Source organism: Pseudomonas gingeri, assembly GCF_013386115.1.
Taxonomy (GTDB): Bacteria; Pseudomonadota; Gammaproteobacteria; order Pseudomonadales; family Pseudomonadaceae; genus Aquipseudomonas; species Aquipseudomonas gingeri.
On record NZ_JACAOR010000005.1, the window covers coordinates 683,524 to 739,566 of the forward strand.

Sequence of the window (56,043 nt, forward strand, 5' to 3'; positions counted from 1 at the left end):
CGCCGCGTTGTTCGACAGCCAGGCGCTGGAGATCGGAAACACGATCACCAGCGAGGCGCCGAGGGCCGCGGCGGAAGACACGCCCAGGGTGAACGGGCTGGCCAGCGGGTTGTTGAGGATCGCCTGCATTTCCGCGCCGGCCAGGGACAACGCGCAGCCCACCAGCACGGCCATCAGGGTGTAGGGCAGGCGCACGTTCCAGATGATCACCTGGTCGGTCAGACTCAGGTGGGCTGGATGCAGCAGGCCGTCGAGCAGGGCCGGCAGGCCCATGCCGGACGGGCCGCTGGCCAGGTCGACCAGGATCGCGCAGAGCAGGGCGCCGCCCAACAGCACCAACAGCCACAGACGGCGCAGCAACAGGCGGCGATAACCCTGGCTGGCGCTTGCCAGGTCCAGGGGAGAAGCACTCAGGGATGTACTCATCGTCATGCAGGCTTGTCGCACTCTCCCGTGGGAGCCGGCTTGCCGGCTCCTGCAAAGGGAAGGCTTGGCGCCCTTTCCTCACTGATGGGTTGGGGCGTCGATCCAGTACGCGCCCTTGAGCGGCGTATCGAGGAACTGCCGGTTCATGGCGTCCATGGTGTCCTGCGGATTCAACTGGGCGAACAGCTGTGGATGGATCCACTTGGCCAGGGCTTCGATGGCCAGCAGGTTGTAGGGCGAGTTGTAGAAGTCATGCCACAGGCCGTGGGCATTGCCCGCGCGGATCGCCCGCAGGTTCTTGAACTCGGGACGGGCGAGCACGCCGTCGAAGGCTTCGCGCGCCTCGGCCTGGCTGACCTCGGCACCGAGGATCAGCCCCGGCTTGTGGTTGCCGGTGGCGACATACAGGTCCGGATCGGCCTTGAGCGCATATTCGACACTGATATCCCCCAGCGCACCCGGCACCACGCCTTCGGCGATATTGACCCCGCCGACGGTTCGGATCACCTCACCCATGCCGCTCTTGCCGGTGGTGTGTCCCGGTGCCTGCCAGGCCCCGGCCAGCAGTTCGAGGAAGATTTTCGGCCGCTGGCTGTCCGGCAGGTTGCCGACCTTGTCGGTGATCGCCTTCAGGTGCCGGTCATAGAAATCCAGGTAGGCCTTGGCCTGTGGCTCGCGGCCGAGGGCCTGGCCCAGGGCGTCGAGGCTGTCGTGGGTGCCCTTGATCGGATTGATCCGGAAGTCGACGAACAGAACCGCGATGCCGGCCTTGGCCAGCACATCGGCCACCGGGCTGTGTTCGGTCGGGCCGTGGCCGGAGATGCTGAATACCGCCAGGTCCGGCTTCAGGCTGAGAATCTCTTCGGCGCTGACGCTCTGCTCCGAGGCCTGGCCGATCAGCGGGATGTCCTTGACCTTCGGGAACCTGGCCGCGTACGCCGCGTAGGTGTGCGGGTCGAGCAGGCGCAGGTCGTTCTGCCAGCCGACGATGCGCTGGAACGGCGCCTCGCGGTCGAGCAGGGCGAAGGCGGAAATCAGCCGGCCTTCACCCAGCACCACGCGCTGGACATGCTCCGGTACATCGACCTTGCGGCCGAGCACGTCGGTGACTTCATGGGCCGAGGCCGCCGCGACGGGGCCAAGCAGCAACACGGTGAACAGGGCACTCAGGCGCAGCAGCGCACGGGGTTTGATCATCACGATATCTCCGGGAAAGGCAGGCGGCGCATCAGACGTCACTCCAGCGCCGCAGCAGGTTTTGGTAGGCGCCGCTCAGTTGCAGCAGGGATTCTTCGTCGGCGTGTCGTGCGCTCAGGCGCTGGATCGCCACATCCATGTCCAGCAACAGGCTGCGCTGGCTGTCTTCGCGGACCAGGCTCTCGATCCAGAAGAACCCGGCGATCCGTTCGCCACGGCTGACCGGATTGATCCTGTGCAGGCTGCTGCCGGGGTAGAGCACCAGGTGTCCGGCGGGCAGCTTGACCGGGTGTTCGCCGAAGGTGTCGCGGATCACCAGCTCGCCGCCGTCGTAGCTGGCCGGGTCGGCGAGGAACAGGGTCGCGGAGAGGTCGGTGCGGACCCGCTCACGCACGCCCTTGAGGCCGCGGATGGCGTTGTCGACATGCAGGCCGAACGACTCGCCGTCGCTGTAGCGATTGAACAACGGCGGGTAGATCTTCTTCGGCAGGGCGGCGGACATGAACAGCGCGTTGTCCGAGAGCCGGCCGAGGATGCGTTCACCGAGGCGGATGCCCAGGGCCGAGTCTTCCGGCAACTGCCGGTTGTGCTTGACCCTTGCGGAGCCGAGCCCGGCGGTGGCCTTGCCGTCGATCCAGGGCTCGGCCAGCAGCGCCGCGACCATCTCGCGGGCCTCGGCGGGGCTGAACAGGGCGGGAATCTCGATCAGCATGCCGGCTCAGAACTCATAGTCGACACTGGCCGTGAGCGTGCGCCCCGCCCCCGGAATCCCGTACAGCTGGAAGCCGTCGAGGGAGGCGCCGATCTGGCTGTAGTAGAAGGTGTTGAAGACGTTGTTGAGGTTCAGGTTGACCCGGGTCTGCGGGTTGAACTGGTACTGCGCCGCCAGGTTGTGCAGCCAGTAGCCGGGGGCCTTCTCGTTGTCCTTGACGTAGATCGCGTTGACCCCCGATGGACCGTTGGCGTAGCTGCTGTTGTTGTTCAGGCCACCGACGTACTCGTTGTCGCTGTAGCGCCGGCGTCCGACATAGTTGGCGCCGTAGCTCAGGCTGAGGGCGTCGGTCACGGCATAGGTGGTCCACAGGTTGGCGGTCAGGTCCGGGACGTTCTTGGCCTCGGCGCCTTTGTTGGCGCCCTTGGTCTGCACGCTCTTGAGGGCGGAGAAGCCGCTGTAGGCGGTCCAGCGCGGGGTGATATTGCCCTGCAGGCCGAGTTCCACGCCGTCGACCCGCTTGGCCGGCAAGGCCCGTACCGGCGCGGTTTCGCCGTCCTGGTACTCCCAGGAGTTTTCCAGTTCGGTACGGAAGATCGCCGCCGTGACATTCAACTGGTCATGGGCGATATCCCACTTGGTGCCGACCTCGTAGGTCTTCGACTTGGCCGGCGTGTAGTTGCTGGTGGTCGAGGCGCCGTAGATCTGGTTGTTGGTCGAGGCACCGACCGCCGAAGGCTCCGCGGCCTCGCTGTAGGAGGCATAGATGCTGCCATTGGGCAGTGGCTTGTAGACCACACCGGCACGCCCGCTCAGGGCGCCGTCGTCGCTCTTGATATCGGCCTGGCCGCGCTGGGTGGTCTGGGCGCGCCAGTTGTCGTAACGCAGCGAGCCGAGGACCTGCCATTGCTCGGTCAGGGTCACGGTATCGCCGAAATAGACCCCGGCGTTGTCGATGATCGAGCGCGGATCGCCTTCGCCCTTGGTCACCCAGGTGCTGGCGAAGTCGTGCTGCGGGTCGGTCATGTTGAACAGCATGTCGCCGGTGGGGACTTCGGCGTTGCGCTTCAGGCCGCCGTAGGTCTCATGGTAGAGCTCGATGCCGCTGACCGCGGCATGGGAGAAGCTGCCGGTGTTGAAGCCGAAACTGAAGTCGGTCTGGTTGTCGAGGATGGTGTAGCGCTTCGATTGGCCGAAGTCGTCACCCCGCAGGATGCCGTAGGCGGTGTTGCCGTTGCTGGTATAGCCGGGATAGGCATTGACGGTCGAGCCCGGGACCTGGCTGATCGGAGCGACCCCGGTGTAGCCCAGGGTCGCACAACGGGGGCCGGTGCAGGTTTTCTGGCCGGAGGCGTTGGCGGCGAAGAACCGTGCCGGCGACAGTACGCCAAAGTTGTCGGTGCGCTCCCAGCGGATCTGGTTCTTGAGCCTGGCATCGTTGTCGAAGTCGTGCTCGAGGCGGGCGGTCAGCGAGGTGGTTTCGGTCTGCTGGGTGTACAGGCTCGAATCGCCGTACCAGTTGGAGCGCTTGACGCCCGGCATGGTATCGCCGTTGGTCCCGCGCTGGATCGGCAGGCCGGTGTCCGGGGTGTTGTTGTCCTTCTGGTAGAACAGATCGACGAATACCCGGGTCTGGGTGCCCAGACCCAGGCCCAGGGAGGTGGCGATACCCCAGCGGTCGTAGTCGACATCGTCGCGGTCGGCCACGGCGTTGTAGTGGCGCATCAGGTTGATGCGCAAGGCGCTGGTATCGTTCAGCTCATGGTTGATATCGGCGGTCAGGCGTCGGTAGTTGTCGCTGCCGACCCCGGCCGAAACCTTGTTCGCATCACCCAGGTGGGCCTCCTTGCTGACCAGGTTGACGCTGCCGCCCACCGCCGAGACCCCGGACTCGATGGCCCCGGTGCCCTTGAACACCTCGGCCTGCTGCAGGTTGAAGGTGTCGGTGCGGGTCGACATGCCGGCATCGCGCACGCCGTCCACGGTCAGGCTCTGCTCCGACGAAAAACCGCGGATCGAGAACAGGTCGCCCCAGCCGAGGTTGCCCTCGCCGGACATGAAGGTGATCCCCGGCACGTTACGCAACACTTCCTGCAGGGTCTGGGCGTTCTGTTCCTTGAGCACCTGCTGCGGCACGATGGTGACGCTTTGCGGGGTATCGAGCAGCGGCTGGCTGAGCTTGGCCGAACTCGCCCGGTCGACCTTGAAGGGCGAGCTGTAGTCACCTTCGACCTTCAGGTCGGGCAGGGTCAGCGTACCCTGGGCCTCGGTCTCCTGGGCCAGTGCCTGGGGGCTCAGCGCGCCCATGGCCATCAGGCCGAAAACGGGGGCCAGCGTACGCGGCAAGGCCAGGGGTTGCAGGCGTGAAGGGGAGGACTGGGACAACGATGGCATGCGCGACAACCTATGCTAAATTGAAATCAATCTTATTTAGATTCGGTAGTCTAAAGAGCCGGGTTCGCCGGGCGGCGCGTGCTTTGTATTGGAATCGCATACAAGCGCACCTCAACACATTCCATTACATTTCACTCCGACACGCCGCGAGCTTTCGGCTATCTCCTAGTTTTTTTTCGGATGCTGACTTTCTTCCATGACCAAGCCAGATCACCTGTTGATCGTCGATGACGATCCGGAAATCCGTCAGTTGCTGTCCGAGTACCTGAGCAACGCCGGCTACCAGACCTCCACCGCCTGTGACGGCAAGGAAATGCGTCGCCGCCTCGAACTGAATGTCATCGACCTGATCGTCCTCGACCTGATGCTGCCGGGCGAGGACGGGCTGAGCCTGTGTCGTGAGCTGCGGGTGACCTCCAATACCCCGGTGATCATGCTGACCGCCCGCGGCACCCTGGTGGACCGCATCCTCGGCCTGGAGTTGGGCGCCGACGATTACCTGCCCAAGCCGTTCGATCCCCGTGAGCTGCTGGTACGTATCAAGGTGGTGTTGCGCCGCGCCCAGAGTTTCCCCGAGCGGGCGCGGATCGACGATGTCCCGACCATCCGCTTCGCCGGTTGGCAGCTCGATACCCGGGCCCGCCAGGTATTGTCCCCGCAAGGTCTGGTGATCAGCCTGGGCAACTCGGATTTCCGCGTCCTGCGCCTGTTGCTGCAGCACCCCAACCGTCCGCTCAGCCGCGACTTCCTGCTCAACCATGTGTTTGACAAGGACAGCACGCCGTTCGACCGCTCCATCGATGTCTGCATCAGCCGCCTGCGCCAGCAACTGGAGCCGGGCCTGATCAAGACGGTGCGCAATGAAGGCTATATGTTGACCGCCACCGATGTGGACCCGCAGTCGTGAGGTTATGGCCACGCTCGCTCTTTGGCCGGCTGGTGCTGATCCTGGTGACCGGCATGCTGGCGGCCCAGGTCGTGACCAGCAGCATCTGGTACGACGTGCGCCACAGCCAGGTGCTGGAGATTCCCACCCGGCTGATCGCCACGCGCCTGGCGAATATCGTCCGGCTGTCCCATCTCGATCCGCAGCGCGTCGACACCCTGATCGGCCTGATCGACTCGCCGAACTTTCATCTGACCTTGAGTGATCAGGCCAGCGACCTGCCCGACGAACTGGAGGAAGCCGACCAGGGCACCGAGCGTCTGTTGAACAAGGTCCTCTCGGAAAAAACCGGTTATACCCAGACCGCGCGCCTGTTGCAGTTATCCGTGCTGGACCAGCAGGGCCAGGTCGCGGGGTTGCCGACCCTGTTCGGCAGCAACCCGGCGGTCGGTCATTTCCTGATCGACCTGCGCCTGCCCGACGGGCGCTGGCTGATGGTCGATGCCAGCGAGGAGCAGGGCTGGACCAGTACCTCGCCAGTGAATGTGCTGTTCGATTACCTGATGCGTATCTACCTGCTGCGAGTCGTGGTGCTGGTGATCATCGCGCTGCTGGCGGTACGCCTGGCGATTCGCCCCCTGAATGCCCTGGCCAGGGCGGCCGAGGCGCTGGGGCGGGATATCCAGCGCCCGCCACTGCCGCTGGACGGGCCGACCGAGGTGCGTCGGGCGGCCCAGGCCTTCAATGTCATGCAGCAACGGCTGATCGCCAATATCGCCGAGCGCACGCGCTTCCTGGCGGCGATCTCCCACGACCTGCGTTCGCCCATCACCCGCCTGCGCCTGCGCACCGAGCTGCTGGAGGACAATCAGGTCAAGGAGCGTTTTCGCACGGACCTGGAAGACATGGAGCATATGGTCTCCAGCACCCTGGATTTTGTCAGCAGCGGGGAAGTCAACGAGGAGCGGCAGAACATCGATATCAATGCACTGCTGCGCAGTTTGCAGGCGGACCTGCAGGATATCGGCGAGCCGGTCAGCGTCGAGGGCTGGGCGCAGCGGCCGTTGCCTGGCTATGCCCGCAGCCTCAAGCGCTGCGTGCAGAACCTGCTGGAGAATGCGGTGCGTTATGGTCGCGAAGTGGTGGTGCGGGTGGAAGACCAGCCGCAGTTGCTGCGTATCGTCATCAGCGACCGTGGCCCGGGGGTTCCCGAGGCGCTGCTGGAGCAAGTGGTGGAGCCGTTCTACCGGGTCGAGGGCTCGCGCAATGCCGGGACCGGCGGTTATGGCCTGGGACTGAGCATCGCCCATACCATCGCGGCGGCCCATGGCGGCCGGATGACCCTGCGCAATCGCGAGGGCGGCGGGCTCGAGGTGGTGCTGGCGTTCGAACGACGCGAGGACTAGCGGGGCGCTACAGGCAAATGCCGGGGCCTTGGCCTGTAGCGGGCAGCGTCAGGCGGCTTCAGGCGCCGTGGCACTTCTTGAATTTCTTGCCGTTGCCGCAAGGGCAAGGGTCGTTGCGGCCCACGTCCTTCAATGCGTTGCGCACCGGCTCCTGGTGAGCGTGCCCGCAGTTCGGCCCGTGAACGTGGCCATGGTCGTGATCGTGGTGCGCGTGATCATGATCGTGATCGCAATCAGGGCCATGGACGTGAGGTTGCTGAGTCATGCTGGAACTACTCCGAAATTAAATCGCCGGGAATTATCTCGCCTTTGCGCTCCAGGTGCACGTCATAGCCGATGAATAATCCGGTTTTCAGCTCGCCCTCCAGGCGATAGGGGATCGGCTGGTCGGGTTTTTCCAGGCGCTTGGCCAGGGGCTTCATGTGCTGCCAGAGATTGGTTCGTATCGGCACGACGAAAAACGCCCGGCTGTTGGGCTCCACCGTCAGCCACTCGTCGGACTCACCTTCGGCGAGCAACCACTGATCCAGATAGATCCGATAGCGCAGTCCGCGCACGGTCAGGGTGTTGTCGTTGGGGTTGTCGACGCGAAAATGCAGCTTGAATTTCTGCTGCAGCAGCTTGGCCTTGACCAGTTCCACCCGCACCAGGTGCACTTCGGGGTCACGGGGGCCGGCATCGAGCCAGGACGCGCAACCGGACAGCGCCAGCAGCATTGCCAGGCCAAGCAGCACCGGGCCAAGCCTCGCTGGGTCAAGCTTCACTTGGCCAAGGGTACAGTGTGTCCGTGAGTACATACATTCCTCCCGCCGAAAACTCAGTCTAGCAAGCCGGCGGGCCAAGCGTTGCCAGGTTGTGATGGCAAAACCACCTGGGCGATACTACCGGTCATTCGCGCAACGGAACCGAGCCCGGCGCACAGGAGTGTGGTCATGAGTCTTTACGAGATTGTCTTCAGCGGCGAACTGGTCCCCGGTGCCCCGGTCGAGCAGGTCAGGAGCAACCTGGCGCGGCTGTTCCAGGCCGATGCCCAGCGCATCGAACTGCTGTTCTCCGGGCGCCGCCTGGTCCTGAAGAACAATCTCGATGCCGCTGCCGCCGAGAAGTACCGGGCGACCATCGAGCGCGCCGGTGCGGTGGTCTCGGTGCTCGAGATGCCGATGGAAGAGATCGAGATGACCGCCGCTCCCGAGCCGGTCGGGCGGGCCCGGGTAGTGCCGCGGGATGCCTACATGGCCGCCTTCAGCGAGGTCGATGCGCCGGATTATGCGATCGCCGAGGTCGGCAGCGATGTGCAGGACCCCAAGCCGGCGCCCGTTGCACCGGTCCTCGACCTGTCGGCGTTCAGCGTGGCGCCGGTGGGCAGCGACATGGGCCAGCTACCCGCGCCGCCTGCGGCAGCGGTGCCCGATACGTCGCACCTGAAGCTCAGCTGAGCAGGTAGCTCGAACAGCACTTCTTGTATTTCTGCCCGCTGCCACAGGGGCAGGCGTCATTGCGTCCGGCCTTGAGCGGGACGGTCGGGTCGATGAAATACCAGCGGCCCGTGTTCTGCACGAAGGATGAGCGCTCGCGATGGCTGTGTTCGCCGCCGTTGTCATGCCAGCGCGCGGTAAAGGTCACGAAGGCGTGCTCGGGTTGGCCGCCGAAGACCTCCGAGCTTTCCACCTGCAGGCCCAGCCAGGTGCTTTGCGCGCTCCAGTCGGCAATGGACTGGCGATCCAGGCCGTTCTGCTGGCTGGGCAGGGTGGTCGCCACCAGGTAATCGACCAGGCCCAGCACGTAGGCGCTGTAGCGCGAGCGCATCAGCGCCTCGGCGCAGGGCGCGGGATGGCCCGCATGGTAGTGGCCGCAGCAGGCGTCCAGCAGGTTGCCGCTGCCACAGGGGCAAATGGATGTACTCATCGGATTACCACCAGTACTTGCCGAAGTTTTCCGGGTTGGCCCAGAACTTGGCGTTGAGCCAGTCCGGCACCTGTTTGTATTCCCGCAGATCGTAGGTGAACAGCGTCAGTACCTGCTGGTCGCGCTGGAAACGCTCGCTGCTTTGCAGGGCCAGGGCAAAGAAGTCGCTGTCCTGCCAGCCACTGGCCGGCATGTCCACCAGCACCGCGATGCGACTGGCGTTGAGGTTGCGAATGCCGCCCAGCAGTTCCCGGCCGGCGCGCTTGGGCAGGTGTTCGAGGCAATCGACCACCAGCGCGAGGTCGAAGCGCCGTGCCGCCAGGTCGGCCGGCAGGGCGCCGGGTTCGGCGAGGGCGACCTGGGTCTGCGGGTGCGCCGCCTGGAACGCCTCGAGCGCCGGAAAGCTGCCTGCGCCGACCAGCAGCAGGTTCTGCGGTGCATAGCGGTCCAGGAGGGCCGCCAGGGCTTGCTGCGGCGTGCGCGAAGAAATGCTCTCGGTCATCGAAAATCCTCAATCAGAACTGCAAAGACTAGCCTGCTCGAACGGCCCGGCCTAGAGCGCGGTTCCGGAAATCTCCAGGCGGGTCGCGCAGGCGCGCTGCAGGGGCGCGGTCGATGGCTCGACAACCGCTCTGGAGCGATGAATTTCGTCGAACTGGCGGGCAAGGCGACCGCTGGAGAATAATTTTCCGGGCCCACTGGCAAATTGCCCGTGCAAGCCGTTACTGTGCGCCCAAAGAATAATGTACCAAGGGGGGCGTATGAAGGTGCTTTGGGGGTTGGGGAAGGTCCTGACGCTGCTGTTCTGGCTGGTGGTGCTGGTCAACCTGGTGAATCCGCTGGTCAGCCCGTTTCGTTTATTGGTGAATCTGGCCGGGAGCCTGCTGTTGCTGACCCATCTGCTCGAGATACTGCTGTTCAACGGCAGCCTGCAAGATCGGCCACAGCCCTGGCGTGACCGGGCGCAGATCCTGCTGTTCGGTATGTTCCACCTGCAGATCCTGCCGTTGCCGGCTCGCGAGGAAGTCAGCCATGCGTAGTTTGTGTCTATTGGCGGCGCTGTGCAGCCCGCTGGCGTATGCCCAGGTCGTGACCGTTGAAGCCAACTCCCTGGTACGCCTGCCGGGCAATACCAGTGTGTTGCAGCTGGAGCGCCTGGACGTGGCCGACCATGGTACGCTGCTGGTGCCGGCAAGTATCACCCGGTTGAGCGTGGGCGAACTGCACCTGGGGCGCGAGGCGCGCATCGCCATCGTGCCCAGCGAACAGAGTTTCGAACTCAGGGCCGGGCGCGCCGATCTCGGCAGCGGCAGCCAGATTACCGCGCGGGGAGCCCCGGGCAGCTACCAGAAGGCGCCGCTGCCAGGTCGCAACCTGAACCTGCGGATCGATGCCCTGAGCGGACCGTTGTTGTCGGTGGATGCCCGTGGAGGTACCGGCATTCCGGGTTATGTCGGGCTCGATGGCGCCAATGGCGAGGAGCCGGGTTGCACCTGGGGCCAGGCCGGTCGCGGTGCCGATGGTGACAATGGCGGCGATGGCCGTCCGGGTGCGCCTGGGGCGCAGGTTCGGGTCGAACTGCCACGGGACTACCCGGCCGAGCAGATCAAGGTCCAGGTCGAGGGCGGTGCCGGCGGCGCGGCAGGTGCGGCGGGACGTCCGGGTGCAGGCGGCAAGTCCAAGGGCTGCTTTATCTACAAGACCGACGGTGGCAAGTCCGGGCGTCCTGGCCTGGCGGGTCAGCCGGGGCCCCAGGGCGAGCCGGGTAGTGTGACCATCCAGCGTCTTTGAGCCGCTTCGACGACCATTCACGGGCAAGCCCGTTCCTACAGTGATGAGTCGATCGTTCCCAGGCAGAGCGTGGGAACGATCAGCATCAGGCGTTGGCTTTTCTCAGAAGGTCGGGCGCGCCGCGACGATCGCCACCAGCGCCAGGCCGATCAGCAGATTGATTCCCACCAGGCGGCGAATCCGCCCCAGCGCGGCGGCGCCTTCGGCCCACTGTTCGGCTTCCACCGCCTTGCGCAGTTCCGGCAGTTGCAATGACTGGATACGAAGAAACAGCGCCAGCATCACGATATACAGCCCCATCATCACCTGCACATACCGCGGCGCGGTCTCGAACCCGCTGAAACGCAGCTGGATCAGGCCCACGCCGCTGATCGGCAGGATCACCACCGCCACCCAGACCCAGACGAAGAAGCGCTGAAACACCTGGACCCACAATTTCAGGCGGGCGGGGCCTTCAAGCGCGGCCATTGCCGCCGGACGCAGGATCATCCAGGCGAAGAACATGCCGCCGACCCAGATCAGGGCGGCCAGCAGATGCAGGGTATAGACGAGTGCAAAAGCGGTCATTCGGGTACTCCGTTCGGCGCGGGATGAATTAGCGGGGTATGATAGCGGCCATTCGAACCACTGAAAATTTATCCAGCGTTTTTCGCGCCCGAAGACTCATGATCAGCACCGAACTCAAAACCACGATCCAGGGCGCCTACTCGCGTTTCCTCGAAGCCAAGAACCTGAAACCCCGCTACGGTCAGCGTCTGATGATCGCAGAAGTGGCGAAGGTGCTCGGCGATATCGACACCGATGATGAAGGCCGCCGCGATGGCGAGCCGGCCGTGGTTGCCGTCGAAGCCGGCACCGGTACCGGCAAGACCGTGGCCTACAGCCTGGCGGCGATCCCCACCGCCAAGGCCGCCGGCAAGCGCCTGGTGATCGCCACGGCCACCGTCGCCCTGCAGGAACAGATCGTCTACAAGGACCTGCCCGACCTGATGCGCAACAGCGGGCTGAATTTCAGCTTCGCCCTGGCCAAGGGGCGCGGGCGCTACATGTGCCTGTCCAAGCTCGACATGCTGTTGCAGGAAGGCCACGCGCAGACCGCGACGGCCCAGTTGTTCGAGGAAGAAGGCTTCAAGATCGAGGTGGATGAGGCCAGCCAGAAGCTGTTCACCAGCATGATCGAGAAACTGGCCGGCAACAAATGGGATGGCGATCGCGACAGTTGGCCGAATGCGCTGGAAGACGCCGACTGGGCGCGCCTGACCACCGATCACAGCCAGTGCACCAACCGCCATTGCCCCAACTTCGGCCAGTGCGCCTTCTACAAGGCCCGCGAGGGGATGGGCAAGGTCGATGTGATCGTGACCAACCATGACATGGTCCTCGCCGACCTCGCCCTGGGCGGTGGTGCGGTGTTGCCGGACCCGCGCGACACCTTGTATGTGTTCGACGAAGGCCATCACCTGCCGGACAAGGCCATCGGCCACTTCGCCCATTACACGCGCCTGCGCTCCACGGCCGACTGGCTGGAGCAGACCGCCAAGAACCTGACCAAACTGCTCGCCCAGCATCCGCTGCCGGGTGACCTGGGCAAGCTGATCGAGCAGGTTCCGGAGCTGGCCCGGGAGATCAAGACCCACCAGCAGTTCATGTTCACCGCCTGCGAGCAACTGGCCGACTTCAAGACCGGTGAGGACGTGGAAGGCCGCGAGCGGCCGCGCCATCGCTTTGTCGGCGGGCTGATCCCGGATCACCTGCGGGAAATGGGCATCGAGTTGAAGAAGGGCTTTGCCCGTCTCAATGACATCTTTACCCGCCTGACCGAACTGCTGAAGGAAGGCATGGACGGTGAGGTCAATATCGGGATCACCAGCAACCAGGCCGAGGAGTGGTACCCGCTGTTCGGCAGCCTGTTGTCCCGGGCCCAGGGCAACTGGGAGCTGTGGACCGCGTTCACCGTCGAGGATCCGGAAGACAACCCGCCCATGGCCCGCTGGCTGAGCCTGGCGGAAAGCGGTGCGCTGTTCGATATCGAGGTCAATGCCAGCCCGATCCTGGCGGCGGAAATGCTCCGGCGCAACCTGTGGAACGTGGCCTACGGCGCCCTGGTGACCTCGGCGACCCTGACCGCCCTCGGTACCTTCGACCGTTTCCGCATGCGCGCCGGCTTGCCGAAGAAAGCCGTGACGGCGGTGGTGCCCAGTCCTTTCCACCACGCCGATGCCGGCGTGTTGCGGGTGCCGGACCTCAAGGCCGACCCGCGGGATGCCATGGCCCACACGGCGGCGATCATCCGTGACCTGCCGGAGCTGGTCGAAGGTTCCAAGGGCACGCTGGTGCTGTTTTCCTCGCGCAAGCAGATGCAGGACGTGTTCGACGGCCTGGATCGCGACTGGCGCAAGCAGGTGTTCATCCAGGGCAACCTGTCCAAGCAGGAAACCCTCAACAAGCACAAGGCGCGGGTCGATGGCGGGGACTCCAGCGTGCTGTTCGGCCTGGCGAGCTTCGCCGAGGGCGTCGACTTGCCGGGTGCCTACTGCGAACACGTGGTGATCGCCAAGATCCCGTTCTCGGTGCCGGACGATCCGGTGGAAGCCGCCCTCGCCGAATGGATCGAAGCCCGTGGCGGCAACCCGTTCATGGAAATCTCCGTGCCGGACGCCTCGCTCAAGCTGGTCCAGGCCTGTGGCCGGCTGCTGCGCACGGAGCAGGACCGGGGCATCATCACCTTGCTCGACCGGCGTCTGGTCACCCAGCGCTACGGCAAGGCTATCCTCAATGCCTTGCCGCCATTCCGTCGTGAAATTTCTTAGTGTGATGTAGGTCAAATCGCCTATTTCGTTGTCTATGGGTGGCGCTTTACCAGCGCCACGCAGGCCCTTGACCGGCCGTTAGGGAGAAAATGATTCATATGATTCGCCGTACGCTGCCCGCCGTTTTTGCTCTGTTGTTCGCCGCGCCGCTGCTGGCCGCGCCCGCCGGTCAGCAGACGCTGTTCAATTTCGTTCGTCCGGCCGATGTGGTGCAGGTGGTGACCAACGGCACCGACCTGCCGCAAGCCAATGCCGAACAGACCGCCGAAGGTGAAGTGCTGCGGCGTGTCACCTTCAGCCCGAGCGCCCAGCCGAGCCTGCGCCTGACGCCGCAGAGCGGTGCCTGGGACTGGTCGCAGTCGGGGGTGATGAGCCTGCGGATCCAGAGTGCCATGGACTGGGCCCTGACCCTCTACGTGACCATCCAGAGCAACGACGGCAAGACCCTCACCAGTCGCGTCGACCTGCCGGCCGGCCCGGCGCAGACCCTGCTGGTACCGTTGCAGCCGTTCTCGCCCCTGAGCCAGGGCATGCGCGCCGGCCCGCCGATGCCGCTGACCGTGGATGGTCAGCGGATCCTGCTGGCGAGCAGCAGCGGTGAGCTGGATCGCAGGCAAGTGGTGTCGGTGACCTTGTCGATGGACAAGCCGAAAGTCGCGCAGAACATCCTCCTGGAGCGTTTTGGCGTGCAGAACGGCGACGATGTGATCAAGGCCGCCTACAGTTCGCTGGTGGACGGCTACGGTCAGTCCAGCCGCGCCCGCTGGCCGGAAAAGGTCAGTTCCGACGACCAGCTCAAGGCCGCCTCGAACAAGGAGGCGCAACAGTTGAAGGGCTGGCTGGCCGAGCGCGAGCGCAGTGGGCTGGACAAGTTCGGCGGTTGGACCAAGGGCCCGAGTTTCGACGCCACGGGTTTCTTCCGAACCGAGAAGCATGACGGCCGCTGGTATCTGGTGACGCCGGAAGGCCATCCGTTCTATTCCCTCGGCGTGAACACCGTGAGCGCCGGCGACCAGCAGACCTATGTCGAAGGTCGCGAATGGATGTTCGGCGAATTGCCCAAGGACGGTGAGCCGCTCGCCGGCTACTACGGCAAGGGCGATAACAGTGTCGCCCTGGCTTCCAATGCCGGGCGCGGCTTCAACCATGGGAAATGGTTCGACTTCTACGGGGCCAACCTGCAGCGCACCTATGGCCAGCCTTGTGCACAACCCAAGGAAGGCGAGCCGAAGGTGGCGTGTGCCGAGGGCTTTGACGCCAAGCGCTGGCAAACCCACACCCTCGACCGCTTGCAGGCCTGGGGTTTCAACACCCTCGGCAACTGGAGCGATCCGGCGGTGGGCCTGAACGATCGCGTGCCGTACACCTTGCCGCTGTCGATCGTCGGCGATTACGCCAGCATCAGCACCGGCAGCGACTGGTGGGGCGGCATGCCCGACCCGTTCGATCCGCGCTTTGCCATGGCGACCGAGCGTGCGGTCGCCATCGCCGCCCGGGATCACCGTGACGACCCATGGCTGGTGGGCTACTTCGCCGACAACGAACTGGCCTGGGCCGGTCCCGGCGATGATCCGAAATCCCGTTATGCGCTGGCCTACGGCACCTTGCGCATGACCACCGACGTTCCGGCCAAGCGTGCGTTCCTCAAGCAGCTGCGCGACAAGTACCGCAACCAGCAGGGCCTGTCGAAAGCCTGGGGCGTGGATATCCCGACCTGGGAGCAGATGGAGGACCCGGGGTTCGAGGCGCCGTTGCCGAACCCGGAACACCCGGAAATCGAGGCGGACCTCAAGTATTTCCAGAAGGTCTTCGCCGACACCTACTTCAAGACCATTTCCGATTCGTTGAAATGGCACGCGCCGAATCATTTGCTGCTGGGTGGCCGGTTTGCCGTCAGTACGCCTGAAGCGGTGGCCTCCTGTGCACAGTATTGCGATGTGCTGAGCTTCAACTTCTACACCCTTCAGCCTCAGGACGGTTACGACTTCAGTCAACTGGACACGCTGGACAAGCCGGTGCTGATCACCGAGTTCAACTTCGGCTCGCGGGATCGTGGCCCGTTCTGGGGCGGCGTGACCGAGCTGTCGAAGGAAGAAGACCGTGGCCCGGCCTACGCAAACTTCCTCAAGCAGGCGGTCAGTGAGCCTTCTGTCGTCGGGGTGCATTGGTTCCAGTACCTCGACCAACCCGTTACCGGTCGTCTGCTGGACGGTGAAAACGGTCACTTCGGCCTGGTCGGTATCACCGATGTGCCGTTCCAGGGCTTTGTCGAGAGCGTGCGCAAGAGCAACCTGCAGGCCCTCGAACTGCTGGCCAAGGCGGCCGAGAAAGCCAAGGTCGACGCCCAGCAGAAAGCGGCGAAGGGCATCGATCATGACGGTGGCGGCGGCAAGGGCCGTTCGGGCAGCGCCGGCGGCGCGGGCGCGGGCCATGCCGGCGGGCATTCCGGCAACGGCCACTGATCGAATTCACAGTGCCTGGGTAGCCCTGTAGGCACTTTTCCTACAGGGCGATGGTACGAATCGTCCGACCTGTGTCTGTTCCCAAACCGGGCAATCGCTGGAACAATGCACCCCACTTTGTCAGGCGTTAGCCCGGGGGAATTCAAGGGTGCAGATTCAGGGTCATTACGAGCTTCAATTCGAGGCGGTGCGCGAGGCGTTCGCGGCGCTCTTCGACGATCCCCAGGAGCGCGGTGCGGCGTTGTGCATCCAGGTCGGCGGGGAAACCGTGGTCGATCTCTGGGCCGGTACCGCCGACAAGGACGGTGCTGAGGCCTGGCACAGCGACACCATCGCCAACCTGTTCTCCTGCACCAAGACCTTTACCGCCGTCGCCGCGCTGCAACTGGTGGCGGAGGGCAAGTTGCAACTGGACGCTCCGGTGGCCCGCTACTGGCCCGAGTTCGCGGCGGCCGGCAAGGAAACCATCACGTTGCGCCATTTGCTCTGCCATCAGGCCGGGTTGCCGGCATTGCGCGAGCTGCTGGCCCCCGAAGCCCTCTATGACTGGCAGGTGATGGTCGATGCCCTGGCCGCCGAAGCGCCCTGGTGGACGCCCGGTGACGGTCATGGCTACGCCGCGATCACCTACGGTTGGCTGGTCGGCGAGCTGTTGCGCCGTGCCGACGGTCGTGGCCCGGGTGAATCCATTGCCGCGCGTATCGCCCGGCCGCTGGGGCTGGATTTTCATGTCGGCCTGCCGGACGCGGAGTTCCATCGGGTGGCGCACATTGCCCGCGGCAAGGGCAATGTCGGCGACGCGGCGGCCCAGCGCCTGCTGCAGGTGACCATGCGCGAGCCCACGGCGATGACCACCCGTGCGTTCACCAACCCGCCGTCTATCATGACCAGTACCAACAAGCCGGAGTGGCGGCGCATGCAACAGCCGGCGGCCAACGGCCATGGCAATGCACGCAGTCTGGCGGGTTTCTACAGCGGGTTGCTGGATGGCAGCCTGCTGGAAGGTGAAATGCTCGACGAGTTGACCCGTGAACACAGCCTGGGCATGGACAAGACCCTGCTGACCCAGACCCGTTTCGGCCTGGGGTGCATGCTCGATCAACCGGACGTCGCCAATGCCACGTTCGGCCTGGGCTCCAGGGCCTTCGGGCATCCTGGCGCGGGAGGCTCGATCGGCTTTGCTGATCCAGAGCATGATGTCGCCTTCGGTTTCGTGACAAATACCCTTGGACCGTACGTTCTCATGGACCCACGGGCTCAGAAGCTTGTACGGATTCTTGCCGGCTGTCTGTAGAATGTCGGCATCAGGCCGCAGGCCGGAACCCTGTGGCTTTTTTGCTTTCAAAGCGTCTGTTTACGTGGCCTTGGTGCCCTTGTATTCCTAAGTGCCCTTGTTTCTCTATCTCATTTTGTGGATTTCCAATGTCTTCGAATAAGTCCCTCGCCCTGGCCATCTGCCTGACCGTTACCGGTTGCGCACAAACTCCACAGAATGCAGATGGAGGCCATTGGTGGTCGTTCGGTTCGTCCGACAAGGTCGCCGAGAAGGACGCGGCCCAGGCCTCTACGGCTCCGGCCGCTGCCCCGGCTCCGGCTGCCAAGGACGCCAAGGCGGTCGCCCCTGCGGTTGCCAAGGATGCCAAGGCCGCAGCGCCTGCACCTGTCGCAGCGGCAGCCGCTGCCGCCCCGGCAACTGAAGCGAGCAGCGGCAGCAGCTGGTGGCCGTTCGGCTCTTCCGACAAGAAGGACGCGGCAAAGGATGCCGTCGCTGCCAAGCCCCAGGACAAGCCCGTGCCCCTGGCGACCGCGGTAGCCGCCGCGACCAACCCGGCTCCCCAGGCCGACCCGGCGACCCACTGGTGGTGGCCGTTCGGCAGTTCGGACAAGGCCAAGGAAACCGCCCAGCCGCCGGTCAAGGCCGTGCCGATGCCCGATCCGAAAATCACTCAGGCCTGGCTCGACGACTATGAACCGCGCCTGCGCACGGCGATCCAGGATTCTTCGCTGAAGCTGGAGCGTCGCGAAAATGTCCTGGTGATCATTGCCCCGATAGACGGTTCCTACAATCCGAAGCGTCCGGAAATGCTGTTGCCCGTGACCCTCGGGCCTTTCTCGCGCATTGCCAAGGCCGTTGAAGGCGATCCGAAAACCGCGGTATTGGTTCTCGGTCACGGCGACAACAGCACCGGTGCCGACTCAGCCCAGGCCCTGAGCCAGCAACGCGCCCAGTCGGTCGCGGCGATTTTCCGCCTCAGCGGCCTGCAGCGCGATCGCCTGATCCTGCGTGGCATGGGCTCGGTGATGCCGCGCGCGGCCAATGACAGCAGTGAAGGTCGTGCCCTGAACCGCCGGATGGAAATCCTCCTGACCCCGCAGAACACCATGGTGGCGTTGCTGAGCAAGTACAGCATTCCGCCTTCGGCGCTGGCACCGGCGACCCTGGTGGCGGCACAGGACACCAAGCCGGCAGTGGCTCCGGCACCGGTCGCGAAGAAAGCGGCCACCACCACCAAGGCCAAGGCTCCGGCCAAGAAGGCAGCGGCCAAGGCCCCGGCGAAGAAAGCCCCGGTCAAGAAAGCCGCACCGGCCAAGGCAGTGGCGAAGAAAGATCCGGCGGCTGACAGCGCGGCCAAGAACTGATTCGCGATTGATTGATTCGGGATTAGAAGGGAAAACACCATGACCCAGTCCCTGGCCGATATGCGCCGCGACTACACCCGCGACGGTCTCACCGAGGCCCAGGCCCCGGCCGAGCCGTTCGCGCTGTTCCACCAGTGGTTTGCCGATGCGGTGAAGACCGAGCAGCCGCCGGTGGAAGCCAATGCCATGACCCTGGCGACCGTCGATGCCGACGGTCGTCCGCATTGCCGTATCCTGCTGTTGAAGGGCCTGGACGCAGAGGGCTTTACCTTCTTCACCAACTACGAAAGCGACAAGGGCCGGCAACTGGCGGCGCGGCCGTTCGCCGCCATGACCTTCTTCTGGCCAAGCCTGGAGCGGCAGGTGCGGATCGAGGGGCGGGTGGTCAAGGTCTCGCCACAGGAATCGGATGCCTACTTCCAGGTCCGTCCGCTGGGCAGCCGCCTGGGCGCCTGGGCTTCACCGCAGAGCCGGGTGATTGCCGACCGTACCGAACTGGAGGAGTTGCTCAAGGCCACCCAGGCACGGTTCAGCGATACCCAGCCGGATTGCCCGGAACACTGGGGAGGTTATCGCCTGCTGCCGGAACGCATCGAGTTCTGGCAAGGTCGTGCCAGCCGCCTGCATGACCGCCTCGACTATCGTCTGGTCGATGACGGCTGGAGCCGCTCGCGCCTGGCCCCCTGATCGGGATATTCTGCAGCGGCGGCCTCGAGCCAGCGCTGCAGATCCCGGCGCTTCACCTTCTGCTTTCGGGCGGCGTCGAGACGCTGCAGCATGAACTTTTGCAGTGCTTCGCTGTCTCCCGCTAGCGACAATGCGAGGTCGCGGTCCATCCAGCGTCTGATTCTCATGTACAGCCAGCCGTGGAAATACAAGCCGGCGGCGGTAGTGATGACAATGATGAAGTAATCCATGACAGTCCTTGTGGCAGGCGGGGCGGGCGACTTGAAAGAACGCTACCCTGTCCTCAGTCTTGTTGTGCGCCGGCTGTACCGGTGCTGAATGAAAACCATTTTATCCGCCGGCTGCCGTGACAGAGATCAAGCCGCGGAGTTTAATTGAGTCATGTCCTTTTGGAGTTGCCCTTATGCGTAAGTCTGTTTTGTTGATTGCTTCCTTCTCCACAATGGCCATGCTGCTCGGTGGCTGCACCAACAGCCTGACCGGCGACAGCTACTCCCGCGATGAAGCCCGTCGTGTGCAGACCATCCGCCTGGGTACCATCGAATCCCTGCGTCCGGTACAGATCGAAGGCAGCAACTCGCCAATCGGTGCCGGCGCCGGTGCGATCGTTGGTGGTGTCGGCGGCAGCGCCATCGGCGGCGGCCGCGGCAGTATCGTCACCGCGGTAATCGGTGCGGTAGCCGGTGGTGTCCTGGGTAACATGGCCGAGAAAGGCCTGACCAAGACCCAGGGCGTGGAAATCACCGTGCGTGAAGATGACGGCAGCCTGCGTGCCTATGTGCAGGAAGTGGCGCCGAACGAAATCTTCCGGGTTGGCGAGCGCGTACGTATTTCCACCGTGGGTGGCACCAGCCGCGTTTCCCACTGATCCGACGATCAGTCTGTAAAGCAAAACCCCGGCCAGGGAACTGGCCGGGGTTTTTTGTTTCAGGGGATTACTGCTCGATCATTCCCACGCTCTGCGTGGGAATGCCGTCAGTGAAGCCCCGTGTCCGTCTCTATGCGATCACTGGGGTTGGCGACTGGCCATGGCCGTCACGGCATAACCGATCAGCGCGGCAAGGATCGAGCCGGTGAGGATGCCCATGCGGTCCATGCCGACGTATTCGCTGCTGCCCGGAACAAAGGCCAGGGAGCCGACGAACAGGCTCATGGTGAAGCCGATACCGCAGAGGATCGCCACACCGAGCACCTGGCCCCAGTTGGCACCGTTGGGCAGTGCGGCCATGCCGGCCTTGACCGCCAGCCAGGTCAGGCCGAACACGCCGACGGTCTTGCCGATCAGCAGGCCGGCGGCAATGCCCAGCGGTACGTGATGGGTGAAGCTGTCGAGATTGACCCCCGTCAGCGACACACCGGCGTTGGCAAAGGCAAACAGCGGCAGGATGCCGAAGGCCACCCAGGGATGCAGCGCATGTTCCAGGCTGAGCAGTGGCGACGTCTCGGAGTTCTTCGTGCGCAGGGGGATGCAGAAGGCCAGGGTCACGCCGGCCAGCGTCGCGTGCACGCCACTCTTGAGTACGCAGATCCAGAGGATCAGACCGATGATCATGTAGGGGCCGAGCTTGACCACGCCGAGGCGATTCATCGCGATCAGGGCCACCAGGCAGGCGCCGGCCAGCATCAGCGACAGGGTCGACAGTTCACTGGAGTAGAACACCGCGATGACGATGATCGCGCCGAGGTCGTCGATGATCGCCAGGGTCATCAGGAACAGTTTCAGCGATACGGGCACGCGCTTGCCCAGCAGGGCCAGCACGCCGAGGGCGAAGGCGATATCGGTGGCCATGGGGATCGCCCAGCCACCCAGGGCCGCCGGGTTGTCCTTGTTCAGGAACCAGTAGATCAGCGCCGGCACGACCATGCCGCCGATCGCCGCGGCACCCGGCAGGACAATCTGCGAAGGCTTGGACAGATGGCCTTCGAGGACCTCGCGCTTGACCTCCAGGCCGATCAGCAGGAAGAACATCGCCATGAGGCCGTCATTGATCCACAGCAGCAGCGGCTTGGCGATTTTCAAGGCGCCGACCTGGGCCACCACCGGAACGTCCAGCAGGCCGTTGTACAGGTACGACAGCGGTGAGTTGTTGATGATCAGGGCCAGGGCTGCAGCGGCAATCAATAACAGACCGCTGGCAGCTTCCAACTGAAAGAAACGCGTGAAAGTGCTACGCAGAGGCAAGGTCGCTCTCCATTGATAAAGTCAAAAGGTGGGACACCCTAACCCGTACTGTTGGTTGTTAAAACAAAAGTTATATTCTTTTTTGTTATAAGCGGAAAATAGAGGTACCAATGGAAGGGAGCCTAGCAGTTGTATGTCCAAATGCGTCTTCACTGTATCTGTGCGGGCTGTAGGAAACTTCCTATAGTTGCTGTTGAGTCCTGGCGGAGCTGTCCGCCTTTTTCCTTCAGCGGTTTGGCCAAGAGCCAGTGGCGCAACAGTTCGTCAGCGCCTTCGAGCGTGCCCGTTCCAACGAGTAACCGATCATGAGCGACAATCGACAGTGGGCCCGGGAAGCGATCCGGATCATCGAGGCTGACTTCCAGCGCAGTGCCGACACCCACCTGATTCCCTTGCCGCTGCCGGGCCTGCCGGGCATCGAGTTGTACTTCAAGGACGAGTCCAGCCACCCCACGGGCAGCCTCAAGCATCGCCTGGCACGCTCGCTGTTTCTCTATGCCCTGTGTAATGGCTGGTTGAAACCGGGAGCGCCGGTAATCGAGGCGTCCAGCGGTTCGACGGCGATTTCCGAAGCCTATTTCGCACGCTTGCTGGGGCTGCCGTTCATTGCCGTGATGCCGGCGACCACCTCCCAGGAGAAGATCGCGCAGATCGCCTTCTACGGCGGCCAGAGCCATCTGGTGCAGGACCCGACGCAGATCTATGCCGAGTCCGAGCGCCTGGCCCGGGAAAGCGGCGGGCATTTCATGGACCAGTTCACCTATGCCGAGCGGGCCACCGACTGGCGGGCGAACAACAATATCGCCGAGTCGATTTTCCAGCAGTTGCGTTTCGAGCGGCACCCGGAGCCGAGCTGGCTGATTTCCAGTCCGGGCACCGGCGGCACCACCGCTACCCTGGGACGTTATGTGCGCTACCGCCAGCATTGCACCCGCGTGTTGTGCGCCGATGCCGAGCGTTCGGTGTTCTTCGAGTATTATCAGACCGGCGACGCCAGCCTGCGCCTGGAATGCGGTTCACGTATCGAGGGGATCGGCCGGCCACGGGTCGAGGCGTCGTTCCTGCCCAAGGTTATCGATGCCATGGTCAAGGTGCCGGATGCCTTGTCCCTGGCAGCCATGCATTACCTGGCACGACGCCTGGGACGGCGGGTCGGCGGCTCCAGCGGGACCAACCTGATCGGCGCGCTGATGGCGGCGCGGCAGATGGTCGAGGCGGGGGAGAGCGGCTCGATCGTGGCGATCCTCTGTGATGGTGGCGAACGTTATGCCACCACCTATTACGACGAAGCCTGGCTGAAGGCCCAGGGCTATCGCCTGGACGTGCTGATCGAGCGCGTCGCCGCCAGTGTCGAGCGCGGCGACGCGTTGCCCGAGGATGTGCTGCGGGCCGGGATCTGATCGGGAACTGAGGGCCTGACCTGATGGCCCCTTCGCGGGCAAGCCCGCTCCCACAAGTGTCCGAGGCCCTGCCGCTGTGGGAGCGGGCTTGCCCACAAGGGCCCGAGCTCCTGCCCCTGCGGGTGCTGGCTTGCCCACAAGTGTCCAAGGCCCTGCCCCTGTGGGAGCGGGCTTGCCCGCGAAGAGGGCGGCACAGGCGCTGCATGGGGCTGCTGACCAAGGCATCTACAGGCTGAAACCACCATCCAGCGGGATGATGTTCCCGGTCATGTAGGCACCAGCGGTGCTCGCCAGGCTGATGGCCAGTGCCGCCATTTCTTCCTCGCGGCCCCAGCGCTTCATCGGGATCAGCGCGGTGTCCTCGGCCAGCGCCTGTTCGTCGTTGCCGATATGCTGGGTCATCTTGCTCGGAAAGCGTCCCGGTGCGATCACATTGACATTGATGTGCTGGCCCACCAGTTCGCGTGCCAGGATTCGCGACAACTGGTGCAGGGCGGCCTTGCTCGGCCCGTAGGCATAGGCCTGTTCGCCGAACGAGGAAATCCCCGCCACCGAACCGATATTGATGATGCGTGCCGGGTTCCGCGCCGAGCCGGCCTTGCGCAGCAAGGGCAGGAATTGCTGGATGCAGTTGAATACCGACGTCACGTTCAGTTGCATCACTTTTTCCCAACCCTTCACCGGATAGCTCTCCAGCGACGCGCCCCAGGTGGTGCCGGCATTGTTGACCAGGATATCCAGCCGGTCGATCAGACCGCCCAGGCGCGTGGCCAGCTCCAGCACGCCCTCTTCGGTCGCGAGGTTGGCGGCCAGGGCGTGGCAGTGTCCCAGCGCCCCGAGTTCATCGGCGGTCTGCTGGCAGGCCTCGGCATCGCGGGCACAGACGTAGACCGTGGCGCCGGCCTCGACATAGGCCCTGGCGATCATCTTGCCGATGCCACGGGTTCCGCCGGTCACCAGGGCGGTGCGGCCTTGCAGGGAGAAGTAAGGGTGCATGGCGAGTCCTGAACGCGAATAGAGTCGCCATACCCTAGTCGTCAGGTGCCAAAAGTGGAGCCACTATTGCGTGGGGGAATGAGTCGTCATGCCTGCGGGGCCGTGTGGCCGCCGCAGGCCGCGGGATCAGCCGCGTACGCGCAGGGTCAGGCCCTTGAGGAAGTTGCGCAGCAACTGGTCGCCGCAGGGGCGGTAGTTGGTGTGGCCGAACTTGCGGAACAGGGCGCTCAGCTCCGGCTTGGACACCGGGAACTCGGCGGCCTTGAGGATGGCGTGCATATCGTCTTCCTTCAGTTCGAAGGCGACCCGCAGTTTCTTCAGGATGATGTTGTTGGTCACCGGCAGTTCCACCGGCAGTGGCGGACGGCTGTCGTCCTTGCCCCGCTTGAAGATCACCAGGCCGTCGAGGAAGTGCGCCATGACCTCGTCGGGGCAGTGCACAAAACCTTCTTCCTCGTCCTTTTTCAGGTAGGTGACGACATCCGCCTTGGCGACTTCGAAGCCGGTCAGCTTGATGATCTCGACGACCTTGGCATCGCTGATATCGAGCATGTAGCGCACGCTGCGCAGTACATCGTTATGAATCATGTGGGCAGTCCTGGGTGATAAGCGCCGCGCATCTGGCGCGGCGTTGGAATATTGGGGTTAGAACTTTTCCTTGGCCGACAGGTAACGCCACTGGCCCACCGGCACCTTGCCGATGGAGACGCCGCCGATACGGATGCGGCGGATGGACACGACCTTGAGGCCAACGGCCTGGCAGAACAGGGCGATCACGCCCGGCTGCGGATTTTTCAGGGCGAAGCGCAGGCGGTTCTCGTTCTGCCAGCTGGCCTTGACCGCCGGCAGTTCCTTGCCCTTGTAGGTCAGACCGTGGTTCAGCCGGTTGAGGCCGTGGGCGACCATGTCGCCGGCGACCTCGACCACATACTCCTGCTCGATCTTGGCGGCGTCGGCGGTCAGCTTGCGCAGGATCTTCCAGTCCTGGGTGAACACCAGCAGGCCGCTGGCGTTGGCCTGCAGGTCGGCGGCCGCGGTCAGGCGCAGGAAATGCCCCTTGAGCGGGCGCTTGCCGTAGCGGTGTTCCTCGGACAGGTTGGCGGCGTCGAGCAATTGCAGGGCGTTGTCCGCGCTCATGCCGGCCGGCTGGTTCAGCAACAGGGTCACCGGCTCCGGCGCGGTGGCCTTGGCTTCGGGGTCCAGCTCGACCTTCTGGGTGTCGACCTTGAACTGCGGCTCGTCGATGACTTCACCGTCGACCGTGACCCAGCCGCCTTCGATAAACAGCTCGGCCTCCCGACGGGAGCAACCGACCAGCTCGATAAGGCGTTTGGAAAGGCGAATGGGTTCAGACATGACAGCGGCCGTAGCAAAGGAGGGCAGTCATTGTACCCGCCTGGCGCCGGTTAAGCCCGGCAACATTTGTCGCAGCACGCGGTTAGGGGCAACTCCCTAGAGGAGCTGGCTTGCTGGCGATGGCATCCTTGAGGTCGCCAAGAGCTTCGCGGGCAAGCCCGCTCCCACAAGGTTCAGCGTTTCAGACGCAGGTGCAGCAGCGGATAAGGCTGCCCCATGCCGTCCTGTTCCGAGCGGCCGATCACCTCGAAGCCCTGTTTGAAATAGAAGCCGATGGCCTGCGGGTTCTGTTCGTTGACGTCCAGCTCGCTGGCATTCAGGTGCTCGATCGCATACCACAGCAACTGCTTGCCCAGGCCCTGGCCGCGGTTCTGCGGGGCGATGAACAGCATCTCGACCTTGCCCGCCGCCACGCCGGCAAAACCGGTAATCCTCTGTCGGGCGTCGCGGGTGCAGATCAGCATGACGGCATCGAGGTAGCGGGTCAGCACCAGGTTCTTCAGCAGTTCGATGTAGCTGTCGGGCAGGAAGTCGTGGGTGGCGCGCACGGAGGCTTCCCAGACAGCGGTCAGCTCGGGATAGTCGCCGGGTTTGGGGGTATGGATGACCGGGTGCTGGTGCATGTCGCCGTTCCTTGTGTGGCGCAGGCCTTGTTATTGAGGCAAACAATAGCCGTAAAAAAGCCCCGCATCTCGTGGAAAGAGCAGGGCTTTTCGATTTTTTTACGGCTTACAGGGTTTCTGCCCAGAGATCGTACTCGTCGGCATCGGTGACCCGGCACCAGACCTTGTCGCCCGGCTTGAGATCGCCGGCACCGTCGATGAAGACGTTGCCATCGATTTCCGGGGCATCGAAGAAGCAGCGGCCGACGGCGCCGTTCTCGTCGACTTCGTCGATCAGCACTTCGATTTCCTTGCCGATGCGCAGTTGCAGGCGCGCCGAGCTGATGGCCTGCTGGTGCGCCATGAAGCGCTCCCAACGGTCCTGCTTGACGTCGTCCGGTACCACTTCCAGGTCCAGGTCATTGGCCGGTGCACCTTCGACCGGCGAGTACTGGAAGCAGCCGACGCGGTCGAGCTGGGCTTCGGTCAGCCAGTCGAGCAGGTACTGGAAGTCTTCTTCGGTTTCGCCCGGGAAGCCGACGATAAAGGTCGAGCGGATGATCAGCTCGGGGCAGATTTCCCGCCAGTTCTTGATCCGCGCCAGGGTCTTGTCTTCGAAGGCCGGGCGTTTCATCGCCTTGAGGACTTTCGGACTGGCGTGCTGGAACGGGATGTCCAGGTACGGCAGGATCTTGCCGTCGGCCATCAGCGGGATCAGTTCGTCGACGTGCGGGTACGGGTAGACGTAGTGCAGGCGGACCCATACGCCCAGGGTGGCGAGGGCTGCGCAGAGTTCGGTCATGCGGGTCTTGACCGGGGCACCGTTCCAGAAGCCGGTGCGGTACTTGACGTCCACGCCGTAGGCGCTGGTGTCCTGGGAGATCACCAGCAGCTCCTTGACGCCGGACTTGACCAGGCGCTGGGCTTCGTCGAGCACGTCGCCGACCGGACGGCTGACCAGCTTGCCGCGCATCGACGGGATGATGCAGAAGCTGCAGCTGTGGTTGCAGCCTTCGGAAATCTTCAGGTAGGCGTAGTGACGCGGGGTCAGCTTGATGCCTTGTGGCGGCACCAGGTCGATCAGCGGGTTGTGGTCCTGGCGGGGTGGCACCACTTCGTGCACCGCGTTGACCACCTGCTCGTACTGCTGCGGTCCGGTCACGGACAGCACGCTCGGATGCACGTTGCGGATATTGCCTTCTTCCACACCCATGCAACCGGTGACGATGACCTTGCCGTTTTCCTTGATCGCTTCACCGATCACTTCCAGGGATTCGGCCTTGGCGCTGTCGATGAAACCGCAGGTGTTGACCACCACGACGTCGGCGTCCTGGTAAGTGGAGACGACGTCATAGCCTTCCATGCGCAGTTGCGTGAGGATGCGCTCGGAGTCGACCAGGGCCTTCGGGCATCCAAGACTTACAAATCCGACCTTGGGGTTGGCCGGCGCGGTAGGGGTGGACATGTCTAACCTCGGTATGGGGATCGCTGCGTTTGGCGGTTTGCTTGAAACCGCTGACGACGGACGGGCGCTTGATGCGCCTCTGATCAAAAAGTGCGCAATTCTAGCGATGGGCGACGCACTTGACCAGCTTTATGGAGGGAAATGCGACGAGTGCTGCGCTATGCTTCGCCGCGTTGCGCCCAGGTGTCATTTTTTGTTTCAAATTGCCGGCAAAAGATTAATCGTCGGCAACTGTAAGAAAATCAGCGCATGCTGCGCTGAAGCAGCTGTACTGATAAACGCTGCACCAAAAAAGCTGTACTTAAAAGCTGCATCTAAAAAGAGTAGCGCTTCTTAGAAGAAGCCCGGTCCAAGTTGTAGTAGGGGAGTAATTGATGGGTCAGGCAGTGAGTCAGGCGCAAGCCGGGCACTCGACGGCAAAGCCGCTGAGTATGCTGGTTGCAGCGGTGGGGGTGGTGTACGGCGATATCGGCACCAGTCCGTTGTACACCCTCAAAGAGGTGTTCTCCGGTGGGTATGGGGTTCAGGTCAACCACGATGGCGTCTTCGGGATCCTCGCACTGATTTTCTGGTCGTTGATCTGGGTGGTTTCGATCAAGTACGTGTTGTTCATCCTGCGGGCGGACAACCAGGGCGAGGGCGGGATCATGGCCCTGACCGCCCTGGCGCGGCGGGCGGCATCGCCGTATCCGCGGTTGCGGGCGGTGCTGGTGATCCTCGGGTTGATCGGTGCGGCGCTGTTCTATGGCGACAGCATGATCACCCCGGCGATCTCGGTATTGTCGGCGGTGGAGGGGCTGGAACTGGCCTTTGACGGCCTGGAACGCTGGGTGGTGCCGCTGTCGCTGGTGGTGCTGGTCGGGTTGTTCCTGATCCAGAAGCACGGTACGGCAAGCATCGGCAAGTTGTTCGGACCGGTGATGGTCGCCTGGTTCCTGGTGCTCGGGATCCTGGGTGTGCACGGCATTCTCCAGCATCCGGAAGTGCTCAGCGCCCTGAACCCGATGTGGGGCGTGCGGTTCTTTATCGTCCACCCCGGCATGGGCGTGGCGATTCTCGGTGCGGTGGTGCTGGCATTGACCGGTGCCGAGGCGCTGTATGCCGACATGGGCCACTTCGGTCGCAAGCCGATCGCCCGTGCCTGGTTCGCGCTGGTGCTGCCGGCGCTGGTGCTGAACTACTTCGGCCAGGGGGCGCTGTTGCTGGAGAACCCGGAAGCGGCACGCAACCCGTTCTATCTGCTGGCGCCGTCCTGGGCGCTGGTCCCGCTGGTGGGGCTGTCGACCCTGGCGACCGTGATCGCTTCGCAGGCGGTGATTTCCGGGGCCTTCTCCCTGACCCGCCAGGCGATCCAGCTCGGCTACATCCCGCGCATGTATATCCAGCACACCTCCAGTGCCGAACAGGGGCAGATCTATATCGGGGCGGTGAACTGGACCCTGATGGTCGGGGTGATCCTGCTGGTGCTCGGCTTCGAGTCGTCCAATGCCCTGGCCTCGGCCTATGGCGTGGCGGTGACCGGGACCATGCTGATCACCAGCATCCTGGTGTCGGCGGTGATGTTGCTGCTGTGGAAGTGGTCGCCGATTCTCACCGTGCCGATCCTGGTCGGTTTCCTGCTGGTGGACGGGCTGTTCTTCGCCGCCAACGTGCCGAAGATCGTCCAGGGCGGTGCTTTCCCGGTACTGGCGGGGATTGTCCTGTTCATCCTCATGACCACCTGGAAACGCGGCAAGGAACTGCTGGTGGATCGCCTGGACGAAGGCGGCCTGCCGCTGCCGATCTTTATCGGCAGTATCCGCGTGCAGCCGCCGCACCGCGTGCAAGGCACGGCGGTGTTCCTCACTGCCCGTGCGGATGCGGTGCCCCACGCCCTGTTGCACAACCTGCTGCACAACCAGGTGCTGCATGAGCAAGTGGTGCTGCTGACGGTGGTCTACGAGGACATTCCGCGGGTGCCGACCCAGCGGCGGTTCGAGGTCGATTCCTATGGCGAGGGTTTCTTCCGGGTGATCCTGCACTTCGGTTTCACCGACGAGCCGGACGTGCCCGAGGCGCTGAAGCTGTGCCACCTCGACGAGCTGGATTTCAGCCCGATGCGTACCACCTACTTCCTCAGCCGTGAGACCGTGATCGCGTCGAAGATCGTCGGCATGGCGCGCTGGCGCGAGTCGCTGTTCGCCTTCATGCTCAAGAACGCCAACGGCAACCTGCGGTTCTTCAAGCTGCCGGTGAACCGGGTGATCGAGTTGGGTACCCAGGTCGAGATGTAATCCACCGACCCAAAAAAAGCCCCCGTTGCCTTGTGGCAGCGGGGGCTTTTTTGTCGCTGTCGCCTCGACTTATTCGGTCTTGGTCTGGCGCTTGTTGATCGCGTCGATCAGGCGCTTGGCCAGCGCCGGGTAGTTCTCGTCGAAGTGGTGGCCGCCGGGCAGCTCCAGGGCCTCGCCGACGGCGGTCTTGGTGGTGCAACCGCTCTCGTCGACTTCTTCCTTGCCATAGATGCACAGGACCTTGGCGGGTGGCAACCGGGCCATGTCGGGGCCGGTATCCAGCTCCATGCCGGCCTTGCCCAGCCAGCCATCGACATGGATCTCGAAACTGCCACTGCGGGCAAAGGCCAGCAGGATGATCGCGTCGACACGCTGCTGCTCGGCTTCCGGCAGCTTGTTGTAGATCGCCGGCAGCACATCGGCGCCGAAGCTGTAGCCGATCAGGATAAAGCGCTTGATGCCCCACTTCTGACGGTAGTGCTGCATCAGTTCGGTCAGGTCGACGGCGGTCTGTTCCGGGCTCTTGTGCTGCCAGTAGTAGCGCAGCGTGTCGATGCCGACGACCGGATAGCCCATCTTGGCCATTTCGCCGGCGGCATCGCGGTCCAGGTCGCGCCAGCCGCCGTCGCCGGAGAGGAACAGGGTCACGGTGTCGGTGGTCTGGCCGGCCGGGACTTCGACCACGGGGATCGCCAGGCCGCCGTTCTCGTTGCCCACGAGCATCTTGCGCAGTTCGTTGTTCAGCACCTGGGGCAGGTGGATATCGTAGTCGCTGATGCTGGTCTCGGCGTTGGCCTGGTCGCGCACGAAGGCCGCGCTCGGATCGTCCGGGCCATCGTTCCAGGCCACCAGCCAGTGGCCGTGGGCCGCCGACTTGGGCACCGGCGTGGTGCAGCCCGGTTGTTCGAGGGCAAAGCCGACCGAGATGGCCTGGGCCTTGTCGTCGGTCTGCGTGGCCAGCCAGTTCCAGGCCAGGGACGCGCCGGGGCCGATACCGCTGACCAGGGTCGCCGGGCCGGCCAATTGTTGCCGGGCGTTGTCCAGGGCCTGCTGCTGCAGCTTGCAATCATCCTTGGGCAGGATCACCTGGACGATCTGCGCCGCGCCACCACGGCTCAGGGCCGACAGCTGTTTGTCGCTCAGGGCGTCTTCGGCGAGGGTGGCGACAATGACCTGGGCCTTGGGCCTGGTGCCGGGGATCAGGCGGGTCAGGGTCGAGCCATCGGCCTGGCTCAGATGTTCGAGAGCGGGTTCCGGCGCAGGGCGGTTCCAGAACCAGTAGCCGGCGCCCGCGAGCGCGGCCAGGACTAACACTATTACCAGTAAAACCCGCCAGGAGCGTCGAATCATCAGCGTTTCACCAATCCAGTCAAGCCGCCCGCGATCAGGGCGGCAGTATCGGCCAGGGCAACCAGCGGATCGAGTCCGGCTGGCACGGCCATGTAACGAGGTTCCCAGTCAGGCTGGAACTTGTCTTTGAAGCGGCGCAGGCCCTGGAAGTTGTAGAGCTGCTCACCGCGCTGAAACACCATCGAGCCCAGACGCTGGGTCAGGGGAGCGCCGCGCCGGGGTTGCAGGCCGGAAAGCGGCACCATGCCGAGGCTGAAGCGTGCATATCCATGATTTTTATAATGCTGGATCAGGCCGACCATCAGGAACTCCATGGTCAGCTTCGGTGCGTCGGGGTGCGAGCGCATCAGGTCGAGGCTGGCCAGTTCATGGCTGTGGGTCTCGAGCAGGTTGGCGAACGCCACCGGGCGACCTTCGAAATGAATGATCGCCACGCGGAAATGGTTGATGTAGTCCGGGCTGAAGCGCCCCAGGGAGAAGCCTTTCTCGCGGACGTTCTTGCCGGTCAGCCAGGCATCGGAAATCACCTTGAGCTCGTCCAGGGGCGCTTGCCCCGGCTCGTAGATCTCCAGGGACAGGCCGTCTCGGCTGCCACGGTTCCAGGTGTAGCGCAGGTCCTTCATCTCCTTGCCCTTGGATTCAAGGTCAAAGCGCTGCAGGTCGACCCGGGCTTCTTCGCCGAGCTTGATGGCGGTCAGGCCGATGTCCATGTAGTACGGCAGGTTCTCGGCACGGACCTGATAGAACACCGGGCGCGCATGATGGGTATCGCAGAGGTCGCGGAACTGCCAGATCAGCTCGGCGCGCTGGCGTGCCGGGCCGATCGGATCATACAGCGCCACCAGGCTGCGACCGCGACGGGCATACATGAGGAACGCGGTATCGCTCGGATGGAACAGGAAGGCCTTGTCGCCGGTCAGGGCCAGGCCGCCATCGGGCTGGTCGGAGGCCATCAGGATCTTGTGGGCGCGTTGCAGTTCCTCGGCATTGGGCTGGTGGATAACCGGGCGCTCAGTACGCAGCAGCCAGGTCAGGGAAACCACCACCAGCAGCACCGCAGCGCCCAGCAGCGAACGCAGTCCGCGTGGGGCATCGCCGTCCAGTGCGAACTGCCACCAGAGTTCATGGCTGTAAGGCACGTCCTGGTAGGCGAACAGCAGCAACCACACCGATGCCCCCAGCACGCACAGGCTGGCCACCAGGTACAGCGGCGAGAACGGCAACTCGGTCAGGCGGCTCGGGCGGTAGAAGGAGCGCCGGAAAATCCCCAGCAGGCAGGCCGTGGCCGTGAGCATGCTGGCTTCTTCCCAGTCGAAGCCCTTGAGCAGCGAGAGCAGGGCGCCGACCAGCAGCAGGATCATGGTCAGCATCCAGGCCGCCGAGAGGCGTCGACGCAGGCCCTGGGCCAACAGCAGGCACAACACGCCCACGAGGCTGGCACCGAAGTGCGAGGCGTCGATCAGGCGATCCGGCACGAGGAAGTCGATACCTTCCAGACGGGTATCGATTTCCGGGGTGGCGCCGGAGAACAGCAGGGCCACGCCGGAAAGGAACACCAGCACCGCGAGGATCGGCGCGGCCAGGCCGGACGCCACGCGCATGCTCTGGCGTGAGGCGATCAGGCGCTGGGCCTCGGTGCTCAGCAGTGTCAGGCAAGCCAGCAGCAGCGGCAGCAGCACATAGATCAGGCGGTACAGCAGCAGGGCGGCGGCCAGCGGGGCCGCGCCCAGTTCATTGGCGAAGGCGGCCAGCAGGATCGCCTCGAACACCCCGACGCCACCGGGTACGTGGCTGAGCACGCCGGCGGCCAGGGCCAGCAGGTACACCAGCAGGAAGGCGCCGAACGGCGGTGCTTCCGGCAGCAGCAGGTACAGCACGGTGGCGGCGGCGGCCACATCCAGGGCGGTGATGACCAGTTGCAGCAGGGTCAGGCGCGCGCTGGGCAGGCGCAGGGTACGGCGACCGACCTTGACCAGCAGGTTGTTCGGGATGGGTTGTTCCGGCAGGCGACGACGATAGATGCCGACGGCCAGCAAGGCGAACAGGGCGAGGATCGCCACGGCAATCGCGCCCAGCAGGTAGGCGGGCAGGTGCAAGGCTTCGGCGGCGGCCGGCAGGTTGCTCAGGGTGGCCAGGGCCGCGAGCGGTGGCAGGGCGCAACCCAGCGACAGGCTGGCGAACAGTGTCATGCGCGCGACTTCCGCGGCCCCCAGGCCGTTGCGGGCATAGAGGCGATAGCGCACCGAGCCGCCGGACAGCAGCGACAGGCCGATGGCGTTGCCGATGGCGAAAGCGGTAAAACCACCCAGGGCCAGGGTCTTGGCCGGCAGATGGACGTCGGCATAACGGCTGGCGGACCACTCATAGCCCAACAGGATGATAAAGCCGATGGCGGTTGCCGCGATGGCCCCCCCCAGGGCCGGTTTGGGCACGCTGAGAATCGAATCGTGCAGCGCATCCAGGTCGAGTTCGATCAACAGATGACGACAGGCGATCAAGGCAATGGCGAACAACAACAGGGTGACGGCCAGTCCAACGGATTGACGGTACTTGCTCAACAGATCCAGCCAGCGCAAACGGGCGGCTGCAATCGGCTGTGTCGCTGTGACGGTGTCTTGTGGTTCAGACGAGTTGGCGCGCATCAATCACCTCTAGGATTGTGCGCGACAGGATGGGGGTATCCAGCCAAGTTACCAATCCCTATGGACAAAATAATTACAAATATTAACGCGTCTCACCGTCTTGCGGCGACCCACGCCCCGGGGCTGTTGTAGAGGAAGTTTGTTGCGAATTCAGCATAGCCTGTGCAGGCATTGACTCCGGTTTGCGTCGAGGGTTCGTTCTGCATCGGCGCCCTGTGTTGAACGACTTTTTCGGCGGATACAAAAAAGGCCACTCTTTCGAGCAGCCTTTTCTGATATTTGGTTGCGGGAGCCGGATTTGAACCGACGACCTTCGGGTTATGAGCCCGACGAGCTACCAGACTGCTCCATCCCGCGTCTGTGTGGCGGCATTCTACAGTCGAACGGCGGGGTGTCAACCGTTAATGATCCAGATGGTCAAAATAATGCAAAAACACTCCGGTGCGTCCCTTTGGATTGGATAAGTGTCAGACAATCAAGGTTTTTTTCTGATAGAGGGGAGCGGAGGAGGGGAGAAACAAGCGGACACAAAAAAGGCCACTCTTTCGAGTAGCCTTTTCTGGTGTTTGGTTGCGGGAGCCGGATTTGAACCGACGACCTTCGGGTTATGAGCCCGACGAGCTACCAGACTGCTCCATCCCGCGTCTGTGTGTCGGCATTCTACAGAGAAACGCCGGCCTGTCAAACCCTAATTTCGGAAAACCTCTTTATTGTTCAATCGCTTAGCCCTTCTGTCGGGTCGCTCGGGGTGTCTGCGGGCCATGCCCGGCAAGGCTTTCAGCTCTATCGCGGTGGATGTTTCGATTGAAAAACTAAATTCATATCGGTTATTTCCCACGGCCCTGGAGGAAGATTCAAACTACTGGTGCTATATACAGGTGTCAGTGAGATACTGATGACCCGTACCGTTTCTGCCTTTTTGAATGAACACTGTCTTCCATGACGCAACGCAAAATCATCCACGTCGACTGTGATTGCTTCTACGCCGCCATCGAGATGCGTGACGACCCGAGCCTGGCGAGCAAGCCGCTGGCGGTGGGCGGATCGGCGGACCGGCGCGGGGTGATCGCCACCTGCAATTACGAAGCGCGGGCCTTCGGGGTGCGTTCGGCGATGTCGTCACGGCACGCGTTGAACCTGTGCCCGGACCTGGTGATCGTCAAGCCGCGCATGGATGCCTATAAGGAAGCGTCGAAGGAAATCCAGGCGATCTTTCGGGACTACACCGACCTGATCGAGCCGCTGTCGCTGGATGAGGCGTACCTCGATGTGTCCGACAGCCCGCACTTTGCCGGCAGCGCCACGCGGATCGCCCAGGATATCCGGCGCCGGGTCTCCAGGCAGTTGCATATCACCGTCTCGGCGGGCGTTGCGCCGAACAAGTTCCTGGCGAAGATTGCCAGTGACTGGAAGAAACCCAACGGGCTGTTTGTCATCACTCCCGACCAGGTGGAGGATTTTGTCGCCGGCCTGCCAGTGAGCAAGCTGCATGGCGTCGGCAAGGTCACGGCGGACAAGCTGGGGCGCCTGGGCATCGGCGACTGCCTGCAACTGCGCGAATGGAGCAAACTGGCCCTGGTGCGTGAGTTCGGCAGTTTCGGCGAGCGCTTGTGGGGGCTGGCGCGGGGGATCGATGAGCGCCTGGTGCAGAACGACAGTCGGCGGCAGTCGGTCAGTGTCGAGAACACCTACGACGTTGATTTGCCCGATCTGGAAAGTTGCCTGCAAAAGCTTCCGGAACTGATGGAAACCCTCGCCGGACGCATGGCGCGCCTGGACAGCAGCTATCGACCGGGCAAGCCGTTCGTCAAGGTGAAGTTTCATGATTTCACCCAGACCACCCTGGAGCAGGCCGGGGCAGCGCGGGATCTGGAGAGTTATCGTCAGTTGCTCAGCCAGGCGTTTGCCCGTGGGGAGAAACCGGTACGCCTGTTGGGCATTGGCGTGCGCTTGCAGGATTTGCGTGGTGGCCATGAACAGCTGGAGCTGTTCAGTCGGTAAACCGGCCATGCAACCTTGTAGGGGCAGGTGCTCCGGCGGCGCGGTTTGCCCGCGAGGCCTTTGGCGGTCTTGCGGGCCTCATCGCTGGCAAGCCAGGCTCCTACAGGATCCGTGTTTACAAGCCACGGTCCTGCAAGGGCCTTGTTTAGCGGACAAACCAGGCCCCGCAAGGACGCCGTTCAGCTGGCTCCGGGATCCGCCACCAGGCGTCCGGCGTTCCGGGTCAGCGACTTGAGAAACTCGCGCTGCAACTCGGGATCGTTGCGCGTCAGTTCGATCAGGCTCTGTTCCAGTTCGCTCGCTTCTTCTTCCAGGCCCAGTTCGGACAGGCGCTTGACCCGATGGACCCATTGGCCGACATCGTCGCCCTCCAGATCGTCATAGATCAGTGCGTGCGCCTCCAGCAACTTGCCCCGCAGCTTGCTGCTGATGGACAGGCTCGAGTCCGAATGGACTTCATCCTGGGCATCCTCGACGCGAATCGTCAGGCTGCCGATGTGATTCAGGTCCTGCTCGGCAAACGGGCTGTCCAGCAGGTTCAGGCGCAGCACGCCATGGCGATCGGTAGTCAGCTCGTAGGTCTGCCGACCCGCCACCACCTCCACCGGTCGTTCGGCCCACGGCAAGCTCGAATACTCCATGCGCTTGTCGCGCTGGACTTCCTCGATGCCGGCCAGGTTCTGCTGCGCGCGCCCGTGTGACTCCACGTTCATGAACGGGTTGAGCCCGTCGATGCCATAGCTGATCCAGTCACGGGTCACGCTGGCGGGCAGGGAGCCGAGGGCGAACACGTTCACCACATTGGCGCCGATGCCACCCACCAGTGCCACGGCGCCCAGGGGTATTTCATAGACTTTGCGCCAGGGCTGGTAGGGCGTGTAGCGATCATAGCGACGGGTGACGTCGAACTCGGTGACCTCGAAGGTCTTCTGCTCGTTGATCCGCACACGGCGTTGCGGCAGTTCGAGGATCCTGGGGTCGCCGACATCGATCTGCAGGCTGTGCTCGAGCAATTTGCGTTCGACGCGTTCCTCGTGCTCGCTGCGCTGTGACATCGGGTTGGCGCAGCCGCCGAGCAGCAGGGCGCCGCACAAGGCGGCGCCCCCGAGGGCTAAGGTACTTCGATTGAACATGAGGTCTCTATCTGGGCTCAGCGACGGATACGGGCCTGAAGGAACGCCAGTACATCGGCGACCGGCAGCGCTTGCGCCTCGGCCTCGGTACGGCTCTTGTATTCCAGGTTGCCTTCGGCCAGGCCGCGGTCGCTGACCACGATCCGGTGCGGGATACCGATCAGTTCCATGTCCGCGAACTTGATGCCCGGGCTGGTTTTCTTGTCGCGGTCGTCCAGCAGCACTTCGAAGCCGGCGGCCGTCAGTTCGGCGTAGAGCTTGTCGGTGGCTTCGCGAACCTGTTCGGTTTCGTAGCGCAGCGGTACCAGGGCGATCTGGAACGGCGCGAGGCTGTCGCTCCAGATGATGCCGTTGTCATCGTTGTTCTGCTCGATGGCCGCGGCCACCACGCGGGACACGCCGATGCCGTAGCAGCCCATGGTCAGGGTGACCGGCTTGCCGTTTTCGCCCAGGACCTGGCACTTCATCGCTTCGCTGTACTTGGTGCCGAGCTGGAAGATATGCCCGACCTCGATACCGCGCTTGATTTCCAGGGTGCCCTTGCCGTCCGGGCTCGGGTCGCCGGCGACGACGTTGCGCAGGTCGGCGACGGTCGGTACTGGCAGGTCGCGTTCCCAGTTCAGGCCGAAGTAGTGCTTGTCGTCGATGTTCGCACCGACGCCGAAGTCGCTCATCAGCTCGACCGAGCGGTCGATGATGATCGGCAGTGGCAGGTTCAGCGGGCCGAGGGAGCCGGCGCCGGCGCCGATGGCGTCACGCAGTTCGGCGTCGGAAGCCATGACCAGCGGATTGGCGACGCCAGGCTGGTTGGCGGCCTTGATTTCGTTCAACTCGTGATCGCCACGGATGATCAGGGCGATCAGCTTGCCTTCTTCTTCGGCGTGGACGATCAGGGTCTTGACGGTCTTTTCGATCGGCAGGTTGTAGCCTTCGACCAGTTGCGCGATGGTTTTTGCATCGGGCGTGTCGACCAGGCGCAGTTCTTCGCTTGGTGCGGGACGTGAGGTCTCCCGCGGCACGGCTTCGGCCTTCTCGATGTTCGCCGCGTAGTCGGAGCCGTTGCTGAAGACGATATCGTCTTCGCCGGACTCGGCCAGCACGTGGAATTCGTGGGAGCCGGCACCGCCGATGGAGCCGTTGTCCGCTTCGACCGGACGGAAGCGCAGGCCCAGGCGGGTGAAGACGTTGCAGTAGGCCTGGTGCATGCGGTCGTAGGTGACCTGCAGCGATGCCTGGTCGGCGTGGAAGGAGTAGGCGTCCTTCATGATGAATTCACGACCGCGCATCAGGCCGAAACGTGGACGGATCTCGTCGCGGAATTTGGTCTGGATCTGGTACAGGTTGATCGGCAACTGCTTGTAGCTGCTCAATTCGTTGCGGCACAGATCGGTGATCACTTCCTCGTGGGTCGGGCCGGCGCAGAAGTCGCGGTCATGGCGGTCCTTCAGGCGCAGCAGCTCGGGGCCGTACTGTTCCCAGCGGCCGGATTCCTGCCACAGCTCGGCCGGCTGGATGCCCGGCATCAGCACTTCCAGGGCGCCGGCGGCGTTCATTTCTTCACGCACGATGGCTTCGACCTTGCGCATCACGCGCAGGCCCATGGGCAGCCAGGTGTACAGGCCAGAAGCGAGTTTGCGGATCATCCCGGCGCGCAGCATCAGCTGGTGGCTGATCACGACCGCATCGGAAGGCGTTTCTTTCTGTGTGGCGAGCAAATATTGACTGGTGCGCATGGTTGGCCGTTGTCGTTGCTGATGGCTAGAAATGACGGAGCATTGTACGGGCGGGATCCGGCGACGTACAGGCGTGTGGCCGGTCTGACGCGGGGGGAGCCGGGCTCCCCCAGTGTTTACGGGGTTTCCTGTGCGTCTTCGGTGGGCGAAGGCGTAGCACCACCGCGGCGGACTTCCTGATACCAGTGTACGGCGATCAGCACCAGGGTCGGTACGCCCATTATCGCCGTGGCGATAAAGAACTTATGGTAGCCGAACTTCTCGACCATCACCCCCGAATAGCCGCCGATCAGCCGTGGCAGCAGGAGCATGATGGAACTGAGCAGGGCGTACTGGGTGGCGGAGAACTTCAGGTTGGTCAGGCTTGACAGGTAGGCGACGAAGGCCGAGGTCGCCAGGCCCGAGCTGAAGTTGTCCAGGGAAATGGTGACAATCAGCATCTTCAGGTTCGGCCCCATGTCGGCCAGCAACATGAACAACAGGTTGGTGCCTGCCGAGGCGGCGCCGCCGATGAACAGGATCGGCAGGATGCCGAAGCGCACGATCAGCAGGCCGCCCATGCCGGCGCCCAGCAGGGTCATGATCAGGCCGAAGATCTTGCTGACCCCGGCGATCTGGTCCTTGGTGAAGCCCTGGTCGATGTAGAAGACGTTGGCCATCACCCCCATCACCGTGTCCGACATCCGGTAGGTGGCGATCAGCCCGAGCAGCAGCAGGGCCTGCCAGCGGTAGCGGATGATGAAGTCGTTGACCGGGGTGAGCACCGGCGCCAGTCCGCGGCGGCCCATGCTTGAAAGGCAGAGCACGGTCAGCGTGGTGTAGAGGATCGCGCGCAGGAAGGCGCGGTCTTCGAGGAGCAGGTCGAGCAGGCTGACGCCATGGAACAGCACGCTGGCGAAGTCGGTGTTGTAGAGCTGGGTGAACATTGCCGGTACCGAGACCAGCAGGATGATCAGCACGAATACCGACGCCAGCTGGTGCACGAAGCTGTAGCGTCCGGCGGACAGCTGGGTCCGCAGCGGGACCGGCGGTTCGCGCATGAATAAAGTGGTGAGCAGGGCGGGGATCATCAGGACGCCGAACAGCACATAGGTGCCGGTCCAGGCCGAGTGCTTGTAGCTGAAGCCGGTGGAGCCGAAGCCTTCGGCGAAAAACAGCGCGCCGGCGGTCGCCAGCAGCGCGGCGACCCGGTAGCCGGACATATAGCTGGCGGCGAGGGCGGCCTGTTGGCTGTCGTTGGCGATTTCCAGGCGATAGGCGTCGACCGCGATGTCCTGGGTGGCGGAGGCGAAGGCGACGAGGACGGCGATTGCAATCAGCCAGGACAGGTGTTTCTGCGGGTCGCAGAAGCCCATGCCGATCAATCCGAGGACAATCAGGGTTTGTGCCAGGACCAGCCAGGAGCGGCGGCGACCCAGTTTGCCGAGTAGCGGCAGGCGCCATTGGTCGAGCAAGGGCGACCAGACCCATTTGAAGGCGTACGCCAGGCCGATCAGGCTGGCATAACCGATGGTTTCGCGGGCTACACCGGCCTCGCGCAGCCAGACCGAAAGCGTCGAGAACACCAACATGTAAGGCAGACCGGCAGCGAAACCGAGCAGCAACAGCACTAATGTCGAGGGGCTGGCATAGGCGGCGAGCGCGGCGCGCCAGGTTTTACGGGGCATGGGCTGGAGTCTGCCTCAGGGTTGACGGAAACAAAGCGCGCACTCTAACCGCTGTGCTCTATCGGGCGCCAGCCATGACGCTTGATATCGACACGATTGTTCAGGACGCTGAGGCCTTCGGTGCGCAGCCGGGCGCGTTGTTCGTCGCCGGACGGGCTGCCGACCGGCAGGCTGATCCGACCACCGGCACCCAATACGCGGTGCCAGGGCAGGCGGGTATCGGCCGGTAACTGGCTCAAGGTCCGTCCGACCCAGCGGGCCGCTCGACCGAGCCCGGCGAGTTCGGCCAGTTGGCCATAGGTGACGACCTTGCCTTCGGGCACCTGGGCCAGGGTCAGGTAAAGGGCCGTACGCCGCATCTGGGCCGGGCTTTCACTGGCTGTTTCTTCGCTCACGGGGCCATTCCTATGGAAAATTTTTGCCTCTGAAAGTAAGAGATTTCCGCTTATTAAGAGTGATTATTGAACTCGACTCCTGTTTGCCCGGTCAGTCCTTGTTAAGGCATTGTCCAGCGGGATAATGCCGTTTTTTTTCCGCAAACCCGAGCCCTGTGTTGCCTATGTTGTCCAGAACCCTGCTGTGCCTTGCTGTTTTCAGCGCCTCCACGCCCTTGCTGGCCGATACCGTCTGGTTGAAGAACGGTGATCGCCTGAGTGGCAAGATCAAGCTGTTCGACGGCGGCAAGCTGCTTGTGCAGACCGAGTACGCCGGAGCCGTTGCGGTGGACTGGGCCCAGGTCAAGACCCTGGAAAGCGATCAGGAACTGCTGGTCAAGCAGGATGCCTACACCGGCGAGAAGACCAAGTCGTTGCAGGCCGCCGAGGCCGGCAAGGTGACCCTGGCCAATGGCGAGGCGCCGAAGACCGTGGAACTGGCGAGCATCCAGCAGATCGTCAAGCCCAAGCCGGTGATCGAAGACCTGGTCTGGAAAGGCAACGTCGATGTGGCCCTGGATTACAAGCGCGCGGAAAAAGACACCGACGACTACGACATCGACTTCAAGACCACGGCCCGCCATGGCGCCTGGCGGCATCACGCCGAAGGCGAGTACAACCGCGAGTTCCAGGACAATGTGGTGACCACGGACAACTGGGGTGTCGAGTACGCCCTCGACCGCTTCATCACTGAAAAATGGTTCTGGCAGGGACGCCTGACCTACAAGCGCGACCGGGTCGAGGACCTGTCCCGCCAGCGCACCGTCGGTACCGGCCCGGGCTACCAGTTCTGGGATGATGAGCTGGGGGCGTTCTCCCTCGGCGCGCTGGTCAACAACACCCACTACGAATATGACGATGGCGAGAAGAAGAACTTCTACTCACTGGGCATGAAGTGGGACTACAACCGGTACCTGATCGGCAAGACCGTGGAGTTCTTCACCACCGGTGAGGTTGGCCGGCCGTTGAGCGGCCCTTCCAAGTACTCCCTGGATGCCGACATGGGCCTGCGTTACAAGGTGACCGAGTGGGCTTCGCTGAACCTCAAGGCCGAACGCGACATCATTAATGGCGACGATGACACCAGCCTCAACAAGACCCGCTACACCGTCGGCTTCGGCGTGGCCTGGTAAGGGCCGGGGATGCTATAAGGCAACCAGTGGATTTTGCATGAGGAGTCACAAGGTGAGCGTTGAGGTTGCCAAGAATGCGCGTGAGTTGCTGCTCAAGGAGTACCGGGGCGTGTTGTCGACGCATTCCAAGGCCATGCCCGGTTTTCCGTTCGGCTCCGTGGTGCCTTACTGCCTGGATGACCAGGGCCTTGCGCTGATCCTGATCAGCCGGATCGCCCAGCACACCCACAATCTGCAGAAAGACCCGAAATGTTCCCTGCTGGTGGGCGAGCGGGAGGCCGAGGATGTCCAGGCGGTCGGCCGCCTGACCTACCTGGCCGAGGCCGAGAAGCTCGTCGAGCCCGAGGCCATCGAAGCGGCCGCCGAGCGCTACTACCGTTACTTCCCGGACTCGGCGAATTACCACAAGGCCCATGATTTCGATTTCTGGGTACTCAAGCCGGTGCGTCATCGTTATATCGGCGGCTTCGGCGCGATCCACTGGCTGGACCAGGTGACCCTGGCCAACCCGTTCGCCGGCAAGGCGGAAGTCAGCATGGTCGAACACATGAACAGCGATCATGCCAAGGCGATTGCCCATTATGTCGAACTGGCCGGGCTGCCACGCAGCGTACCGGCCCAGTTGGCGGGTATCGACACGGAAGGGATGCACCTGCGGATCGGCCAGGGCCTGTATTGGCTGGCTTTTGAAACACCTTGCAACACGCCGGCGCAGGTTCGCGAGGCCCTGGTTTCCCTGGCCCACGCGCAGCAATGGCCGAAAAAGCAGGCGGCCGAGGCTTGAATTCACGAAGTGCCGACGTCATCTGATGTTTACTGGAAGGCATTCTTCCGTAGAGGAACCATTTGATGCGCGCTTTTCTATTGCTCTTTCTGCTGTTTCCGGTGCTAGAGCTGTATGTGTTTTTCCAGGTCAGCACGGCCATCGGCTTTTTCCCGGCGCTGGCCCTGATCATTCTCGGTTCGGCGCTTGGTGTGCTGGTCCTGCGGGTGGCCGGTCTGGCTACCGCGTTCCGGGCGCGTGAAAGCCTGAGCCGTGGAGAGTTGCCGGCCCAGACCGTGCTTGAGGGCCTGATGCTGGCCCTGGGTGGTGGCCTGCTGCTGTTGCCGGGGTTTATCAGTGATGTGCTCGGCCTGTTGTTGCTGTTGCCGGTCACCCGCCGACTGGCGGTCGGCAGGATGCGTCGCCGCGCCGAGGAGCAGGCCATGCGCCAGCGTGCCTTCGCCGACGACCTGCATGCACGTGGCCAGCACGGCGCCGCGCCGGCCAATGGCCGTCAGCCGAATGTGATCGAAGGCGAGTTCGAACACCGCGACTCCTGATCGATCGCTATCACCCCGCACGGCACCTTCGGGTGCCGTGTGTGTTTTACGGGAACTGTCACCTGCAAAAAAAATCGTCACCTTGCCCTTGTAATTACCTTTGGCGCCCCTATGTAACGGTCACCGCAAGGTTTTTGGCGTAAATCGCCAGACAGTCTTCTGCGGTTCGCTTGTCGAGCCGCAACCGGCCACGCCGGATTTGCTAACAGGCCGGTATCGATACCGGTCGCTGAAAACCATAATTAGGAGAGATCGACAATGAAGCTTCGTCCTCTGCATGACCGCGTCGTCATCCGTCGCAGCGAAGAAGAAAAGAAAACCGCTGGCGGCATCGTCCTGCCAGGTTCGGCTGCCGAGAAAGCCAACCACGGTGAAGTTCTCGCTGTAGGTACCGGCCGCGTGCTGGACAACGGTGAAGTTCGTGCGCTGGCCGTGAAAGTGGGTGACAAGGTTGTGTTCGGCCCTTACTCCGGCAGCAACACTGTGAAAGTAGACGGCGAAGACCTGCTGGTAATGGCTGAGAACGAGATTCTCGCTGTTATCGAAGGCTGATTCCCGCTCATTTTTCCCGCTACGACAAAGTATTCAAGGAATTACGATCATGGCTGCTAAAGAAGTTCTGTTTGGCGACTCCGCCCGCAAGAAAATGCTCAAAGGCGTCAACGTCCTGGCTGACGCGGTAAAAGCGACCCTGGGCCCGAAAGGCCGTAACGTGATCATCGAGAAGAGCTTCGGCGCTCCGACCATCACCAAGGACGGCGTTTCCGTTGCCAAGGAAATCGAGCTGGAAGACCGTTTCGAAAACATGGGCGCGCAGCTGGTCAAAGACGTTGCCTCCCGTGCCAACGATGACGCTGGCGACGGTACCACCACCGCTACCGTTCTGGCCCAGTCGATCGTCAACGAAGGCCTGAAGGCTGTCGCTGCCGGCATGAACCCGATGGACCTGAAACGCGGCATCGACAAGGCGACCATCGCCATCGTCAAGGAACTGAAGGCCCTGTCCAAGCCTTGCGCCGACACCAAGGCCATCGCCCAGGTAGGTACCATCTCCGCCAACTCCGACAACTCCATCGGCGACATCATTGCCGAAGCCATGGAAAAAGTCGGTAAAGAAGGCGTGATCACCGTTGAAGAAGGCTCGGGCCTGGAAAACGAACTGTCGGTCGTTGAAGGCATGCAGTTCGACCGTGGCTACCTGTCCCCTTACTTCGTCAACAAGCCGGACACCATGGTCGCCGAACTGGACGGCCCGCTGATCCTGCTGGTGGACAAGAAGATCTCCAACATCCGCGAAATGCTGCCAGTGCTGGAAGCCGTTGCCAAAGCCGGCCGCCCACTGCTGATCGTGGCCGAAGACGTCGAAGGCGAAGCCCTGGCGACCCTGGTTGTGAACAACATGCGCGGTATCGTCAAGGTCGCTGCCGTCAAGGCACCGGGCTTCGGCGATCGTCGCAAGGCCATGCTGCAGGACATCGCTGTCCTGACCGGCGGTACCGTCATCTCCGAAGAGATCGGCCTGAGCCTGGAAAGCACTACCCTGGACCACCTGGGTAGCGCCAAGCGCGTCACCCTGTCCAAGGAAAACACCATCATCGTCGACGGTGCTGGCGTACAGGGCGATATCGAAGCCCGCATCGCCCAGATCCGTGCCCAGGTTGCCGAGACTTCCTCCGACTACGACCGTGAAAAACTGCAAGAGCGCCTGGCCAAGCTGTCCGGTGGCGTTGCTGTGATCAAGGTCGGTGCCGGTTCCGAAGTTGAAATGAAAGAGAAGAAAGCCCGCGTTGAAGACGCCCTGCACGCAACCCGCGCAGCCGTCGAAGAAGGCGTGGTCCCTGGCGGTGGCGTGGCACTGATCCGTGCCCTGCAAGCCATCAGCGAACTGAAAGGCGACAACGCCGATCAGGACGTCGGTATCGCTGTCCTGCGTCGTGCCGTTGAAGCACCGCTGCGCCAGATCTCCGCCAACAGCGGTGACGAGCCAAGCGTCGTGGTCAACGAAGTCAAGAACGGCAAGGGTAACTTCGGTTACAACGCTGCGACTGGCGAGTACGGCGACATGATCGAAATGGGCATCCTGGATCCAACCAAGGTGACCCGCTCGGCGCTGCAGGCAGCTTCCTCCATCGGCGGTCTGATCCTGACCACCGAAGCAGCAGTGGCTGAAGCACCGAAGAAAGAAGGCGCAGCTGGCGGCGGCATGCCAGACATGGGCGGCATGGGTGGCATGGGCGGCATGATGTAAGCCACCCGGCTCCCGTACAGAAAAGCCCCGCCTGGTGCGGGGCTTTTTCATGGGCGCGATTTTCTCCCGATGACCGGCCGACAGGCCGCTGGGGAGGGCGCCGGGCCAGGGATAATAGAGAGGGGATGCCCGATTTTAGCGGTGAGGCTGTGCCCGTACCGTGAACCTCGGGTGAAAAAACCATTAAATCTTCGCGCCCTAGCCGTGAGCCGAACTACACCTTAAGCTGCGCGGGCCAAGACGGCCGTTACCGCGTACGGAGAGAGTACCCATGCGAATTCTACTGGTTGAAGACAACCGCGATATCCTCGCCAACCTGGCCGACTACCTGGGGCTTAAAGGCTATACCGTCGATTGCGCGCAGGACGGCCTGTCGGGTCTGCATCTGGCCGCTACCGAGCACTACGACCTGATCGTGCTCGATATCATGCTGCCCGGGATCGACGGCTACACCCTGTGCAAGCGCTTGCGCGAGGATGCCCGGCGTGACACCCCGGTGATCATGCTGACGGCCCGTGACCAGCTCGATGATCGTTTGCAGGGCTTCAAGTCCGGTGCCGATGACTACCTGCTCAAGCCCTTCGCCCTGTCGGAACTGGCTGCACGTATCGAGGCGGTGTTGCGCCGTGCCCAGGGTGGCGGCCGGCGCGCCTTGCAGGTGGGTGACCTGAGCTATGACCTGGATACCCTGGAAGTCACCCGCCAGGGTCGCCTGCTCAAGCTCAATCCGGTCGGCCTGAAGCTGCTGGCGGTGCTGATGCAGAAAAGCCCGCACGTCTTGCGTCGGGAGATTCTCGAGGAAGCCCTCTGGGGCGACGACTGCCCGGACAGCGACAGCCTGCGCAGCCATGTGCACCAGTTGCGCCAGGTGATCGACAAACCGTTCGACAAGCCGTTGCTGCACACCGTGCACGGCGTTGGTTACCGCCTGGCCGAGGGCCGTGATGGAGTTTAAGCAGAGTCTTGCCCAGCGCATCATCATCGCCTTTGCCCTGATGAGCGCGTTGGTGGCGGGGGCCTTTGCCATGGGGATCGTCGCCACGGTCCATCTGGTCGAGGAAAAACTCATCTCCGCCGGCCTGGGTGGGGATCTGCAGCGCCTGCTGTTGATGGACAGCGTGGGGGACTGGAGCCACCGGCCCGAGCCCGACCAGTTGTTCTACTACAGTGGCGGCAAGGGCGATTTCGAGTTGCCCAAGGATTTGCGCCACCTCGATCCCGGATTTCATGAAGTCTTTCGCGAACAGCTGTCCTATCACGCCATGGTCGAGGTCGTCGACGGCCGGCGCTACGTGCTGCTGCAGGACCAGAGCGACTTCGAGGAGCGCGAGCGGGTGCTGTTCGCGGTAGTGCTGGTGGGATTTGTCCTGGCCCTCGCCCTGGCGGTGTTCCTCGGCTGGGTCCTGGCCCGACGGGTGATGGCTCCGGTGGTGCGGCTGGCCCGCCAGGTGCGTCACCGTGACCAGTTGCTCGGGCTCGCACCGCCCCTGGCGCCCGACTATGCGGCGGATGAGGTGGGTGAGTTGGCGGTGGCGTTCGACGCGACGCTGGGACGCTTGCGTCAGGCCCTGACCCGCGAACGGCTGTTTACCAGTGATGTCAGCCACGAGTTGCGCACGCCCCTGATGGTGCTGGCCAGTTCCTGCGAGCTGCTGCTGGAAAACCCGGCGATCGATCAGCGCGGGCGTAATCAGGTCGAACGTATTGCCCGGGCCTGCGAGGAAATGCGCGAGCTGGTGCAGACCTTCCTGATGCTGGCCCGTGCCCAGCGTGAAGACGCCAGCATGTCACCGCAGGTTTCGCTCAAGCTGGTGGCCGAGGATCTGATCGGCCTGTGGCGGGCGCCTATCGAAGAGAAAGGCCTGGAGCTGATCTTCGAGCCGGGCAGTCCCCTGGATACCCGTTACAACGCGACCTTCCTGCATGCGGTGATGGGCAATCTGTTGCGCAATGCCCTGCACTACACCGAACACGGCTTTATCCGCCTGACCCTCGAACCGTCGGGGTTCGTGGTCGAGGACAGCGGTGTCGGGATCCCGGAAGAAAAGCGCGCGGCGATGTTCCAGCCTTTTGTGCGGGGTGATGAGAAACGGGGTGAGGGCCTGGGGCTGGGGCTTTCGCTGGTGCAACGGATCTGCGAGAACCAGGGCTGGTCTGTCAGCCTGACGACCATGGAGCCCAGTGGTTGCCGCTTCCATGTGGACCTGGCGCGGCCCGCTGCCTGATTTCCTGCCGTGCCCTGTTTCTTCAGGGCACAGACTTCGTCGAAGTGTACAGATATGGCCCTCGGCTATCACGTCTAGCCTGTAAAACTTTGTAATGGTTTGTTCGGGACAGAACAAAATTTTCACGAGGGGACGACCTGTCGCTAACACGCACCTACCTAATGTAGCGCTGTCAGCTACAGGAGATGGTGATGAATTCCCCGATAAAACTTGAATTTTCCGACAAGTACGACGACAAACATGCTCAACAGTATCTGCTCAAGCACAAGGATGGCTTGGCTCGTCGGTTGTCCCACAAGCGTGATGAGCAACTGGCGCGTGCCGCGTTGGCCCTGGCGGGCGAGCCGGGCCTGGTGCTCGACTTGCCCTGTGGGGCCGGACGGTTCTGGCCGCTGCTGGCGGAGAAACCCAACCGGGTGATCATCGGTGCCGATAACTCGGCGCCCATGCTGGAAACCGCGCTCAAGGCGCAGCCGGCCGAGGTGGTCAAGCGGATACGACCGCTGCAGACGTCGGCATTTGATATCGACTTGCCTGATAACGCCGTCGACAGCATTTTCTGCATGCGTCTGCTACACCATATCGGCGAATCGGCGCATCGTGTGGCATTGCTGGAGGAATTCCAGCGGGTAACCCGTGACAGCGTGATCGTTTCACTCTGGGTCGACGGGAATTTCAAGGCCTGGCGGCGCAAGCGGCTGGAGCGCGAACGACAGGCCGACGGTGCACAGGACGGTTACCAGAACCGCTATGTGTTGCCTGCGGCCAAGGTAGAAGAAGAATTCAGGCAAGCGGGTTTTCGCATCCAGGAACACCTGGATTTTTTCCCGCTCTACGCCATGTGGCGGGTTTATATATTGCGCAAGAGGTAACAGGATGACCGTTGAGTACGTATCGCACGCGAAAGATGTCACCGAGAATCGCTTCGAATATTTCTGGCAACAGAAGGGCGAGTGGGTTGAAGAGCCCAACCAGCGCCGAGGCGGGGAAAGTGGTGTTCAGCGGTTGATGGGTACGAGCGGTCGACTGTTGTATGTGAAACGCCAGGTGGGGCATACCTACCGCAGCCTGTTGCACCCCTTCGGCCGACCGACGGTCCTGCGCGAGCAGGCTGCGCTGAAGGGGTTGCGCATGCTTGATGTAGCGGTGCCCGAGCTGGTGTTCTGCGGCGCCCGGCGCAGCAGCGAGGGGGCATGGCAGGCCCTGCTGGTGACGGCGGCCCTGGACGGTTTCATCGAGATCGAGAATTGGTATGCCGAAGGTGGTCGCGAGCGCCACGGCGAGGCCGTGCATGATCGTGTGCTGCAGGAGCTGGCCGGCACCCTGGCGCGGATGCATCGCGGTCGCTGGCAGCACGGCTGCCTGTACATCAAGCACGTGTTTGTCCGGGTCAGTGGCGAGGGTGAGTCGGCCAATGTCGAGGTGGCCCTGCTGGACCTGGAGAAAGCCCGCCAGCGCCTGAGTCGTCGTCGGGCGGCGGCCCATGACATGAAACAACTGCGGCGCCATTCGTCGTGGAATGACACGGACTGGAACAAGCTGAGCTACTTTTACGGTATGGCGTTCGGCAGCACCATCAAAGGTTTACGGCGATGAAGTTAGAAATAGCTCGAGGTTTGTTTTTGCTCAGTGCACTGGCTATTGCGTCGCTGGCCCTGGTGGCCTGGGAGCAGCCAGGCACCCGGATACTCACCACGGCCAATGGCACCGGGCACTGTCCGTTGCCGCGGGTGGCCAAGGTGGGTGGGGACGTCAAGCCCGATCATGATCTGCTGTTGTTCATGTTCGGTCTTTCCCAGGGACTGAAGCCGCAAAGTTGACGCGCCCTTGCCCTCTCGAAAAGCCTCGTGACCCACGAGGCTTTTTCCTTTGTCCGGCCGGTCGGTACGGCCCGTCGAGGCTAGCGCCTCGCTGACAGATAGGCGTCGTAGTCCGGTACCCGATACTCATGGGCCTGCTCCATCAGCGGGCTGCTGAGCAGGTAGTCGGCGGTGCATTCGTTACAGGCCACGGGAATGTTCCAGACCGCCGCGACCCGCAGCAAGGCCTTGATATCCGGATCGTGGGGCTGTGGTTCGAAGGGATCCCAGAAAAACACCAGCAAATCGACACGCTGCTCGGCGATCCGCGCGCCGAGCTGCTGGTCGCCGCCCAGCGGGCCGCTGATCATGCTTTCCACCGGCAGGCCGAGGCGCTTGTTCAGCAGCAGGCCGGTGGTGCCGGTCGCCACCAGTTCGTGCCGGGCCAGGCGCTCCTTTTGCCGCTCGGCCCAATCGAGCAGGAATACCTTGCAGTGATCATGGGCCACCAGGGCGATACGCTTGCGCGCCGCCATGGTGTTGCGGGTAAAACTGATACCTATCATCGGTCCTGCTCCCTGCCCGTCGCTTCGTTGCCTGTGCGCTTATTCCGCGTTGCAAAGAGCCAGGCAGTTATCCAGCATGCGGTTGGAGAAGCCCCACTCGTTGTCGTACCAGGCCAGGACCTTGAGCAGCTTGCCGCTGGCCTTGGTGTGGTTGGCGTCGAAGATCGACGACAGCGGATTGTGGTTGAAGTCACTGGAAACCAGCGGCAGGGTGTTGTAGCCGAGGATCTTCGAGTGCTGGCTGGCTTCCTTGAGCAGTGCGTTGACCTCGTCGGCGCTGGCTTCGCGCTTGAGCTGCACGGTCAGGTCGACCAGCGATACGTTGATCACCGGCACACGCACGGCCATGCCGGTCAGCTTGCCGGCCAGTTCCGGCAGTACCAGGCCCACGGCTTCGGCGGCACCGGTCTTGCTCGGGATCATGTTCTGGGTCGCAGAACGCGCGCGGTACGGGTCGGTGTGGTAGACGTCGGTCAGGTTCTGGTCGTTGGTGTAGGCATGGATGGTGGTCATCAGGCCGCTTTCGATGCCCAGCTCGCGGTGCAGCACCTGGGCCACCGGGGCCAGGCAGTTGGTGGTGCACGACGCGTTGGAGATGATCTGGTGCGACTGGCGCAGGATGTCATGGTTGACCCCGTACACCACGGTGGCATCGGCGCCTTTGGCCGGTGCGGAAATAATCACTTTGCGGGCGCCGGCGCTCAGGTGCGCGGCGGCCTTGGCACGGTCGGTGAACAGACCGGTGCATTCGAAGACCACGTCGATCTTTTCGGCGGCCCAGGGCAGTTCGGCCGGATTGCGGATCGCGCTGACCGAGATGCGGTCGCCGTTGACGGTCAGGCTTTCGTTGTCATGCTCTACGCTGGCATCGAAGGTACCGTGGACGGTGTCGTACTTGAGCAGATGGGCATTGATGGAGCTATCGCCCAGATCGTTGATGGCGACGACCTGCAGGTCCTGGCGGTAACCTTGGGTATAGAGTGCGCGCAGGACGTTGCGGCCGATACGGCCAAAACCGTTGATTGCGATTCGTAGCGTCATGAGGAAAGCGCCTGTCGTAGTTTTGTTGTTGGAATTACAAGATTATTCGCATAAAAATAGAAAACAAGCCTTTTTAGTGGCAATATTTTGTTTTATCTACAACGAGTGACCTGATTCAACAGGTCCAGATGATTGAAAAGCCCTGTCCTGCGCGGCTTTCGGTCAGCTTGGAACCACAGGTCGCCACATCCGTTAGCCTGGAGTTCTACACATGCATCCCCGCGTTCTTGAGGTCACCGAACGTCTTATCGCCCGCAGTCGCGCCACCCGCGAGGCATACCTGGCACTGATTCGCGGCGCCGCCAGCGACGGTCCGGTACGCGGCAAGCTGCAGTGCGCGAACTTCGCCCACGGCGTGGCCGGGTGCGGCACCGAAGACAAAAACACCTTGCGCATGATGAATGCCGCCAACGTGGCAATTGTTTCGTCATATAACGACATGCTTTCCGCCCACCAGCCTTACGAAACCTATCCGGAGCAGATCAAGCAGGCGCTGCGCGAGATCGGCTCGGTCGGCCAGTTCGCCGGCGGTGTGCCGGCGATGTGCGATGGCGTGACCCAGGGCGAGCCGGGCATGGAACTGGGGATCGCCAGCCGCGAAGTGATCGCCATGTCCACTGCCGTGGCGCTGTCCCACAACATGTTCGATGCCGCGCTGATGCTCGGTATCTGCGACAAGATCGTGCCTGGCCTGATGATGGGCGCGCTGCGTTTCGGTCACCTGCCGACGATCTTCGTGCCGGGCGGGCCGATGGTCTCGGGCATTTCCAACAAGCAGAAGGCCGACGTCCGCCAGCGTTACGCCGAAGGCAAGGCCAGTCGTGAGGAGCTGCTGGAGTCGGAGATGAAGTCCTACCACAGCCCGGGTACCTGTACGTTCTATGGCACCGCCAACACCAACCAGTTGCTGATGGAAGTCATGGGCCTGCACCTGCCGGGCGCGTCCTTCGTCAACCCGAATACCCCGCTGCGTGATGCGCTGACCCGCGAGGCGGCCTTCCAGGTCACGCGCCTGACCAAGCAGAGCGGCAGCTTCATGCCGATCGGCGAAATCGTCGACGAGCGCTCGCTGGTCAACTCCATCGTGGCCCTGCACGCCACCGGCGGTTCGACCAACCACACCCTGCACATGCCGGCCATCGCCCAGGCCGCCGGGATCCAGCTGACCTGGCAGGACATGGCCGACCTCTCCGAGGTGGTGCCGACCCTGTCCCACGTCTACCCGAACGGCAAGGCCGACATCAACCACTTCCAGGCGGCGGGCGGCATGTCGTTCCTGATCCGCGAACTGCTGGAAGCCGGCCTGCTCCACGAAAACGTCAACACCGTGGCCGGTCACGGCCTCAGCCGCTATACCCGCGAGCCGTTCCTGCAGGACGGCGAACTGGTCTGGCGGGAAGGCCCGATCGAAAGCCTCGACGAAAACATCCTGCGTCCGGTGGCCCGTGCCTTCTCCCCCGAGGGTGGCCTGCGGGTGATGGAAGGCAACCTGGGCCGCGGTGTGATGAAGGTCTCCGCCGTGGCTCCGGAACACCAGGTCGTCGAAGCACCGGCGGTGGTGTTCCAGGACCAGCAGGACCTGGCCGATGCGTTCAAGGCCGGTCTGCTGGAGAAGGATTTCGTGGCGGTGATGCGCTTCCAGGGCCCGCGCTCCAACGGTATGCCGGAGCTGCACAAGATGACCCCGTTCCTCGGCGTGCTGCAGGATCGAGGCTTCAAGGTCGCGCTGGTGACCGACGGGCGCATGTCCGGCGCCTCGGGCAAGATCCCGGCGGCCATCCATGTCTGTCCGGAAGCCCATGTGGGCGGCGCGCTGGCGCGGGTACGGGACGGTGACGTGATCCGTGTCGACGGGGTCCACGGGACGCTGAAGGTGCTGGTCGATGACGCCGAATTCGCCGCGCGCGAGCCGGCGATCGGTCTGCTGGGTAATAATACCGGCTGTGGCCGCGAACTGTTCGGCTTCATGCGCATGGCCTTCAGCTCGGCAGAGCAGGGGGCCAGTGCGTTCACTTCGGCCCTGGAGACCCTGAAATGAAATTGGCCCTGGTTGGCGATATCGGCGGCACCAACGCCCGCTTCGCCCTGTGGAAAGACAACGGCCTGGATTCGGTCAAGGTGCTCGCCACCGCCGATCACGCCTGTCCGGAAGACGCCATCAAGGTCTATCTGAGCGAGCTGGGACTGGAATTGGGCGCGGTCGGCGCGGTCTGCCTTTCGGTGGCCGGCCCGGTCAGCGGTGACGAGTTCCGTTTCACCAACAATCACTGGCGCCTGAGCCGCAAGGCCTTCTGCGCGACCTTGCGGGTCGATGAGCTGTTGCTGGTCAACGATTTCTCGGCCATGGCCCTGGGCATGACCCGCCTCGAGCCCGGTGATTTCCGCGTGGTCTGCGAAGGCACCGCGGAGCCGCTGCGCCCGGCCGTGGTGATCGGTCCGGGAACCGGCCTGGGGGTCGGAACCTTGCTGCACCTGGGCGACGACCGCTTCATGGCGCTGCCGGGCGAGGGCGGACACGTCGACCTGCCGTTGAGCAGCCCGCGGGAAACCCAGCTCTGGCGGCATATCCACGATGAGATCGGCCATGTCAGCGCCGAAACCGCATTGAGTGGCGGCGGCCTGCCGCGGGTCTACCGGGCCATCTGCGCGGTGGATGGGCATGCGCCGGTGCTGGAGACGCCGGAAGCGATCACCGCCGCGGGGTTGGCGGGCGATCCGATCGCCCTGGAAGTGCTGGAGCAATTCAGCTGCTGGCTGGGCCGGGTCGCGGGCAACAACGTGTTGACCACGGGCGGACGGGGTGGCGTGTATATCGTCGGTGGCGTGATTCCGCGCTTTGCCGACTTCTTCGTCAAGAGCGGCTTTGCCCGCAGCTTCGCCGACAAGGGCTGCATGAGCGACTACTTCAAGGGCATCCCGGTATGGCTGGTGACGGCACCCTATTCCGGCCTGATCGGCGCGGGGGTGGCCTTGCAGCAGGCGTTTGCGAACTGATCCGCAATGTTGATGGTTCCTGCGTGGTCCGTAGGAATCATCAGCGATCAGTACAGGCAACACAGCTTCACGGCTTAATCGATTAAGGCATAATCCGCGTTTCGGTCCTACCCACAACAACAAGGACGCCCACCGTGAGCGCAGTCAGTAAGTCCATTCTTCTGGTCGACGATGACCAGGAAATCCGTGAACTGCTGGACACCTACCTCAGTCGTGCCGGTTTCCAGGTGCGCACGGTCGGTGATGGCGCCGGTTTTCGCCAGGCGCTGAACGATGCCCACAGCGACCTGGTCATCCTTGATGTGATGCTCCCCGACGAAGACGGCTTCAGCCTCTGCCGCTGGGTCCGCCAGCACCCGCGCCAGGCCCAGGTGCCGATCATCATGCTCACCGCCAGTTCCGACGAAGCCGACCGGGTCATCGGCCTGGAGCTGGGTGCCGACGATTACCTGGGCAAACCCTTCAGCCCCCGCGAACTCCAGGCCCGGATCAAGGCGCTGTTGCGTCGTGCCCAGTTCGGCCAGGAACGCAGCGGCAGCGAAGTGCTGGCCTTCGACGAGTGGCGCCTGGACACGGTCAGCCACCGGCTGTTCCATGTCGACGGCGAGGAAGTGATTCTCTCCGGTGCCGACTTCGCCTTGCTCAAGCTGTTTCTCGACCATCCCCAGGAGATCCTCGATCGCGACACCATCGGCAATGCCACCCGTGGCCGTGACCTGATGCCCCTGGACCGGATCGTCGACATGGCCGTCAGCCGCTTGCGCCAGCGCCTGCGGGACACCGAGAAACCTCCCCGGCTGATTCGCACGGTGCGCGGCAGCGGTTATCAGTTGGCCGCCAACGTCACCACCGCCAATGCTCTCTGACCTGCGCCGGCGCTTGCCGGTCCCGCGTTCGCTGCTGGGGCGGATGCTGCTGCTGACGCTGTTCGCGGTGCTGCTGGCCCAGACCCTGTCCAGTGCCATCTGGCTTTCGCAACTGCGCGCTACCCAGCTCGAAGGCCTGGTGACCAGTGCCCGCAGCCTGGCGCACTCGATGACCGCCAGTGTCAGCTACCTGCGCTCGTTGCCCCTGGCCTACCGGCCGCTGGTGCTCGACCAACTGCGCAGCATGGGGGGGACGCGTTTCGTCGTGACCCTGAACGACAAGCCGCTGGACATGAAACTGCTGGGACCGACCCCGCGCAAGACCGCGGTACTCGATGCCGTCCACGAGGTGCTGCGCCAGTCGTTGGGCAACGATGTCGATATCTCGGTGAATTTCGTCAGCCCCGACGACCTGCGGATCTTCAACGGTGGCCTGAAGCTCGACGAGCTGCCGCGTTCCTGGGCCCACTACGCGCTGACCCTGGAACCGGTCAATCCGCCGGTGCTGGTGACGCAGATCCAGATGTCGCCGGGCGAGTGGCTGTATATCGCCTCGTTGCTACCCGAGCCCTACACCAGCCTGGAGGAGGAGGGGCTGCCGTCCCAGCAGCTGTGGTTCATCCTGCTCACCAGCGGTTTCCTGCTGTTGTTCATCGGCCTGCTGGTGCACTGGCAGAGCCGTCCGCTCAAGCGCCTGGCCCGTTCGGCCCGGGATATGTCGCTGGGGGCGGAGGAAGTGCGGCCGGTGCTGGAGGGCGGCGGCAGCGAAGTGATGGAGGTCGGCCGGGCCCTCAATACCATGCGTGAACGCATCAGCCGCTACCTGACCGAGCGCAGCCAGTTGTTCAGCGCCATTTCCCATGACCTGCGCACGCCCATCACACGCCTGCGACTGCGGGTCGAACTGCTCGAGGACGAGAAGCTGCAAGTGAAGTTCGGCCGTGATCTCGACGAGTTGGAGATGCTGGTCAAGGGCGCCTTGCAGTGTGTGAAGGACACCGATATCCACGAGAATATCGAGCCGGTGGACCTCAACCACGCCCTCGATTGCCTGATCGAGCCCTACCTGCCGCCCAACGGCAATGGCCGGGTCACGCTGGATGGTCGCGCCCTGGCGGCCTTTCCCGGCAAGCCGCTGGCGCTGCGCCGTTGCATGGGCAACCTGATCGACAACGCCCTCAAGTACGGTGACAAGGCTCACCTGCATATCGAGGACGATGACGAGGTCTTTGTCCTGCACGTCGATGACGAAGGTCCGGGGGTGCCCGAGCAGCGCCTGGAGCAGGTGTTCGAGCCGC

The 56,043-nt window shown here is 63.3% G+C and carries 53 protein-coding genes and 2 tRNA genes (2 of these 55 cut by a window edge); 29 read left to right on the forward strand and 26 right to left on the reverse strand.

From position 1 onward, the window contains the following. The 4 genes from HX881_RS11040 to HX881_RS11055 form a co-directional block, all read right to left on the reverse strand. A protein-coding gene (locus tag HX881_RS11040; protein WP_425503500.1) for a FecCD family ABC transporter permease crosses the window boundary here: on the reverse strand, nucleotides 1-426 show its 5' end (the start). Its footprint begins 645 nt before the window's first position; only the first 426 of its 1,071 coding nucleotides appear in the window; its start codon is at nucleotides 424-426; the stop codon falls past the left edge of the window. 78 nt (nucleotides 427-504) lie between these two features. Then, entirely contained in the window at nucleotides 505-1,623 is a 1,119-nt protein-coding gene (locus HX881_RS11045) for an ABC transporter substrate-binding protein (protein ID WP_177084404.1), read from the reverse strand. Between the two features lie 31 nt (nucleotides 1,624-1,654). Next, nucleotides 1,655-2,335 carry a Fe2+-dependent dioxygenase gene (locus HX881_RS11050; protein WP_177084406.1) on the reverse strand — a complete coding sequence of 227 codons (681 nt, stop codon included), beginning with the start codon at nucleotides 2,333-2,335 and terminating at the stop codon, nucleotides 1,655-1,657. Between the two features lie 6 nt (nucleotides 2,336-2,341). Then, nucleotides 2,342-4,729, reverse strand: coding sequence for a TonB-dependent receptor (locus HX881_RS11055; RefSeq protein ID WP_177084408.1), 2,388 nt, complete (start codon nucleotides 4,727-4,729; stop codon nucleotides 2,342-2,344). 196 nt (nucleotides 4,730-4,925) lie between these two features. Between HX881_RS11055 and HX881_RS11060 the strand changes: the two genes are divergently transcribed. Then, nucleotides 4,926-5,636 (forward strand): response regulator, encoded by a 711-nt coding sequence (locus tag HX881_RS11060; RefSeq protein ID WP_017126282.1) that lies wholly within the window; start codon nucleotides 4,926-4,928, stop codon nucleotides 5,634-5,636. Then, a complete protein-coding gene (locus tag HX881_RS11065) occupies nucleotides 5,633-7,021 on the forward strand; it encodes an ATP-binding protein (RefSeq protein WP_177084410.1) in 1,389 nt (462 codons plus the stop codon). Before HX881_RS11060 ends, HX881_RS11065 begins: the two co-directional genes overlap by 4 nt. A 58-nt stretch (nucleotides 7,022-7,079) precedes the next feature. Here the strand turns inward: HX881_RS11065 and HX881_RS11070 are convergent, their stop codons facing one another. After that, nucleotides 7,080-7,286 (reverse strand): SEC-C metal-binding domain-containing protein, encoded by a 207-nt coding sequence (locus HX881_RS11070; protein WP_083875319.1) that lies wholly within the window; start codon nucleotides 7,284-7,286, stop codon nucleotides 7,080-7,082. 7 nt (nucleotides 7,287-7,293) lie between these two features. After that, the gene (locus HX881_RS11075; RefSeq protein WP_017126279.1) at nucleotides 7,294-7,737 is read right to left on the reverse strand and encodes an LEA/WHy family protein; all 444 of its coding nucleotides are present in this window, start codon (nucleotides 7,735-7,737) and stop codon (nucleotides 7,294-7,296) included. Nucleotides 7,738-7,953: 216 nt separating this feature from the next. Between HX881_RS11075 and HX881_RS11080 the strand changes: the two genes are divergently transcribed. Next, the gene (locus HX881_RS11080) at nucleotides 7,954-8,457 is read left to right on the forward strand and encodes a hypothetical protein (protein ID WP_177084412.1); all 504 of its coding nucleotides are present in this window, start codon (nucleotides 7,954-7,956) and stop codon (nucleotides 8,455-8,457) included. On the opposite strand, the gene HX881_RS11085 is transcribed toward HX881_RS11080, so the two are convergent. Together HX881_RS11085 and HX881_RS11090 are read right to left on the reverse strand one after the other, a co-directional pair. Next, nucleotides 8,450-8,926, reverse strand: a complete 477-nt coding sequence (locus tag HX881_RS11085) for a YchJ family protein (protein WP_017126277.1) — start codon at nucleotides 8,924-8,926, stop codon at nucleotides 8,450-8,452. The genes HX881_RS11080 and HX881_RS11085 overlap by 8 nt on opposite strands. A 4-nt stretch (nucleotides 8,927-8,930) precedes the next feature. Beyond that, nucleotides 8,931-9,428, reverse strand: a complete 498-nt coding sequence (locus HX881_RS11090; protein WP_017126276.1) for a DUF6231 family protein — start codon at nucleotides 9,426-9,428, stop codon at nucleotides 8,931-8,933. 259 nt (nucleotides 9,429-9,687) lie between these two features. On the opposite strand from HX881_RS11090, the gene HX881_RS11095 reads away from it, so the two are divergent. Beyond that, the gene (locus HX881_RS11095; RefSeq protein ID WP_017126275.1) at nucleotides 9,688-9,966 is read left to right on the forward strand and encodes a DUF1145 domain-containing protein; all 279 of its coding nucleotides are present in this window, start codon (nucleotides 9,688-9,690) and stop codon (nucleotides 9,964-9,966) included. Further along, nucleotides 9,959-10,717, forward strand: a complete 759-nt coding sequence (locus HX881_RS11100; protein ID WP_042935319.1) for a hypothetical protein — start codon at nucleotides 9,959-9,961, stop codon at nucleotides 10,715-10,717. Before HX881_RS11095 ends, HX881_RS11100 begins: the two co-directional genes overlap by 8 nt. Nucleotides 10,718-10,819: 102 nt before the next feature. Here the strand turns inward: HX881_RS11100 and HX881_RS11105 are convergent, their stop codons facing one another. Beyond that, the gene (locus tag HX881_RS11105) at nucleotides 10,820-11,284 is read right to left on the reverse strand and encodes a CopD family protein (protein ID WP_017126273.1); all 465 of its coding nucleotides are present in this window, start codon (nucleotides 11,282-11,284) and stop codon (nucleotides 10,820-10,822) included. 98 nt (nucleotides 11,285-11,382) lie between these two features. Here HX881_RS11105 and dinG point away from each other — a divergent pair, with 98 nt between their 5' ends. The 5 genes from dinG to pdxH all read left to right on the forward strand — a co-directional run bounded on the left by dinG (nucleotide 11,383) and on the right by pdxH (nucleotide 19,316). After that, nucleotides 11,383-13,527 (forward strand): ATP-dependent DNA helicase DinG, encoded by a 2,145-nt coding sequence (dinG, locus tag HX881_RS11110; RefSeq protein WP_017126272.1) that lies wholly within the window; start codon nucleotides 11,383-11,385, stop codon nucleotides 13,525-13,527. A 98-nt stretch (nucleotides 13,528-13,625) separates the two neighbouring features. Next, nucleotides 13,626-15,989, forward strand: coding sequence for a beta-galactosidase (locus HX881_RS11115; protein ID WP_177084414.1), 2,364 nt, complete (start codon nucleotides 13,626-13,628; stop codon nucleotides 15,987-15,989). A gap of 148 nt (nucleotides 15,990-16,137) precedes the next feature. Further along, entirely contained in the window at nucleotides 16,138-17,283 is a 1,146-nt protein-coding gene (locus HX881_RS11120; RefSeq protein ID WP_177084416.1) for a serine hydrolase, read from the forward strand. A gap of 128 nt (nucleotides 17,284-17,411) precedes the next feature. After that, entirely contained in the window at nucleotides 17,412-18,629 is a 1,218-nt protein-coding gene (locus HX881_RS11125) for an OmpA family protein (RefSeq protein WP_017126269.1), read from the forward strand. 39 nt (nucleotides 18,630-18,668) lie between these two features. Continuing rightward, entirely contained in the window at nucleotides 18,669-19,316 is a 648-nt protein-coding gene (gene pdxH / locus HX881_RS11130; protein WP_017126268.1) for a pyridoxamine 5'-phosphate oxidase, read from the forward strand. On the opposite strand, the gene HX881_RS11135 is transcribed toward pdxH, so the two are convergent. Then, the gene (locus HX881_RS11135; RefSeq protein WP_177084418.1) at nucleotides 19,268-19,546 is read right to left on the reverse strand and encodes a hypothetical protein; all 279 of its coding nucleotides are present in this window, start codon (nucleotides 19,544-19,546) and stop codon (nucleotides 19,268-19,270) included. The genes pdxH and HX881_RS11135 overlap by 49 nt on opposite strands. Nucleotides 19,547-19,719: 173 nt before the next feature. On the opposite strand from HX881_RS11135, the gene HX881_RS11140 reads away from it, so the two are divergent. Further along, on the forward strand, nucleotides 19,720-20,184 hold the full coding sequence (locus HX881_RS11140) for an outer membrane lipoprotein (RefSeq protein WP_042935318.1): 465 nt from the start codon (nucleotides 19,720-19,722) through the stop codon (nucleotides 20,182-20,184). A 138-nt stretch (nucleotides 20,185-20,322) separates the two neighbouring features. Here the strand turns inward: HX881_RS11140 and nhaA are convergent, their stop codons facing one another. Further along, a complete protein-coding gene (gene nhaA, locus HX881_RS11145; protein WP_017126265.1) occupies nucleotides 20,323-21,498 on the reverse strand; it encodes a Na+/H+ antiporter NhaA in 1,176 nt (391 codons plus the stop codon). Nucleotides 21,499-21,800: 302 nt separating this feature from the next. Here nhaA and HX881_RS11150 point away from each other — a divergent pair, with 302 nt between their 5' ends. Next, complete coding sequence (locus HX881_RS11150; protein ID WP_177084590.1) at nucleotides 21,801-22,898, forward strand: pyridoxal-phosphate dependent enzyme; 1,098 nt, start codon at nucleotides 21,801-21,803, stop codon at nucleotides 22,896-22,898. 225 nt (nucleotides 22,899-23,123) lie between these two features. Here the strand turns inward: HX881_RS11150 and HX881_RS11155 are convergent, their stop codons facing one another. The 5 genes from HX881_RS11155 to rimO form a co-directional block, all read right to left on the reverse strand. Beyond that, entirely contained in the window at nucleotides 23,124-23,894 is a 771-nt protein-coding gene (locus HX881_RS11155; RefSeq protein WP_177084421.1) for an SDR family oxidoreductase, read from the reverse strand. Between the two features lie 126 nt (nucleotides 23,895-24,020). Beyond that, nucleotides 24,021-24,482 carry a YehS family protein gene (locus HX881_RS11160; protein WP_017126262.1) on the reverse strand — a complete coding sequence of 154 codons (462 nt, stop codon included), beginning with the start codon at nucleotides 24,480-24,482 and terminating at the stop codon, nucleotides 24,021-24,023. A 57-nt stretch (nucleotides 24,483-24,539) separates the two neighbouring features. Continuing rightward, complete coding sequence (locus HX881_RS11165) at nucleotides 24,540-25,250, reverse strand: rRNA pseudouridine synthase (protein WP_177084423.1); 711 nt, start codon at nucleotides 25,248-25,250, stop codon at nucleotides 24,540-24,542. 173 nt (nucleotides 25,251-25,423) lie between these two features. Continuing rightward, on the reverse strand, nucleotides 25,424-25,873 hold the full coding sequence (locus HX881_RS11170; protein ID WP_017126260.1) for a GNAT family N-acetyltransferase: 450 nt from the start codon (nucleotides 25,871-25,873) through the stop codon (nucleotides 25,424-25,426). 106 nt (nucleotides 25,874-25,979) lie between these two features. Next, nucleotides 25,980-27,317: a 30S ribosomal protein S12 methylthiotransferase RimO gene (rimO, locus tag HX881_RS11175; protein ID WP_017126259.1), complete on the reverse strand. Its 1,338-nt coding sequence runs from the start codon at nucleotides 27,315-27,317 to the stop codon at nucleotides 25,980-25,982. Between rimO and HX881_RS32755 the strand changes: the two genes are divergently transcribed. Together HX881_RS32755 and HX881_RS11185 are read left to right on the forward strand one after the other, a co-directional pair. Beyond that, the gene (locus tag HX881_RS32755; protein ID WP_246356485.1) at nucleotides 27,316-27,654 is read left to right on the forward strand and encodes a hypothetical protein; all 339 of its coding nucleotides are present in this window, start codon (nucleotides 27,316-27,318) and stop codon (nucleotides 27,652-27,654) included. The two genes, rimO and HX881_RS32755, sit on opposite strands and share 2 nt — an antisense overlap. Nucleotides 27,655-27,748: 94 nt before the next feature. After that, the gene (locus HX881_RS11185; RefSeq protein ID WP_017126258.1) at nucleotides 27,749-29,590 is read left to right on the forward strand and encodes a potassium transporter Kup; all 1,842 of its coding nucleotides are present in this window, start codon (nucleotides 27,749-27,751) and stop codon (nucleotides 29,588-29,590) included. A 69-nt stretch (nucleotides 29,591-29,659) separates the two neighbouring features. On the opposite strand, the gene HX881_RS11190 is transcribed toward HX881_RS11185, so the two are convergent. The 4 genes from HX881_RS11190 to HX881_RS11205 form a co-directional block, all read right to left on the reverse strand. Beyond that, complete coding sequence (locus HX881_RS11190; RefSeq protein WP_177084425.1) at nucleotides 29,660-30,940, reverse strand: virulence factor family protein; 1,281 nt, start codon at nucleotides 30,938-30,940, stop codon at nucleotides 29,660-29,662. Next, nucleotides 30,940-33,582, reverse strand: a complete 2,643-nt coding sequence (mprF, locus tag HX881_RS11195; RefSeq protein ID WP_177084427.1) for a bifunctional lysylphosphatidylglycerol flippase/synthetase MprF — start codon at nucleotides 33,580-33,582, stop codon at nucleotides 30,940-30,942. Before mprF ends, HX881_RS11190 begins: the two co-directional genes overlap by 1 nt. Before the next feature lie 280 nt (nucleotides 33,583-33,862). Beyond that, nucleotides 33,863-33,939, reverse strand: a tRNA-Met gene (locus HX881_RS11200). Between the two features lie 210 nt (nucleotides 33,940-34,149). Next, nucleotides 34,150-34,226 (reverse strand) — tRNA-Met (locus tag HX881_RS11205). Between the two features lie 295 nt (nucleotides 34,227-34,521). Here HX881_RS11205 and dinB point away from each other — a divergent pair. Then, nucleotides 34,522-35,583 carry a DNA polymerase IV gene (dinB, locus tag HX881_RS11210; protein WP_177084433.1) on the forward strand — a complete coding sequence of 354 codons (1,062 nt, stop codon included), beginning with the start codon at nucleotides 34,522-34,524 and terminating at the stop codon, nucleotides 35,581-35,583. A gap of 179 nt (nucleotides 35,584-35,762) precedes the next feature. Here dinB and HX881_RS11215 read toward each other — a convergent pair whose 3' ends face one another. The 4 genes from HX881_RS11215 to HX881_RS11230 all read right to left on the reverse strand — a co-directional run bounded on the left by HX881_RS11215 (nucleotide 35,763) and on the right by HX881_RS11230 (nucleotide 40,475). Then, a complete protein-coding gene (locus tag HX881_RS11215) occupies nucleotides 35,763-36,716 on the reverse strand; it encodes a hypothetical protein (protein WP_177084436.1) in 954 nt (317 codons plus the stop codon). A gap of 17 nt (nucleotides 36,717-36,733) precedes the next feature. After that, nucleotides 36,734-38,449: a proline--tRNA ligase gene (locus tag HX881_RS11220; protein WP_017126253.1), complete on the reverse strand. Its 1,716-nt coding sequence runs from the start codon at nucleotides 38,447-38,449 to the stop codon at nucleotides 36,734-36,736. A 116-nt stretch (nucleotides 38,450-38,565) separates the two neighbouring features. Continuing rightward, complete coding sequence (locus tag HX881_RS11225; RefSeq protein WP_177084438.1) at nucleotides 38,566-40,116, reverse strand: AmpG family muropeptide MFS transporter; 1,551 nt, start codon at nucleotides 40,114-40,116, stop codon at nucleotides 38,566-38,568. 44 nt (nucleotides 40,117-40,160) lie between these two features. Next, a complete protein-coding gene (locus HX881_RS11230; RefSeq protein WP_218165327.1) occupies nucleotides 40,161-40,475 on the reverse strand; it encodes an MGMT family protein in 315 nt (104 codons plus the stop codon). A gap of 200 nt (nucleotides 40,476-40,675) precedes the next feature. Between HX881_RS11230 and HX881_RS11235 the strand changes: the two genes are divergently transcribed. The 10 genes from HX881_RS11235 (at nucleotide 40,676) to HX881_RS11280 (ending at nucleotide 49,299) form a co-directional block, all read left to right on the forward strand. Beyond that, nucleotides 40,676-41,683, forward strand: a complete 1,008-nt coding sequence (locus HX881_RS11235; protein ID WP_042935315.1) for a DUF481 domain-containing protein — start codon at nucleotides 40,676-40,678, stop codon at nucleotides 41,681-41,683. 52 nt (nucleotides 41,684-41,735) lie between these two features. Next, nucleotides 41,736-42,467 (forward strand): DUF2470 domain-containing protein, encoded by a 732-nt coding sequence (locus tag HX881_RS11240; RefSeq protein WP_177084440.1) that lies wholly within the window; start codon nucleotides 41,736-41,738, stop codon nucleotides 42,465-42,467. A gap of 65 nt (nucleotides 42,468-42,532) precedes the next feature. Further along, a complete protein-coding gene (locus tag HX881_RS11245; RefSeq protein WP_177084442.1) occupies nucleotides 42,533-43,006 on the forward strand; it encodes an FxsA family protein in 474 nt (157 codons plus the stop codon). Between the two features lie 258 nt (nucleotides 43,007-43,264). Beyond that, a complete protein-coding gene (locus HX881_RS11250) occupies nucleotides 43,265-43,558 on the forward strand; it encodes a co-chaperone GroES (protein ID WP_017126247.1) in 294 nt (97 codons plus the stop codon). Between the two features lie 49 nt (nucleotides 43,559-43,607). After that, on the forward strand, nucleotides 43,608-45,254 hold the full coding sequence (gene groL / locus HX881_RS11255) for a chaperonin GroEL (RefSeq protein ID WP_017126246.1): 1,647 nt from the start codon (nucleotides 43,608-43,610) through the stop codon (nucleotides 45,252-45,254). Nucleotides 45,255-45,525: 271 nt separating this feature from the next. Next, nucleotides 45,526-46,209, forward strand: coding sequence for a two-component system response regulator ColR (gene colR / locus HX881_RS11260; RefSeq protein ID WP_017126245.1), 684 nt, complete (start codon nucleotides 45,526-45,528; stop codon nucleotides 46,207-46,209). After that, nucleotides 46,199-47,479, forward strand: coding sequence for a sensor histidine kinase (locus HX881_RS11265; RefSeq protein WP_017126244.1), 1,281 nt, complete (start codon nucleotides 46,199-46,201; stop codon nucleotides 47,477-47,479). The genes colR and HX881_RS11265 overlap by 11 nt, the downstream gene beginning before the upstream one ends. A gap of 191 nt (nucleotides 47,480-47,670) precedes the next feature. Further along, nucleotides 47,671-48,351 carry a class I SAM-dependent methyltransferase gene (locus HX881_RS11270; RefSeq protein WP_017126243.1) on the forward strand — a complete coding sequence of 227 codons (681 nt, stop codon included), beginning with the start codon at nucleotides 47,671-47,673 and terminating at the stop codon, nucleotides 48,349-48,351. Nucleotides 48,352-48,355: 4 nt separating this feature from the next. Next, nucleotides 48,356-49,075, forward strand: coding sequence for a lipopolysaccharide kinase InaA family protein (locus HX881_RS11275; RefSeq protein ID WP_017126242.1), 720 nt, complete (start codon nucleotides 48,356-48,358; stop codon nucleotides 49,073-49,075). Then, nucleotides 49,072-49,299 (forward strand): hypothetical protein, encoded by a 228-nt coding sequence (locus HX881_RS11280; protein WP_042935314.1) that lies wholly within the window; start codon nucleotides 49,072-49,074, stop codon nucleotides 49,297-49,299. The genes HX881_RS11275 and HX881_RS11280 overlap by 4 nt, the downstream gene beginning before the upstream one ends. Before the next feature lie 80 nt (nucleotides 49,300-49,379). Here HX881_RS11280 and HX881_RS11285 read toward each other — a convergent pair whose 3' ends face one another. Both HX881_RS11285 and gap read right to left on the reverse strand, forming a co-directional pair. After that, complete coding sequence (locus HX881_RS11285) at nucleotides 49,380-49,844, reverse strand: methylglyoxal synthase (protein ID WP_017126240.1); 465 nt, start codon at nucleotides 49,842-49,844, stop codon at nucleotides 49,380-49,382. A gap of 39 nt (nucleotides 49,845-49,883) precedes the next feature. Further along, on the reverse strand, nucleotides 49,884-50,885 hold the full coding sequence (gene gap, locus HX881_RS11290; RefSeq protein ID WP_017126239.1) for a type I glyceraldehyde-3-phosphate dehydrogenase: 1,002 nt from the start codon (nucleotides 50,883-50,885) through the stop codon (nucleotides 49,884-49,886). Between the two features lie 211 nt (nucleotides 50,886-51,096). Between gap and edd the strand changes: the two genes are divergently transcribed. From edd to HX881_RS11310, 4 genes are all read left to right on the forward strand, one after another. Next, nucleotides 51,097-52,923: a phosphogluconate dehydratase gene (edd, locus tag HX881_RS11295; RefSeq protein WP_017126238.1), complete on the forward strand. Its 1,827-nt coding sequence runs from the start codon at nucleotides 51,097-51,099 to the stop codon at nucleotides 52,921-52,923. Continuing rightward, a complete protein-coding gene (locus HX881_RS11300) occupies nucleotides 52,920-53,879 on the forward strand; it encodes a glucokinase (RefSeq protein ID WP_017126237.1) in 960 nt (319 codons plus the stop codon). Before edd ends, HX881_RS11300 begins: the two co-directional genes overlap by 4 nt. Before the next feature lie 134 nt (nucleotides 53,880-54,013). Continuing rightward, nucleotides 54,014-54,745, forward strand: coding sequence for a response regulator (locus tag HX881_RS11305; RefSeq protein WP_017126236.1), 732 nt, complete (start codon nucleotides 54,014-54,016; stop codon nucleotides 54,743-54,745). Further along, a protein-coding gene (locus HX881_RS11310) for a HAMP domain-containing sensor histidine kinase (protein ID WP_042935313.1) crosses the window boundary here: on the forward strand, nucleotides 54,735-56,043 show its 5' portion. It continues 152 nt past the right edge of the window; the window shows 1,309 of its 1,461 coding nt (coding positions 1-1,309); its start codon is at nucleotides 54,735-54,737; the stop codon falls past the right edge of the window. Before HX881_RS11305 ends, HX881_RS11310 begins: the two co-directional genes overlap by 11 nt.

Coding starts and splice junctions, on each gene's coding strand:
- HX881_RS11045 (WP_177084404.1), bottom strand. CDS start 1,623: ATGATCAAACCCCGTGCGCTGCTGCGCCTGAGTGCCCTGTTCACCGTG.
- HX881_RS11050 (WP_177084406.1), bottom strand. CDS start 2,335: ATGCTGATCGAGATTCCCGCCCTGTTCAGCCCCGCCGAGGCCCGCGAG.
- HX881_RS11055 (WP_177084408.1), bottom strand. CDS start 4,729: ATGCCATCGTTGTCCCAGTCCTCCCCTTCACGCCTGCAACCCCTGGCC.
- HX881_RS11060 (WP_017126282.1), top strand. CDS start 4,926: ATGACCAAGCCAGATCACCTGTTGATCGTCGATGACGATCCGGAAATC.
- HX881_RS11070 (WP_083875319.1), bottom strand. CDS start 7,286: ATGACTCAGCAACCTCACGTCCATGGCCCTGATTGCGATCACGATCAT.
- HX881_RS11075 (WP_017126279.1), bottom strand. CDS start 7,737: ATGCTGCTGGCGCTGTCCGGTTGCGCGTCCTGGCTCGATGCCGGCCCC.
- HX881_RS11080 (WP_177084412.1), top strand. CDS start 7,954: ATGAGTCTTTACGAGATTGTCTTCAGCGGCGAACTGGTCCCCGGTGCC.
- HX881_RS11085 (WP_017126277.1), bottom strand. CDS start 8,926: ATGAGTACATCCATTTGCCCCTGTGGCAGCGGCAACCTGCTGGACGCC.
- HX881_RS11090 (WP_017126276.1), bottom strand. CDS start 9,428: ATGACCGAGAGCATTTCTTCGCGCACGCCGCAGCAAGCCCTGGCGGCC.
- HX881_RS11095 (WP_017126275.1), top strand. CDS start 9,688: ATGAAGGTGCTTTGGGGGTTGGGGAAGGTCCTGACGCTGCTGTTCTGG.
- HX881_RS11100 (WP_042935319.1), top strand. CDS start 9,959: ATGCGTAGTTTGTGTCTATTGGCGGCGCTGTGCAGCCCGCTGGCGTAT.
- HX881_RS11105 (WP_017126273.1), bottom strand. CDS start 11,284: ATGACCGCTTTTGCACTCGTCTATACCCTGCATCTGCTGGCCGCCCTG.
- dinG (WP_017126272.1), top strand. CDS start 11,383: ATGATCAGCACCGAACTCAAAACCACGATCCAGGGCGCCTACTCGCGT.
- HX881_RS11115 (WP_177084414.1), top strand. CDS start 13,626: ATGATTCGCCGTACGCTGCCCGCCGTTTTTGCTCTGTTGTTCGCCGCG.
- HX881_RS11125 (WP_017126269.1), top strand. CDS start 17,412: ATGTCTTCGAATAAGTCCCTCGCCCTGGCCATCTGCCTGACCGTTACC.
- pdxH (WP_017126268.1), top strand. CDS start 18,669: ATGACCCAGTCCCTGGCCGATATGCGCCGCGACTACACCCGCGACGGT.
- HX881_RS11135 (WP_177084418.1), bottom strand. CDS start 19,546: ATGGATTACTTCATCATTGTCATCACTACCGCCGCCGGCTTGTATTTC.
- HX881_RS11140 (WP_042935318.1), top strand. CDS start 19,720: ATGCGTAAGTCTGTTTTGTTGATTGCTTCCTTCTCCACAATGGCCATG.
- HX881_RS11155 (WP_177084421.1), bottom strand. CDS start 23,894: ATGCACCCTTACTTCTCCCTGCAAGGCCGCACCGCCCTGGTGACCGGC.
- HX881_RS11160 (WP_017126262.1), bottom strand. CDS start 24,482: ATGATTCATAACGATGTACTGCGCAGCGTGCGCTACATGCTCGATATC.
- HX881_RS11165 (WP_177084423.1), bottom strand. CDS start 25,250: ATGTCTGAACCCATTCGCCTTTCCAAACGCCTTATCGAGCTGGTCGGT.
- HX881_RS11170 (WP_017126260.1), bottom strand. CDS start 25,873: ATGCACCAGCACCCGGTCATCCATACCCCCAAACCCGGCGACTATCCC.
- HX881_RS32755 (WP_246356485.1), top strand. CDS start 27,316: ATGTCTAACCTCGGTATGGGGATCGCTGCGTTTGGCGGTTTGCTTGAA.
- rimO (WP_017126259.1), bottom strand. CDS start 27,317: ATGTCCACCCCTACCGCGCCGGCCAACCCCAAGGTCGGATTTGTAAGT.
- HX881_RS11185 (WP_017126258.1), top strand. CDS start 27,749: ATGCTGGTTGCAGCGGTGGGGGTGGTGTACGGCGATATCGGCACCAGT.
- HX881_RS11190 (WP_177084425.1), bottom strand. CDS start 30,940: ATGATTCGACGCTCCTGGCGGGTTTTACTGGTAATAGTGTTAGTCCTG.
- mprF (WP_177084427.1), bottom strand. CDS start 33,582: ATGCGCGCCAACTCGTCTGAACCACAAGACACCGTCACAGCGACACAG.
- dinB (WP_177084433.1), top strand. CDS start 34,522: ATGACGCAACGCAAAATCATCCACGTCGACTGTGATTGCTTCTACGCC.
- HX881_RS11215 (WP_177084436.1), bottom strand. CDS start 36,716: ATGTTCAATCGAAGTACCTTAGCCCTCGGGGGCGCCGCCTTGTGCGGC.
- HX881_RS11220 (WP_017126253.1), bottom strand. CDS start 38,449: ATGCGCACCAGTCAATATTTGCTCGCCACACAGAAAGAAACGCCTTCC.
- HX881_RS11225 (WP_177084438.1), bottom strand. CDS start 40,116: ATGCCCCGTAAAACCTGGCGCGCCGCGCTCGCCGCCTATGCCAGCCCC.
- HX881_RS11230 (WP_218165327.1), bottom strand. CDS start 40,475: ATGCGGCGTACGGCCCTTTACCTGACCCTGGCCCAGGTGCCCGAAGGC.
- HX881_RS11235 (WP_042935315.1), top strand. CDS start 40,676: ATGTTGTCCAGAACCCTGCTGTGCCTTGCTGTTTTCAGCGCCTCCACG.
- HX881_RS11245 (WP_177084442.1), top strand. CDS start 42,533: ATGCGCGCTTTTCTATTGCTCTTTCTGCTGTTTCCGGTGCTAGAGCTG.
- HX881_RS11250 (WP_017126247.1), top strand. CDS start 43,265: ATGAAGCTTCGTCCTCTGCATGACCGCGTCGTCATCCGTCGCAGCGAA.
- groL (WP_017126246.1), top strand. CDS start 43,608: ATGGCTGCTAAAGAAGTTCTGTTTGGCGACTCCGCCCGCAAGAAAATG.
- colR (WP_017126245.1), top strand. CDS start 45,526: ATGCGAATTCTACTGGTTGAAGACAACCGCGATATCCTCGCCAACCTG.
- HX881_RS11265 (WP_017126244.1), top strand. CDS start 46,199: ATGGAGTTTAAGCAGAGTCTTGCCCAGCGCATCATCATCGCCTTTGCC.
- HX881_RS11270 (WP_017126243.1), top strand. CDS start 47,671: ATGAATTCCCCGATAAAACTTGAATTTTCCGACAAGTACGACGACAAA.
- HX881_RS11275 (WP_017126242.1), top strand. CDS start 48,356: ATGACCGTTGAGTACGTATCGCACGCGAAAGATGTCACCGAGAATCGC.
- HX881_RS11280 (WP_042935314.1), top strand. CDS start 49,072: ATGAAGTTAGAAATAGCTCGAGGTTTGTTTTTGCTCAGTGCACTGGCT.
- HX881_RS11285 (WP_017126240.1), bottom strand. CDS start 49,844: ATGATAGGTATCAGTTTTACCCGCAACACCATGGCGGCGCGCAAGCGT.
- gap (WP_017126239.1), bottom strand. CDS start 50,885: ATGACGCTACGAATCGCAATCAACGGTTTTGGCCGTATCGGCCGCAAC.
- edd (WP_017126238.1), top strand. CDS start 51,097: ATGCATCCCCGCGTTCTTGAGGTCACCGAACGTCTTATCGCCCGCAGT.
- HX881_RS11300 (WP_017126237.1), top strand. CDS start 52,920: ATGAAATTGGCCCTGGTTGGCGATATCGGCGGCACCAACGCCCGCTTC.